Annotated in this window: 56 protein-coding genes, 1 tRNA gene and 2 pseudogenes (2 of these 59 only partly in view); 17 read left to right on the top strand and 42 right to left on the bottom strand. The window is 49.4% G+C overall.

What is annotated here, in order from left to right:
• Positions 1-1,055: the 3' portion of a sensor domain-containing diguanylate cyclase gene (locus BZG23_RS01955; protein WP_077605977.1), read on the top strand. Its footprint begins 421 nt before the window's first position; the window shows 1,055 of its 1,476 coding nt (coding positions 422-1,476); its start codon lies off the left edge, out of view; the stop codon is at positions 1,053-1,055.
• Between the two features lie 119 nt (positions 1,056-1,174).
• Positions 1,175-1,939, top strand: coding sequence for a hypothetical protein (locus tag BZG23_RS01950; RefSeq protein WP_077605976.1), 765 nt, complete (start codon positions 1,175-1,177; stop codon positions 1,937-1,939).
• Between the two features lie 71 nt (positions 1,940-2,010).
• Here BZG23_RS01950 and BZG23_RS01945 read toward each other — a convergent pair.
• The 11 genes and pseudogenes from BZG23_RS01945 to BZG23_RS01895 form a co-directional block, all read right to left on the bottom strand.
• A pseudogene (locus BZG23_RS01945) lies at positions 2,011-2,281 on the bottom strand (Txe/YoeB family addiction module toxin).
• On the bottom strand, positions 2,268-2,528 hold the full coding sequence (locus BZG23_RS01940; protein WP_069590095.1) for a type II toxin-antitoxin system Phd/YefM family antitoxin: 261 nt from the start codon (positions 2,526-2,528) through the stop codon (positions 2,268-2,270). Before BZG23_RS01940 ends, BZG23_RS01945 begins: the two are co-directional and overlap by 14 nt.
• A 149-nt stretch (positions 2,529-2,677) precedes the next feature.
• Entirely contained in the window at positions 2,678-3,160 is a 483-nt protein-coding gene (locus BZG23_RS01935) for a hypothetical protein (RefSeq protein ID WP_077605975.1), read from the bottom strand.
• A 79-nt stretch (positions 3,161-3,239) separates the two neighbouring features.
• Positions 3,240-3,635: a GFA family protein gene (locus BZG23_RS01930; protein ID WP_077605974.1), complete on the bottom strand. Its 396-nt coding sequence runs from the start codon at positions 3,633-3,635 to the stop codon at positions 3,240-3,242.
• Positions 3,632-4,129 carry an ASCH domain-containing protein gene (locus tag BZG23_RS01925; protein ID WP_077605973.1) on the bottom strand — a complete coding sequence of 166 codons (498 nt, stop codon included), beginning with the start codon at positions 4,127-4,129 and terminating at the stop codon, positions 3,632-3,634. The genes BZG23_RS01930 and BZG23_RS01925 overlap by 4 nt, the downstream gene beginning before the upstream one ends.
• Before the next feature lie 12 nt (positions 4,130-4,141).
• Positions 4,142-4,480, bottom strand: a complete 339-nt coding sequence (locus BZG23_RS01920) for a hypothetical protein (protein ID WP_198532104.1) — start codon at positions 4,478-4,480, stop codon at positions 4,142-4,144.
• Positions 4,481-4,595: 115 nt separating this feature from the next.
• Positions 4,596-5,081, bottom strand: a complete 486-nt coding sequence (locus BZG23_RS01915; protein WP_046073450.1) for a DoxX family protein — start codon at positions 5,079-5,081, stop codon at positions 4,596-4,598.
• 368 nt (positions 5,082-5,449) lie between these two features.
• On the bottom strand, positions 5,450-5,797 hold the full coding sequence (locus BZG23_RS01910) for a hypothetical protein (protein ID WP_046073451.1): 348 nt from the start codon (positions 5,795-5,797) through the stop codon (positions 5,450-5,452).
• A gap of 93 nt (positions 5,798-5,890) precedes the next feature.
• Positions 5,891-6,523, bottom strand: coding sequence for a type B chloramphenicol O-acetyltransferase (gene catB / locus BZG23_RS01905; protein WP_077605972.1), 633 nt, complete (start codon positions 6,521-6,523; stop codon positions 5,891-5,893).
• Between the two features lie 134 nt (positions 6,524-6,657).
• Positions 6,658-6,948, bottom strand: a complete 291-nt coding sequence (locus BZG23_RS01900) for a transposase (protein WP_108743692.1) — start codon at positions 6,946-6,948, stop codon at positions 6,658-6,660.
• Entirely contained in the window at positions 6,903-7,760 is an 858-nt protein-coding gene (locus tag BZG23_RS01895; RefSeq protein ID WP_241837168.1) for a phosphotransferase, read from the bottom strand. The genes BZG23_RS01900 and BZG23_RS01895 overlap by 46 nt, the downstream gene beginning before the upstream one ends.
• Before the next feature lie 90 nt (positions 7,761-7,850).
• On the opposite strand from BZG23_RS01895, the pseudogene BZG23_RS16435 reads away from it, so the two are divergent.
• Positions 7,851-7,958: pseudogene (locus BZG23_RS16435) on the top strand (IS110 family transposase); the annotation flags it as partial.
• Positions 7,959-8,164: 206 nt separating this feature from the next.
• Here the strand turns inward: BZG23_RS16435 and BZG23_RS01890 are convergent.
• The 13 genes from BZG23_RS01890 to BZG23_RS01830 all read right to left on the bottom strand — a co-directional run bounded on the left by BZG23_RS01890 (position 8,165) and on the right by BZG23_RS01830 (position 19,242).
• Positions 8,165-8,938, bottom strand: coding sequence for a hypothetical protein (locus BZG23_RS01890; RefSeq protein WP_077605971.1), 774 nt, complete (start codon positions 8,936-8,938; stop codon positions 8,165-8,167).
• A gap of 2 nt (positions 8,939-8,940) precedes the next feature.
• Positions 8,941-9,576 carry a hypothetical protein gene (locus BZG23_RS01885; RefSeq protein WP_077605970.1) on the bottom strand — a complete coding sequence of 212 codons (636 nt, stop codon included), beginning with the start codon at positions 9,574-9,576 and terminating at the stop codon, positions 8,941-8,943.
• A 135-nt stretch (positions 9,577-9,711) separates the two neighbouring features.
• Positions 9,712-10,269, bottom strand: coding sequence for a hypothetical protein (locus tag BZG23_RS01880; RefSeq protein ID WP_077605969.1), 558 nt, complete (start codon positions 10,267-10,269; stop codon positions 9,712-9,714).
• A gap of 157 nt (positions 10,270-10,426) precedes the next feature.
• Positions 10,427-11,182 carry a hypothetical protein gene (locus BZG23_RS01875; protein WP_077605968.1) on the bottom strand — a complete coding sequence of 252 codons (756 nt, stop codon included), beginning with the start codon at positions 11,180-11,182 and terminating at the stop codon, positions 10,427-10,429.
• Positions 11,172-11,429, bottom strand: a complete 258-nt coding sequence (locus BZG23_RS01870) for a hypothetical protein (protein WP_077605967.1) — start codon at positions 11,427-11,429, stop codon at positions 11,172-11,174. The genes BZG23_RS01875 and BZG23_RS01870 overlap by 11 nt, the downstream gene beginning before the upstream one ends.
• Before the next feature lie 9 nt (positions 11,430-11,438).
• A complete protein-coding gene (locus BZG23_RS01865) occupies positions 11,439-11,681 on the bottom strand; it encodes a hypothetical protein (RefSeq protein ID WP_077605966.1) in 243 nt (80 codons plus the stop codon).
• A 166-nt stretch (positions 11,682-11,847) separates the two neighbouring features.
• Positions 11,848-12,780, bottom strand: a complete 933-nt coding sequence (locus BZG23_RS01860; RefSeq protein WP_077605965.1) for a hypothetical protein — start codon at positions 12,778-12,780, stop codon at positions 11,848-11,850.
• Between the two features lie 113 nt (positions 12,781-12,893).
• Entirely contained in the window at positions 12,894-13,349 is a 456-nt protein-coding gene (locus BZG23_RS01855; protein WP_077606018.1) for a hypothetical protein, read from the bottom strand.
• A gap of 103 nt (positions 13,350-13,452) precedes the next feature.
• Positions 13,453-13,977, bottom strand: coding sequence for a hypothetical protein (locus BZG23_RS01850; protein ID WP_241837167.1), 525 nt, complete (start codon positions 13,975-13,977; stop codon positions 13,453-13,455).
• 467 nt (positions 13,978-14,444) lie between these two features.
• A tRNA-Ser gene (locus tag BZG23_RS01845) sits at positions 14,445-14,535 on the bottom strand.
• Between the two features lie 139 nt (positions 14,536-14,674).
• Positions 14,675-15,877 carry an enoyl-ACP reductase FabV gene (gene fabV / locus BZG23_RS01840; protein ID WP_077605964.1) on the bottom strand — a complete coding sequence of 401 codons (1,203 nt, stop codon included), beginning with the start codon at positions 15,875-15,877 and terminating at the stop codon, positions 14,675-14,677.
• A gap of 211 nt (positions 15,878-16,088) precedes the next feature.
• Entirely contained in the window at positions 16,089-18,389 is a 2,301-nt protein-coding gene (locus tag BZG23_RS01835) for an acyl-CoA dehydrogenase (protein WP_077605963.1), read from the bottom strand.
• A 166-nt stretch (positions 18,390-18,555) separates the two neighbouring features.
• Positions 18,556-19,242: a TetR/AcrR family transcriptional regulator gene (locus tag BZG23_RS01830; protein ID WP_077605962.1), complete on the bottom strand. Its 687-nt coding sequence runs from the start codon at positions 19,240-19,242 to the stop codon at positions 18,556-18,558.
• A gap of 499 nt (positions 19,243-19,741) precedes the next feature.
• Between BZG23_RS01830 and BZG23_RS01825 the strand changes: the two genes are divergently transcribed.
• Positions 19,742-22,456, top strand: coding sequence for a DUF2339 domain-containing protein (locus BZG23_RS01825; protein ID WP_077605961.1), 2,715 nt, complete (start codon positions 19,742-19,744; stop codon positions 22,454-22,456).
• A 330-nt stretch (positions 22,457-22,786) separates the two neighbouring features.
• On the opposite strand, the gene BZG23_RS01820 is transcribed toward BZG23_RS01825, so the two are convergent.
• On the bottom strand, positions 22,787-23,641 hold the full coding sequence (locus BZG23_RS01820; RefSeq protein WP_077605960.1) for an NAD(P)H-binding protein: 855 nt from the start codon (positions 23,639-23,641) through the stop codon (positions 22,787-22,789).
• Between the two features lie 334 nt (positions 23,642-23,975).
• Between BZG23_RS01820 and BZG23_RS01815 the strand changes: the two genes are divergently transcribed.
• Both BZG23_RS01815 and pyk read left to right on the top strand, forming a co-directional pair.
• A complete protein-coding gene (locus BZG23_RS01815) occupies positions 23,976-24,830 on the top strand; it encodes a MurR/RpiR family transcriptional regulator (protein WP_046073477.1) in 855 nt (284 codons plus the stop codon).
• Positions 24,831-24,987: 157 nt separating this feature from the next.
• Positions 24,988-26,433 (top strand): pyruvate kinase, encoded by a 1,446-nt coding sequence (gene pyk, locus BZG23_RS01810; protein WP_077605959.1) that lies wholly within the window; start codon positions 24,988-24,990, stop codon positions 26,431-26,433.
• A gap of 134 nt (positions 26,434-26,567) precedes the next feature.
• Here the strand turns inward: pyk and BZG23_RS01805 are convergent, their stop codons facing one another.
• From BZG23_RS01805 to pspA, 7 genes are all read right to left on the bottom strand, one after another.
• Positions 26,568-27,191, bottom strand: a complete 624-nt coding sequence (locus BZG23_RS01805) for a GNAT family N-acetyltransferase (RefSeq protein ID WP_227486489.1) — start codon at positions 27,189-27,191, stop codon at positions 26,568-26,570.
• Positions 27,172-28,713, bottom strand: a complete 1,542-nt coding sequence (gene tyrR / locus BZG23_RS01800; RefSeq protein ID WP_046073479.1) for a transcriptional regulator TyrR — start codon at positions 28,711-28,713, stop codon at positions 27,172-27,174. The genes BZG23_RS01805 and tyrR overlap by 20 nt, the downstream gene beginning before the upstream one ends.
• Positions 28,714-29,031: 318 nt before the next feature.
• Complete coding sequence (locus tag BZG23_RS01795; protein WP_077605958.1) at positions 29,032-30,054, bottom strand: YcjF family protein; 1,023 nt, start codon at positions 30,052-30,054, stop codon at positions 29,032-29,034.
• 11 nt (positions 30,055-30,065) lie between these two features.
• Positions 30,066-31,457 (bottom strand): YcjX family protein, encoded by a 1,392-nt coding sequence (locus BZG23_RS01790; protein ID WP_077605957.1) that lies wholly within the window; start codon positions 31,455-31,457, stop codon positions 30,066-30,068.
• A gap of 50 nt (positions 31,458-31,507) precedes the next feature.
• Positions 31,508-31,897, bottom strand: a complete 390-nt coding sequence (pspC, locus tag BZG23_RS01785) for an envelope stress response membrane protein PspC (RefSeq protein ID WP_077579243.1) — start codon at positions 31,895-31,897, stop codon at positions 31,508-31,510.
• The gene (gene pspB / locus BZG23_RS01780; protein WP_046073483.1) at positions 31,894-32,124 is read right to left on the bottom strand and encodes an envelope stress response membrane protein PspB; all 231 of its coding nucleotides are present in this window, start codon (positions 32,122-32,124) and stop codon (positions 31,894-31,896) included. The genes pspC and pspB overlap by 4 nt, the downstream gene beginning before the upstream one ends.
• Positions 32,125-32,144: 20 nt before the next feature.
• Entirely contained in the window at positions 32,145-32,813 is a 669-nt protein-coding gene (gene pspA / locus BZG23_RS01775) for a phage shock protein PspA (RefSeq protein ID WP_046073484.1), read from the bottom strand.
• Positions 32,814-33,022: 209 nt separating this feature from the next.
• Here pspA and pspF point away from each other — a divergent pair, with 209 nt between their 5' ends.
• From pspF to BZG23_RS01745, 6 genes are all read left to right on the top strand, one after another.
• Positions 33,023-34,018: a phage shock protein operon transcriptional activator gene (gene pspF / locus BZG23_RS01770; protein ID WP_077605956.1), complete on the top strand. Its 996-nt coding sequence runs from the start codon at positions 33,023-33,025 to the stop codon at positions 34,016-34,018.
• 130 nt (positions 34,019-34,148) lie between these two features.
• Complete coding sequence (gene sapA, locus BZG23_RS01765) at positions 34,149-35,768, top strand: ABC transporter substrate-binding protein SapA (RefSeq protein ID WP_046073486.1); 1,620 nt, start codon at positions 34,149-34,151, stop codon at positions 35,766-35,768.
• 3 nt (positions 35,769-35,771) lie between these two features.
• The gene (locus tag BZG23_RS01760) at positions 35,772-36,734 is read left to right on the top strand and encodes an ABC transporter permease (protein ID WP_046073487.1); all 963 of its coding nucleotides are present in this window, start codon (positions 35,772-35,774) and stop codon (positions 36,732-36,734) included.
• Entirely contained in the window at positions 36,721-37,608 is an 888-nt protein-coding gene (gene sapC / locus BZG23_RS01755; RefSeq protein WP_077605955.1) for a putrescine export ABC transporter permease SapC, read from the top strand. The genes BZG23_RS01760 and sapC overlap by 14 nt, the downstream gene beginning before the upstream one ends.
• A complete protein-coding gene (locus BZG23_RS01750) occupies positions 37,608-38,615 on the top strand; it encodes a peptide ABC transporter ATP-binding protein (protein WP_046073489.1) in 1,008 nt (335 codons plus the stop codon). Before sapC ends, BZG23_RS01750 begins: the two co-directional genes overlap by 1 nt.
• Positions 38,599-39,414: a peptide ABC transporter ATP-binding protein gene (locus BZG23_RS01745; RefSeq protein ID WP_046073490.1), complete on the top strand. Its 816-nt coding sequence runs from the start codon at positions 38,599-38,601 to the stop codon at positions 39,412-39,414. The genes BZG23_RS01750 and BZG23_RS01745 overlap by 17 nt, the downstream gene beginning before the upstream one ends.
• Positions 39,415-39,610: 196 nt before the next feature.
• On the opposite strand, the gene pyrF is transcribed toward BZG23_RS01745, so the two are convergent.
• The 9 genes from pyrF to gyrA all read right to left on the bottom strand — a co-directional run bounded on the left by pyrF (position 39,611) and on the right by gyrA (position 50,618).
• Positions 39,611-40,321, bottom strand: a complete 711-nt coding sequence (gene pyrF, locus BZG23_RS01740) for an orotidine-5'-phosphate decarboxylase (protein WP_077605954.1) — start codon at positions 40,319-40,321, stop codon at positions 39,611-39,613.
• 87 nt (positions 40,322-40,408) lie between these two features.
• Positions 40,409-41,578, bottom strand: coding sequence for a lipopolysaccharide assembly protein LapB (gene lapB, locus BZG23_RS01735; RefSeq protein WP_046073492.1), 1,170 nt, complete (start codon positions 41,576-41,578; stop codon positions 40,409-40,411).
• 3 nt (positions 41,579-41,581) lie between these two features.
• A complete protein-coding gene (locus BZG23_RS01730; protein WP_046073493.1) occupies positions 41,582-41,869 on the bottom strand; it encodes a LapA family protein in 288 nt (95 codons plus the stop codon).
• Positions 41,870-42,157: 288 nt separating this feature from the next.
• Positions 42,158-42,442 carry an integration host factor subunit beta gene (ihfB, locus tag BZG23_RS01725; RefSeq protein WP_046073494.1) on the bottom strand — a complete coding sequence of 95 codons (285 nt, stop codon included), beginning with the start codon at positions 42,440-42,442 and terminating at the stop codon, positions 42,158-42,160.
• 72 nt (positions 42,443-42,514) lie between these two features.
• A complete protein-coding gene (gene rpsA / locus BZG23_RS01720; protein ID WP_046073837.1) occupies positions 42,515-44,185 on the bottom strand; it encodes a 30S ribosomal protein S1 in 1,671 nt (556 codons plus the stop codon).
• Positions 44,186-44,287: 102 nt separating this feature from the next.
• Positions 44,288-44,971, bottom strand: a complete 684-nt coding sequence (cmk, locus tag BZG23_RS01715; RefSeq protein WP_046073495.1) for a (d)CMP kinase — start codon at positions 44,969-44,971, stop codon at positions 44,288-44,290.
• A 200-nt stretch (positions 44,972-45,171) separates the two neighbouring features.
• The gene (gene aroA, locus BZG23_RS01710; protein WP_077605953.1) at positions 45,172-46,458 is read right to left on the bottom strand and encodes a 3-phosphoshikimate 1-carboxyvinyltransferase; all 1,287 of its coding nucleotides are present in this window, start codon (positions 46,456-46,458) and stop codon (positions 45,172-45,174) included.
• Positions 46,459-46,645: 187 nt separating this feature from the next.
• A complete protein-coding gene (serC, locus tag BZG23_RS01705; RefSeq protein WP_077605952.1) occupies positions 46,646-47,728 on the bottom strand; it encodes a 3-phosphoserine/phosphohydroxythreonine transaminase in 1,083 nt (360 codons plus the stop codon).
• Positions 47,729-47,942: 214 nt separating this feature from the next.
• Positions 47,943-50,618, bottom strand: a complete 2,676-nt coding sequence (gene gyrA / locus BZG23_RS01700) for a DNA topoisomerase (ATP-hydrolyzing) subunit A (protein ID WP_077605951.1) — start codon at positions 50,616-50,618, stop codon at positions 47,943-47,945.
• A 630-nt stretch (positions 50,619-51,248) separates the two neighbouring features.
• On the opposite strand from gyrA, the gene ubiG reads away from it, so the two are divergent.
• The 5 genes from ubiG (at position 51,249) to yfaE (ending at position 56,798) form a co-directional block, all read left to right on the top strand.
• Complete coding sequence (gene ubiG / locus BZG23_RS01695) at positions 51,249-51,959, top strand: bifunctional 2-polyprenyl-6-hydroxyphenol methylase/3-demethylubiquinol 3-O-methyltransferase UbiG (protein ID WP_077605950.1); 711 nt, start codon at positions 51,249-51,251, stop codon at positions 51,957-51,959.
• Between the two features lie 24 nt (positions 51,960-51,983).
• The gene (gene gph, locus BZG23_RS01690; RefSeq protein ID WP_077605949.1) at positions 51,984-52,640 is read left to right on the top strand and encodes a phosphoglycolate phosphatase; all 657 of its coding nucleotides are present in this window, start codon (positions 51,984-51,986) and stop codon (positions 52,638-52,640) included.
• Between the two features lie 396 nt (positions 52,641-53,036).
• Positions 53,037-55,325 carry a class 1a ribonucleoside-diphosphate reductase subunit alpha gene (nrdA, locus tag BZG23_RS01685; protein ID WP_077605948.1) on the top strand — a complete coding sequence of 763 codons (2,289 nt, stop codon included), beginning with the start codon at positions 53,037-53,039 and terminating at the stop codon, positions 55,323-55,325.
• Between the two features lie 52 nt (positions 55,326-55,377).
• Positions 55,378-56,511: a class Ia ribonucleoside-diphosphate reductase subunit beta gene (nrdB, locus tag BZG23_RS01680; RefSeq protein ID WP_077579233.1), complete on the top strand. Its 1,134-nt coding sequence runs from the start codon at positions 55,378-55,380 to the stop codon at positions 56,509-56,511.
• Positions 56,508-56,798 carry a class I ribonucleotide reductase maintenance protein YfaE gene (gene yfaE, locus BZG23_RS01675; RefSeq protein ID WP_046073503.1) on the top strand — a complete coding sequence of 97 codons (291 nt, stop codon included), beginning with the start codon at positions 56,508-56,510 and terminating at the stop codon, positions 56,796-56,798. Before nrdB ends, yfaE begins: the two co-directional genes overlap by 4 nt.
• Before the next feature lie 36 nt (positions 56,799-56,834).
• Here the strand turns inward: yfaE and BZG23_RS01670 are convergent, their stop codons facing one another.
• Positions 56,835-57,671, bottom strand: partial view of a CinA family nicotinamide mononucleotide deamidase-related protein gene (locus BZG23_RS01670; RefSeq protein WP_241837166.1) — the 3' portion only. The gene runs 417 nt beyond the window's last position; 837 of the gene's 1,254 nt are visible here — the last part of the coding sequence; the start codon falls outside the window, past its right edge; the stop codon is at positions 56,835-56,837.

Below are 57,671 nucleotides of genomic sequence, written 5' to 3'. Positions count from 1 at the left end.
TTTTATCGATGTTAACTATCCCCATCATTGTCGATAATAAATGGTGGGGAACACTAGGGTTTGATGATTGCGAGCGTGAACAACGCTGGTCAGAAAGTGATGTGACCTTGCTGCGCGCCACGGGACATCTCATCGCCAGTACAGTGCTAAAAAACGAGCTGTTTTCTAAACAACGGCAAATCGAAATCATTAAAGACAATACCCACTGCAGCACCTGGCAAGTGGATGTTCAACGCGGTATCTGTTGGTGCTCGTCAGAGATCATCGGTGACAGTGCTGCCAGCAGTATTCGTGACTCCCGTACCTACACCAGCCGACACTGGCTGCGTCGCATTCATCCTCAGTATCGTCGAGCGTTTTTCTCGCGGGTGCGCCATTTTTTATCGCCCGCTGGCAACGAGCTAAAAATGGACTTACAGATTAAACGTGATAATGGTGAATATACGTGGGTAGAAATCACCACCAATAATGATCCGAAAAATAAGCCTCAAGGTGTGGTCGCTGGGGTGATGTGGGATATCAGTCAGCGTAAGGCGGAAGAACAAGCATTAATGCGCCAAGCTGCGACTGACCCGCTGACACAACTATACAACCGCCGTCAATTTGCCAGTGACCTTGCCCGCTTTGGTGAACAAGCCCGGTACCGACATCAGCCTCTATCCCTGCTTATTATTGATATCGACCATTTTAAACGCATCAACGATAACTACGGCCATATCGTTGGCGATCACGTCCTCGAAGCCTTCGCGTCATTACTCGAAACGCATCTTCCTCTGCACAGCAACATTTATCGCATTGGAGGGGAAGAGTTCGCTTGTCTGTTGGCGAATACCGACCAAAAAGCGGCGCAGCACTATGCCGCTCAGCTCTGCGAGGCCGTTTACGACCAACATTCGATCCTCGACTACTCCCCCGCTATCCGTGTGTCCGTGTCAATTGGCTGTGCAGAGCTCGACGCGGCCCAGCTCGATGCTAAGCACCTCTACCAGCATGCCGATGACGCTTTATACAACGCCAAACTCTCTGGACGCAACCGGGTCGTCAGTTACGCTTAAACTTGTAGGGCATTCTCGGTCAGTACATTTATCTCGCCACCGCCGTTATTCAGTGAAGACGGTGATTTGCTAAACTAAAGCTAACACACTCGGTTTTATATCCCCCTCAAGGAGCTTCTATGCCAGCTCACCCGGACTTTCTCGACAACCTCTCTCCTCATCACGGCAAAGTCGTCCCTGGCGTACTGAGCCTAGAGACACAAACGGCTCTCGCTGCCAAACTCGACGCCATGCCCAATGGGCAAACTTGGTATGCCGACATTTACAAAAAAGCGATTTATGGGCCCATGGTATTCCGCGCCCCAGATCTCAACATCGCCGACACCATTGAGGCACTGCTGCCAGACTATCGCATTTTGGCCGATTTATATTTGGAGAAAACGCCCGAGGATCAAGGCTTTCCTTTCCATACCGATTTTGACTCGATTGGCTTTATGGAGCGGCCGGAAGATATGCTCACGGTATGGATCCCGCTGACGCCAGTGAAAGAACCCGGCTCAGGGCAGTTATCTATCGTGATGGAAGAGGGGGCGGTGCGCCTATCGCTGATCCGCGAAGCCAATCAATTGCACTCACTGGTGCGCATTGCCGACCCGTCGGTGCCCGAGCACCCGCCGTTTCAAATCACTCAGCAAGAGTATGACTACATGGAGAAAGGTAAGGTGACGCCTGCGTTGGATGCAGGTGATGCGCTGCTGTTCTGTAACGCTTTTTTCCATAAATCAGAGGATGTCTACCAAGGCAAACGCGCTGCCTACATCATGCGCTTGGTGCCCAAAGACGCTAAATTTAGCAAAACACGCTTGCTGGCACTGAGAAAGCTTGGACAGAACCTGGCGGTGGTCGAAGAATTACTGAAAACGCACTATCCAGAGGCGTTATAAGGAGTGATTTTTATTGAGGGTGGTGAGCATGACGCCTCGCGCCTTCATTGTGCACCGCAGGCGCTAGGTGACTAATAGTGATATCGGCAAGATAGGATCGTAATAGACGTATCATCCACCGCGTAAACCAGCCGATTGGTGTCCATCAATACGCCGCGACCAGAAGCCTGTCAGATTTTCTTTTAGTGCCTCAGGCTTACCTATCCCCTCGAATGGCGTTCGTTTTACATCGATGATGAGCTTGTTGATTCGCTTGAGTGTTTTTCTATCCTGACTTTGCCAGCATACGTAGTCACGCCACGCATCATCCGTCCAGCAAAGTAAGCGACTACTCATCGTCATCGACTAACGCGTGCTCCATCGCTTTCCCCATCTTGTACTGAGTAATGGAGCGATTTAGGTGCTCAGCATTTGCGGGCGAGCGCAACAGATGGACGGTTTCCATAAGGCTGTTGTAGTAATCAAGCGACATCACCACCGCATCCTCTGCATCACGTCGGGTGATGATAGCGGTATCAGCGTCGTCAACCACCCCATCTAATACCGTTTTGAGGCCATTTCTCGCTTCAGTAAACGAAATGATTTTCATCGGATCACTCCTATTCTTACACCACCGAAGTATAGAGCAACAAACTAGACATGTACAACTTAAAGAACATGTCTAGTAGCTATTCGCTGAGCACAACTGTCCCGCAGTGACAGCGGGCCAAGTGTTCGGGTTGGATGGACAATACTGGCTTAACCCACGCGTTTGTTTCTTTTACATTGCCAACTATCGTAGTCATCGCCGATTTGCATACGCGACTTGGATAACGCCTCAACGTCGTACTGAAATCGCCGAGTGCCATTCCATGCTGGCGTAATGTATACGGTTTCAATCTCTGAGAGATAGGCTTGGCTAAAGCTATCATTGCTCTGAAATTCAAAAGGATTGTAAGCCAGCTTAATCGTGTCGTTGCTTAACTCCCACTCACCCGTAGCATTGTATGAAAAGCGCGCACTTTCCTCACCAAGAAAATATTCAACACGCCCGTTTAATACGAATTCCTTGTTATCTTTTAATGCCCACTTTTCCTTATAAACTTTATCTCCCTGCATAGTAAACGAGCATATCCACTGCCCCGTTACGTTACTCTTATTGATCGGCAGCTCAGATGCTGCCTCGGAAGATAACACCAACGAAGAGAAAAAAAGTACAACACACGTATTTATCGTTTTCATATTAACGTAATTCTCTTAATCCTATATTGATGACCTAAACTAAAGAGAGGCCACTCCTCAAAACGATATCCGCGACATCCTAGCGATCCGCTGGATGATGAACTCCATCCATCACTGGAATATTCTCCAACTCAAACGGATTGACGCCATCTAAGCAGGCAATATTGAACCCAAACTCACTCGGATTGGAGCGACGTTGGTGATGGGTGTAAATGCCACAGCGTGAGCAGAAATAGTGCTTAGCAGTGTGAGTATTAAAGGAATACACACTGAGTTGCTCTCTGCCAGCAACGACACGCAATTGTGCAAGCTTGACTGAGCCAACAATGGCGCCTCGGCGTCGACACATTGAGCAATCGCAGCGTCTGGGGTTTTCAATCCCATTGGGTAACGCGAGGGCTAACACAACCGCCCCGCAATGACAGCGAGCTAAGTGTTCGGGTTGGATGGGCGTTTGACCGACTTGTTTTATCATGCGCTTACCTGCTCAGTTTCATGGTGATCAAGCGGATAGACTTTCTCAAAGCGCTCTAACACCAAAGGGGATTGGGTTGTAAACGGTACGCCGAGTGCCTGCCCCTCTTGCTCAAAAAACGCAAGATGTGCCTGCCGCCACCACGCATAACTCTTGTCGCCTTCACCTTCCGCTACGGCGAACTCAGCGGTTACTTGATCAAACGGGCATTCGCTCACCTCAGTGACTTTGATAATGCAAACGGGCTGCTGCGCCCAGTTAAGCACCACGGTTAAACGCCCCACTTGCGGGTAAGGTTCGTTTTCTATCTCGTAGCATGCTTTTAAGCTACACGATGCGCGTTTTATGCCTTGATCAATCAAACGGGCGCATTCGTTGGCATTGTATTCATCCGCGCAAAAGTACTCGGCAATCGTTTCAGGCACCGCCTGACGTTCTGCTTCACTTAAGGTGGCAAGGTAGGCGTTTAAGTAGTCCTGCTGTTCTGTATTCATAAGCGTCCTTGTTTATTCAATCGTCCAATTCGCAGCGCCAGCTCCCGCCTCCTGAAAGCGAAGTTTTATTGGATAGGTGTCATCACAACCTTCGACAATCCATAGCTCCCGCCACACCCTTGTACCTACCTCGCCTAATGGCATTTCCCGCACATAAGGCACAAATTCCTCTGGCTTCTCACAGCCTTGAGATGCCACCGTAACCAGCACCCCTGCCATCGCATCTTGGATCAATTTTTGATTAGCCAGCGATCCTTCTTGGATCGCTCCTCCTGGCAGCGACTGCGCCATCGATGACCAAGAAAGCATCAAGGCAAAGATGGCAAGTAAGGCGCGTGAACGGTCATTCATGATGATTAACTCCAATATCAACTTGTATAGATAAACAAAACTTCTGATGACGCTATTATCTCAGCGGCCTTCTTCTTTTAATGTCACACTCATCTCCGCGTTAACCGAGTGACCCTTACGCCTGACTGTGTCTAATAGGCTTATGGTGATCTTTTATACACAAGAAATAGGCCCAAGCAATGAGTATCACCTGTAGAGGGCCGCGTATTAAAAGATAGCTCGGCCCCCATTGATGCCCACCAAGGCCTATCCCATTGACTGCGGCATAAACATTCGCTGGAAAGAAAGCGATAAACACAACAATAGCAAGTTTTGCTGCGAGAGGCTGATACCGTGGAACAAAAAGCGCGATGCCAATTAATAGCTCAATCAACCCCGTGAAATAAACTAACTCCAAACGAAGTGGCACCCATGTAGGCAGCATTTCTACCATGCCCTCAGCTTTAACAAGGTGTCCAATAAAAAAGAATATAAAAGCGACTCCCAGCCCCCAACATGCATACTTGTTCACGTTCAAAAACGTGCCATTCAATTTTGAATAAATGAAGGCAATGGCCAACGGGCTAGATAAAAGCACTAAAATAATGATTGGTGTTATCATGTTTCCTCCTTGAGTCATGATATTTTTGAGTCTGCTTAATTTTTATTTGGCGTTCATCTCACCAAACACTGTTTTCTCTTCACGCGGTGGATGACCACGGAAACGTCATTCTCCATAACTCTTTTTCATACGCTACATTATTGGCTGCGTTAGCCAGTATGCCTACAATATGCATAGGTATTGAAGCCTGTAGTGATACACACGATGCCGCTGCCATTTGTGACGCTGTTCAGCGTCCAAACAGCCGGTTTATTCCTGTTAAGTCACCTGATCGCCGAGTGATACGTGTGCTCCACCAGAAACAAAAATTCCCTACGGATTAATTGCTTTCTCTGGGGAATTAACGCTGAGTACAGAGACGGCTCAGTTTAGTTATCAAAGCAAGGGACTCCCTGCTGATATGACCAAGATGGCGAAACCGCCAATAGTCTATCGTCGTCGCCAAACTTCAGACCTACCCAGCCCACCCAAGTACAGCCTTCTTTTTCATAAGTCTCTTGGTCTGTGACAGACTCGAATGCAGCAACAATTTCCGCCTTTTCCTGAGAAGCTGCCAGCTTGGGTATGGCAGCCATAAGCTGCGCCTGTGTTTCCTGGAGCTTATCGATTGAGTCATCCCGATAAGCTGCCGTGATACCAGAATCTAGCGCTTGGTAAAACCAAAACGCATTGGTTCCGACCAGCAGAATGATTAAGACAAATATCGCGATTTTCATAGAGACTTATAACTCCAGGATTTGGGGCTGATTTGTGGCAGCGAAGCGGTGGAAAGGCTGTCCCAGCCCCGAAGGGATGGCAACAGCCGTTTGTTAGGCACCTGAGCGTTGCGAAAAATGGTACAAGCCTTCAATATCGGACGAGCACAAAAGAGGCATTGCTTCTTTAATTTTCTCCAACGGCCAATCCCACCACTTCATATCTAGTAGCATTGTAATTTCCTGTTCTGAAAAGCGCTTCCTTATCGCTTTTGCGGGGTTGCCACCAACAATTGTGTATGGTTCTACATCTTTGGTAACCAAAGCCCGACTACCAATTACCGCTCCATGGCCAACCTTTACACCAGGCATAATCATTGCCTCGGACCCAATCCACACGTCACYCCCTATGACGGTATCACCTGCCTTTTGGAAAGCATCAACTGATTCCGAAAATGCCGGCTCCTCATTCATATAGAAAAAAGGGAATGACGTCACCCAATCATATCGGTGGCCTTGATTGCCAGCCATGATAAAGGAGGCTCCCGATCCGATAGAGCAAAAGCTTCCAATTATCAATTTATCAACATCATCACGATCAGGCAGGAGGAAGCGAGCGCAATCATCAAATGAGTGTCCATGATAATACCCCGAATAATAGCTATAGCGGCCTACCTTAATATTGGGGTTCTTAACTTGTTCTATCAGAGGTTTTCCCTTAAACGGGCTCTCAAAATAATTTTTCATTTAATTACACGTCCAATCCAGAATGACATCATTGCCTAACGAATGACATAGATTTCCCCTCTTGAAAATCTGCCACACTGAGGTGCGGCTTTTAATAACGGAGGTAACCATGTCGGCTCAATTCTTTTGTGCCGTTAATCTCGCCAAGTACCACTTTTCTCTTCAAGCTCTGCGATCCGTCTCTTGAGTGCCGATAACTCATCCTTCGCCTTGTCTGGCTTCACTTTATTTTTTTGGGACTTGACCATACCAAACTCTCCATCTCGATACGCTTTACGCCATTTCGATAGCATGAATGGATGGATATCAAGCGCCTCTGCAACCGACTTCACTGTTCGATACGTCTCATAGCTCCATTCAACCGCTTTCAGTTTGAAGTCTAGTGAATATTGCGCTGTCTTTTTACCCGTTTTATAGGCTGGCATACTGACCTCCTCAGGTCGTCGATGCGTGTCCAGTAAAACGGATCAAGTCCAACGCGCTGAATTTTGTGCTTGTTAGTTTCGATGTAATCTATGTCATTAAGGTAAGATTGTAGATGCCCTTCCTCAATGTTTATCGCAAATTGCTCGTCGCCACTATCTGCTTCTTTTCGCATAAAGTTCACAAGGGCATTTAATCGCCGAACCATTGCATCCGCAAGCTGCTCTCTTTGACTATATGTAGCATCGTAGCTATCGCAGAATAACCTTGCCCTTAAAAGTTGTTCTTCCATTGTGCCAAGGCCATCAATGCTGTCCGTTTTAAAAGGTGCCCAACAATATATTGAATAAGCTAAGTCCCACACTCTTGAAGCGGGATGTGCTGTGTCAAAATCAAACACACCAACTACTGAATTTCCTGAAAGTGCTACATTGTACGGCGTGAAATCACCATGACATATAACTTCGAATGGCTCTCGTGGGTCGAGCATCCACGGTAAATTTACGATGTCGTTATTACTGACAAACGATGCTGTTGAGTCATGAATTTTTCTAAGCAATTTAGCTGCTGATCTCAAAGCTTCTGACGTTGCAATAGCACCAACTAATGGATAATTATAAGTATCACCAACAACGAAACTTAATTTTTCTTGTTTCCCTTCAATGCCAAGAAATCTAGGCGACTCTGTTAAGCCTGAGCTTTGTAAATGCGTTAACAGTTTATGAATTGTTGGGCTCCATAACTGTAATGGTCGATAAATAATTTCACCATCACGATAAATTGCAGACTCTCGCCCACCTGATAATTCTTCCATATTTCTCCTTTAGCAACTAACGAATGACATGGATTCCCCCTCTTGAAGATCTGCCACACTTAGGTGCGGCCTTTAATACCGGAGGTAACCATGTCTGCTCAATTCTTTTGTGGCGTTGATCTCGCCAAGCACCACTTTTCTCTTCACGCGGTGGATGACCACGGAAAAGTCATTCTCTATAACTCGTTCCCACGCTCCTGCGAGGGAACGGGAAGCAACTGTCACATGATTGGCAGGCAGCGGTGAGACCGCAGTAAGAGACCTACTATATGTGTTTGCCGTAAGCAATGACTTAATGGCGGAAATTACAGAACGAAGTAGACGACTTTGTTGTTCGAGAGCATTGGCTGCAGGCGCAGCCAAAAAATGCTATTGCCTATTGACCGGAGAAAGGCTCATATGTGTTAGGCATTTTTCACAAAGCCAATGAATTCCCATTGGGTTGCACGTTTTTCTGATTTGCCATGCGGCTTTAAAACAACTGGCACTTTGACCTGATCACTCTCGTTGTATTCAATAACTATTGTCCAGTTATCTAATGTTATACCTTCCCAGCCATCAGATAGCCTTTCACCAGGAACATAACCACCAAACGTTACTTGCAGCATTGATTTTTCATCAAACCGTAGAGGAAGTTCCGGCAAGCTCTCCTGTGAATCAAGTATATTTATCGAAGTATTGAGATCGTTAGAAAGCAAGTCGTCTTCTATGAGCTGAGTGCAATGAAGCTGTGCTCTATCTGTCCATTTTTCACCAAAGCCATAGTGTTCTTCATAATCAAGAAACACTCGTTTTAGTAGGACTGGTTCATGGAAATAGATTTCAAAGTTAATTTGAATCCCATAGTCAATCCATTCGCCATAACAACGGACGCTCTCTCGTTTCAACTTGACTGTAATTGGTTCTATTCCTTGCACATCATTTTGTGGAAGATTTTTGTTTGAAACAAGGTCTTTAAAGCTAAAGATTAGACCCACGACAGAGCCAATGATAACAATTATTGGTTCTACATTACTCTCAGGATTTTTTATCCAATAAAGTGCAGAACCGATAATCAAAACAGCTGAAATAATTCTCAAATACGCCACTTTTTTCTCCAAATGCCTAACGCCGCAAGCACGAGCGGCTTTGTAGTGAAGGCGAAGCCGCAACGGAAAAGCCGTCGCTGTGCCTTGCATTGTTATGCCCCACTAGAAAACTCCTCATATGTCATACCGATAATACTCTCTCCTTTGCCGACAGCGTATTGCTCAGTTACAAAAGACTCAAAATTTGCCACAAGCTCAGCATTCTGCTGACTACGGAGTAACTTCACATATTCTTCAAAATGTTGAACCGTAGCTTCGAACATTCTTCCTGGGTTAACCACTATCGATTTACTGGGGCCACTTAAATCAAGCGAACCATCGCCATTTTTTGGATAAGTTAAGAAAAAGGCTTTGCGCCCGACATTACTGTAGTGAACCTTTGACCGAAGCATTCCCTCATGTGCTAAACCACAGCGAACATGAATGTAAATCTCTTTCGCTCCGAGATCTGTTCCCTCTGAACTGGAGAATACTCGTGAAAAACCCTTAACAAAAAACTCCTGAGACTTATTTCTACTCGATTGGCCGGTATAAAGGCTTTCAATGGCTTCGTAGTAGGAACATAGTACACACATCGCCGCAACCGAACCGTGTGGAGAGCAAATCAGGGATCTAACTGGTTTGAAAATGCATCCTCGCCACAGATCCTCAAAAACGTCAATCAAATCCTCGATGCACGGATTTTCTAGTTTTTCATGAGTAAAGTTTGGACTTAGCATCTCTTCCATTAGGTGCTCCTAAATGGCATAACGCCAAATTAAGGTGTGAACAACGCTGACACCTTACCTAAACATTGCGCTATAAAAACTAAACTAGCTTGAAGTGAAAGCGCCGAACGTTGTGAATCACTCTTAAATTTATTGTTAGTTGCTACGTTGAATATCGTAGGAGTCCTTTTGAATTTCATAAATCACCAACTGTGAATAATTGAGATAATTAACTACGCTTCCAAGCCAATCAGAAAGGTTAAAACTTAGACTCCAATCTTTCCCATTTTGAGCGGTGCCAGATACCTCGATTAATCCATCCCACCACTCAAAAGACTCCTCATACTGATTTGACCCCACAGACGTCAATAGAAAAGACTTCGCATGTATAATTTTATTAGCGATATACATGAAATCATAAGTCTCAACCTTATGGTCGATAAAATCTGCACACGTGATTATTTTATGGGATTCAGACTTACCTTCTTTTAGATCTCTTAACTCTTTGGAGTTTCGGATTAAAACAGACAACTCTAAACATGAATTACTGACAATACGCTTAAGCATTGTCCAGTACTCTGACTTAGTGTACAGGGATGGTTCACCTTCAATACCTACCTTATATTTAATAGCAAACGCTTCTCCAGACAACACAACATTGTTCAGAATAAATATTTTCTCTCTCATTTTTTCGAAATCAACGAAATGAGCCATATAACCTCACGAAATCTAAACGCTGCTGGACAGCAACTAACGCCCAATTAAGGGGTGAACAACGCTACCACCCGCACTTAAAGCATTGTGCCATAAACACTAAATTTGAAGTAGAATCAAAAATGCCGAGCGTTGTGAATCCCTCTTAAATTGCTTGTTAACTGCCTACTAAAGCGGGAGGATTTAACAGATACACAATTACAAACACTGCTATAGCCCCTGTTGCCTTGATTGAAAATTTTTGAAATCTAGATTCAACATTTAATAGGCCAGGAATAATTGCTGCAATGGCGGCTAACGAAATGGCAAACACACCACGAAATATGAAGAACTGTGTTGATGTTGGGTTTGGAATAAAGATCGCAGCAGTCATTACTAGTAACGCAAACGTTAAGCCAACAGCTAAGCCAGTTATAAGTTGCCACTTAGGTGTTTCTTTCAAATCATTTGCTCCTACAAAATTGAACCCTGTCAATGGCAAAGAGTTATTTTTAAAATTTTGTTCTAATTGTTGCCATTGATCCTTAGGGAGATACTCTTTTGTCATTCTTTGCATGTTTGCGTAAGCTGAGGAACTCGGTTCCTCAAGAGCACCTTTAAGGACTTCCGAGTGACTGCGTAAAAAATTAACATGCACGATGAATGCACTTAAAATACTATGACACGTCTCCGCAAAACCCGTGACCCATTTACCGTTTGCATGTGCTCCCAACAGACCACTATTGCCTACAAAGTGTTCAGCGTAGTTAAAATATTGAGTACCAAGTTGCTGGCATTTCAAAAGTTCATTTAACGTAGGAGCCTCTCCTTGACTTTTAAGCTTAAGAACAATTGGAGTAAGGTGAGCCATGTAACTCTGCTTTAATTGTTCTAGGTGAGACTCAGCGGAGAGAACTGATTGCTCATTCGTCATCACTTGCATCCGTTTTAGTTGCAAGAAGAAGTAAGGTTGTTAAATCAGAGTTATCAACACCTTCTAACAACATTGATTCATATGAACCAACTACGCTTAGAACAATGCGACTAATGTTGCCCTTATTCGGTTGTCCTTCAAATTCTCGCAACTTCGTTGCGATTTCTTTTAAATCTGCATCAGAAGGAGACCAACTTGTGATAAGTAAAGCAGACTCTAGTTCTTTTTTTAATATCTGTAAGCTCATTTAATATACCTAATCTTTAGTTGCTAATTGTAATAACGTAATCAAGTCTGACGTATCCGCACCTTTGTAGAAGTAACTACCTGCTTGAGGGCAATGTCTTTTTACAACTTCAGCCCAGTCACTTTCTGTTGGTGTTACACCTCTAGCAACTAGGGATTTTATATCATTTTTTATGCACAGTATCTGATAATTTGTAAGTTCAGGCGTACCAAACTTAATTTTCAATTTGTGTCCAAGCTCTTGATTTAACATATTTATCTCTTCTCCTCGAAATTTATGACTCGACCTAGGCAGTTAACGCCCGCTTAAGTGGTGAGCAACGCAATACAATGTTTCTGCAAACCACCTAAATCACTAAATTTACTGCAAGCTACGAATGCCACGCGTTGTGAATCCGCCTTAAAGCGTTTGTCATAAACTAGCACTCGATGAAGTGATCTTTGTTGTCTATGTACATCTCTATATTCTCAAATACCCATTGCGTCTTTGAGTTCTCATTGCGGCCACTACGTTTTCTTTCACGAGGCTTCCAGCGTCCGAAAAATATGTATTCTTTTGATGGATCTATGTACTTAATCAATGAACTATTTTTTAAAATAATTTGTGGAACTGGCTTCTTAATTACTCCATTTTTATCAGGTTCCACAAATGGAGAATTTAGCTCTACTACATGAAAAGGGAACTTCTCATTCGTTGGTTTTCTTAGTTCATGAATATGCCCAGAAATGGCAAGAGGCATAGTGTATTCACCAACTTTATAGTGCTTTACAAAGTTATGAAGGTTCTCATGATCAAAGTAGAAACGTTCCCAACTAACTTTCTTGCCCCGATAGTTAAGCGTTACTAAACTTTTCAGCTCTTTGTTATCTTCACATAGTGCTCTCAACTGAAGTATTTGCTTCAATGTTTTCAGATAGTTGGTTAGTTTACCTTTGTTGGAGTATTTCTTATCAGACTCTCCCGAAGAACCCCAAGCCTTTCCTTTGTTTTCTATCTCAGGTTTAGACAACTCCCATAGTGCTTTAAGAAGAATATGAAGTCGAAACTCATATTTTGATTTCTCAATTGCGGAAAAGACAGCAGAGTCAGATGATTTAGCTATGATGTTGAGCTGACCACCAATGTTATACTTACATTTTGCACTATGTTCTTCATTTCTTTTTAATCGAAAACATGGTGCTATTTCTACAGTTTTAGTGGCGTATTTTCGATCATGCCTTTTCACAAATGATAACTGTGCACTACAACTAGGAGATGCACAAAATAGAGCCCCATAGGGCTTATTCTCATAATCAGTTGCAGCTACACGATTGCCAGATCCTAGCCTAGCTTCAGGGATCTTACTTCCCATCGAAAATCTCCTCTTGTTTATAACGCTTGCCTAACCGGCGCGAAATAGCAGGCTAAAATTAGCGACGAAGGAGCGCAAGCCTGCTGTTTTGCTTCCCTTGGTTTAGGCACTTGTTATAGCGCAACTTCCGACGCGCGCATTACTGACAATACTTTCGATAGTACGCTTGGAATACCCGTACCTTTTAAGTAACTAACACTCGTATTGCGACTTGTAGTTTCATCAAACAGTTCGTGAAACGAGCTTTGTTTTTCAATGACAACAGGAGGCAATTGATAACCATCTTCGTTGAATTGGTCTGCTGTAATATCAATGATATAGCCATTGCACACCAACCATGCATGGGACTGGTTGAAATTTTCTCCTAGCCCACTGCCACAGACATACTCACTGTCTAAGTTGTGGTACTGCAATAAATACAGGCCTAACAAATCTGTGGCATCTCCACAGCAACCATTTGGAAAGCCTGAAGAGTGATAAAAGCTAGTCATGCTATGAAAGTCTGATTTCTCAAAACTAGCCAAAATATTCCTAATTTGATGAATCTCTTTCTTCACTCCTTTATTCAAACCAAACTCCAATATTGCCTTGCGCTATAACGCTTGCAACAGCAGCAAATTAAGAGCCTACACGATTAATTTGTCTGTTGGTTGCTCTTGTTATGTATCGTTGCTATAGCAAACTGAGTAAGCTAGAAACTCCTGCGCCAACAACACTTGCTACTGTACTATTTGAAAGTAATTCCTTGAGTAGCATCTTGGCTTTGGGATCATTAGAACCTGCAACTTTTTCAACTAATTCCTGTATGTTAATATTGGTTACTTGTTTATTCTCGTTTCCGACTTGGACTTGGGAACTATTTATAGTACCAATAGTAATTTGTTGGCTCATCAGCATATCTTCCCGTTCAACTTTCATTAAATAAATGTCACCGACAATAGTAAGCCCACCATCGGCACCTAAAACAAAACCCATAGATTTGAGGTCGCTACGGCCATCAGCATTTGAAATCATTCGTTTAGAGCTGAGGTATCTCAGATGTGTTTCGAATTTACGATCAATTCGACCATCATCACCCATTAATACAATATCTAATGCCTCCAACTCAGCAATATATTCGCTAAGAGTTGGCATTGCATTTTCTTCTAGAGGAGTTAATAGCTTACTCAAATATTCTTGTTCAATTTTATTGCTCAATTTCAAAATTTCCTCGTAGATACATAACATTGTATTAGTGCGCGCACTCGATTTGTCAAAACCGTTACACGCGCTTTTTTTCATGTAACTGATTATGATTAAAAACATTTTTAATGCTTGAAGCAATCACCTTGTCTGTGAAAGTGTGCATACTTTCATCTCGGCTCAGGCATTCACACTCACCCCAACGATCAAAACTGATCCATAACTCGTTACCACGCAGGAGCGTGGGAACGAGGTGGGATAGCACAAACCCAATGGATTTGCTTTAGCGCCCACGCTACCGCTGTTGGTTAGCGGCGTCCAAAAGGCCATGTAAGATGCAGAAATATTGAGGGTTAGCGTACCAGAGTGCAGAATAGCTGTTTAGACAGAATCGCCTAAAATGTTGGCGGGGTCAGAGTTTAGAAATTTACGGGAGTATAAACGCAAAAAAGCCGCTGACTACGCAGCGGCTTTTCGGTATGTGGCGGAGAGATAGGGATTTGAACCCTAGAAGGGCTATTAACCCTTGCCGGTTTTCAAGACCGGTGCTTTCAACCACTCAGCCATCTCTCCGGAACGCGGCGTATATTATTGGGTTGGGATTGGCTTGTAAAGCAAAAAACCATGAGTTGGGGTGCGTTTGGTTAGCTTTCAGCCAATAAAAAAGAGGCCAGCGTTTGGCTGACCTCTTTTGGGTGTTTGCTAGGCGGTTTTAGATGTTTTCGACATCAAATTCCACTACCGGGCTCACGTCTGCGTCGTAGTCGACGCCTTCAACGCCAAAGCCAAATAGCTTCAAGAACTCGGCTTTGTATTCGTTGTAGTCGGTCAGCTCAGTGAGGTTCTCTGTGGTGATCTGTGGCCACAGGTCGCGACAGTGCTGCTGAATGTCTTCGCGCAGCTCTAGGTCGTCTAAACGCAAGCGACGCTCGCTATCTACCTCTGGCTCGCTGCCATCGGCTTGATACAGGCGCTGAGTAAACATGCGATAGATTTGCTCCATGCAGCCCTCATGGACGCCTTCTTCGCGCATTTTCTTGAACACCATGGCGATATAAAGCGGCATCACCGGGATCGCTGAGCTGGCTTGGGTGACCACGCTTTTGAGTACCGCCACGTTGGCGCTACCGCCTTTGGCGGCAAGTGTTTGGTTTAGCGCGTTGGCAGCACGGTCTAAGTCCATTTTCGCTTTACCTAGCGCGCCTTCCCAGTAGATTGGCCAGGTAAGCTCTGTACCAATGTAGCTGTAAGCAACAGTTTTGCAGCCTTCAGCAAGGACACCGGCGTCATTAAGGGCGTTGATCCAAAGCTCCCAGTCTTCGCCGCCCATCACGGTAACAGTGTCTTGAATTTCTTGCTCGGTGGCTGGTTCAACACTGGCTTCGATGATTTCATCTTTGTTGGTGTCTACCGCGGTTGAGGTGTAGGTCTCACCGATAGGTTTCAGTGACGAGCGGACCAGCTCGCCGCTGTCAGGTAGCTTACGCACTGGCGAGGCCAGCGAGTACACCACCATGTCGATTTGACCAAGATCTTGTTTGATGAGCTCGATGGTTTTTTGCTTGGCTTCATGCGAGAAGGCATCGCCATTGAGGCTTTTTGAATACAGGCCTTCTTGCTTAGCAAACTTGTCGAATGCGGCTGAGTTGTACCAACCTGCGGTGCCAGGCTTTTTCTCGGTGCCTGGTTTTTCAAAGAACACGCCAATGGTTGCGGCGCCGCCGCCAAAGGCTGCCGCAATGCGTGAGGACAAGCCATAGCCGCTGGAGGCACCCACAACCAGTACACGCTTAGGCGCATTGGCAATCGGGCCTTGCGCTTTGGTGTAGTCAATTTGCTCTTTTACGTTAGCTTCACAACCAACGGGATGTGTCGTCGTACAGATAAATCCACGAATTTTAGGTTTGATGATCATATTCAACGTCCCTCACAAAATTGAGGCTAGGATAAATACTAACGCCTGCCTATGCATCCCCTTTTACGGAAAAAGGGCAAAAATACCCAGTGGTTGGAGGTGTTGCAGGCAAGAATAGTGGGCAAGATCTCAGCACTGTGGCCCCAAGTGTCAGCGCCAATAAAAAAGCGCCTGCGAGGTGCAGACGCTTTTTCGCGCAAGTTAGCGACCTTTATGCCGCTTTGCTTGGATTGGGCTTGGCAATGGCACCGCCTTCTAGCTGGCTGGAGGTAAACCATTCGGCTTTAAAGTCATCCACTTGTACCGCATAAGCACGCAGCGCATCAGCCTCTAGCAGTTTGTCACGCGCTTCGGCAGTAATGAGGTTTTGCTCAACCGCTTGTTGCGAGCGATCCGCCAAGCTGGCTTTGCCATCAATCTGCTTGGCTTTCACCGCTTTGATCAGGGCTTTTTCGGTGTCACGACACGCCCACATCGCAGTAAACGCACGCTCCATCACCGCCACCGGATCGTCGGCTTTGTCGCCCACATAGCATAAGTGCGTCCAACGGTCGCGCTCTGCGCTCGGTGTCATTAACTGCTCGGCAATCTGATTAAGCAGCTTGTCAGAGGGCATTTTGTAGTGCATGCCGAGCGGGAACAAGAGCACACGTAGGCTGCGGCCCACCCCTTTGGCAGGGAAGTTATTAAAGGCCCCATCAAACGCTTTGGCACACTGGGCTAGGCAATATTGCAGCGCATAGTGCACCATCGGCAGATCTTGGCTCGGACGGCCTTCATCTTCGTAGCGCTTCAACGTTGCCGACGCCATATAAAGGTGGCTCAGAACATCCCCCAGACGCGCGGACAGCATTTCTCGGCGTTTCAGCTCACCGCCAAGAGACAACATTGCGACATCGGTGGTCACCGCCAGTGCACGACTCATGCGGGTAAGGTGACGATAGTATTTAGCCGTCTCGCCACTCACCGGCGCGCGGTTGGTCAGCGATCCGGTCAGCGCGTTGACCAGACCCATCACACTATTTTTAGTGGCATGGCCAATGTGTTTAAACAGCAATTTATCAAACGCTTGGGCGCCGGCCTCTTGGTCTGGGTTCGCCGCCGCTTCCATCTCTTTAAGCACGTAAGGATGGCAACGGGTCGCCCCCTGACCAAAGATCATTAGGTTGCGGGTAAGAATATTCGCGCCTTCCACCGTGATTGCCACCGGAATACCGAAGTAATGATGGCCGATGTAGTTTAGGGGTCCCAACTGAATCGCACGACCCGCGTGCACATCCATCGAATCATTCAAGATGGTGCGCGCAATTTCGGTCATGTGATATTTGGAAATCGCGGTGATGATCGCCGGTTTTTCTCCCTGATCAAGCGCGGTGGTGGTCAGGGTGCGGGTCGATTCAATTAAGTAGTTCAACCCGCCCATGCGGCCTAGGGCTTCTGCTACCCCTTCAAAGCGGCCAATGTGCATACCAAATTGTTTACGCACATAACTGTAAGCGCCTGTGGTACGGGTGGCGAGATGCCCTACCGCCGTCCCCAGTGCGGGTAACGAGATCCCTCGACCGGCTGACAGACACTCCACCAGCATGCGCCAACCACGGCCAACGTAGTCTTTGCCGCCGATGACCCAATCAATCGGGATAAAGACATCCTCGCCCTTGGTGGTGCCGTTCATAAATGCCATGTTGAGCGGATTGTGACGATCGCCAATTTCAACGCCAGGGTGTTCTGCGGGGACCAGGGCACAGGTGATGCCAAGCTCTTTTTTGTCCCCCAGCAGGCCGTCTGGATCGCCCAGTTTAAACGCCAAGCCCACCACGGTCGCCACGGGGGCCAAAGTAATGTAGCGTTTGTTCCAGCTTAAGCGGATCCCCAGCACTTGTTCACCATTGTGTTCACCCATGCACACCACGCCACGGTCTGGAATACTCCCAGCATCGGAGCCTGCTTCTGGGCCAGTTAGGCCAAAGCACGGCACTTCACGGCCATCGGCCAAGCGTGGCAGCCAGTAGTCTCGCTGGTTTTGGGTACCATAATGGGTCAGCAGTTCACCCGGCCCCAGTGAGTTAGGCACCATCACGGTCACCGCTGCGCTTAAGCTACGGGTGGCAATGCGCGATACGATGGTAGAGTTGGCAAGCGCCGAGAACGCGAGGCCACCGTATTCTTTGGGAATGATCAGCGAGAAAAAGCGCTCTTTTTTCAGATAATCCCAGACTTCTTCCGGCAGATCTTTTTGCTCTTGGACAATTTTAAAATCATCCAACATCGCCAGGAGGGTTTCTAGCTGATTATCGATAAACGATTGCTCTTCCGCGCTTAACGCCGGCTTGCCATATTGGTGCAAGGTTTTCCAGTTCGGCGATCCGGAAAACAGTTCACCGTCCCACCACACACTGCCGGCTTCCATCGCTTCACGCTCAGTGGCGGATAACGGTGGCAGCACTTTTTTGAAGAAAGTAAACGCTTTATCACTCACCAGTGAACGACGTAATGAAGTTTGAGAGCTCATGATTCAGGTCCTTTTGTTGATCATGGTTGCACTCTTTTTACTGTTATTGTGCGACCAGAACGGGTTTTTACATTGCACTTCACGCACCGTGATACACCTGTCGCTGCGCTGAGTGGTTCAAATAAGCGGGACGCATCGCACCCTCGCTTGATGTGTTTTGATTGCCCTACTCCGCTTGTGACTCCGTCGCGAAGGCGAGCACTTGCCCCTGTGGTGCCATTGCCGCGGGTTTGGCGTTCATCCCTGCTGCTAGATACGGAATTAAGCGGTCAACGATCGCTTCAGTATCAAGGGTGCGACCAAAATCGTTTTCGGCAATATCACGCAACGCTTCGCTGGACGCCATGGTGAAAATGGCCGCCCCAAGGGTGAAGTGTAAATGCCAAAACACCGCCTCTGACGTCAGTGCGGGGTTGGCTTTGCGTACCGCTTGGTTAAACAGCGACAGCACGTGTTCGTAACGGGTGGTGATAAACCAACGTAAATGGCCTTGTACATCGGTATAACCGCGGCCAATCAGTTGCATGAAGGTGGCTGCACCATGTGGCCGATACGCATCAAGCGCAAGCACTGGCTGTTTTGCGCATGAGAACACTTGTTCCATCGTGCAATCTGGCCGCACTAAGAGCGCTTGCAGCTGCTCACCGAGCGCTGGCATAAACGCTTCGAGGTAGCGTCCGAGCACGGCACGCACCAGTGATTTTTTGTCGCCAAAGTGATAGTTCACTGAGGCAAGGTTAACGCCAGCCTTGCTGGTAATCGTGCGTAACGACGTTTCTTTAAACCCGTGCTCGGCGAAGAGCTGCTCCGCGGCATCCAGAATTTTTGCTTTGGTGTCGCCTCGTCCTGCCATTGTTCATTCACCTGTATTAAACGCTTGTTTAACTTTATACCCAGACATGGATTTTAACAAGCCTGAAACACGCACGCATCGCATGAGTAACATCACATTATTGAGTGATTTCGCCGAGACAGCGACCAGGTGGGTTTATACCCGCGTTTGCTGCATGACCGTATATTGTTTGGTAAATCATGATGACGTTTTGCGCGCTTGGCTGACTATGTAACGCGTTGAATAAAAATGGTTAAGCAGCCAGCTCTGCCACGCTCTCAGCCATGGCTGTGCTTTTTTTGAACAAAAGTGGGAACCCATTCGCATTTCTGGTAGTCACACCTTGTGCCACTGCTTTTTCTAGAAGACTTTTCTTCTATGCCCACTCGCCGTTTGCTTGTGGGCTTTTTTATGCACTTGCTCCCAAGTTTTGACTTTTCTTGTCGCCATTACGCCAATTCATTCGGCCTCGCTGTACAGTGTGCACGCATTTAGTGACAACGGGCTTGGTTAACGCGATATGGAATCCTTACTCCTCTTAGTGTTTGTCGCCAGTTTGGTGATGCTCATTGGTGGTATTTGTGGCCTCTCGGCCCTATTCAAAGTCAACGCACTCAATCGAGAGCTCTCGGAAGTGCGCCATACCCTTTCCCAGTTGCAATCGAAAGCGGACGCTGACGCGATGCCGACGTCCACTCATGCCAACCTCACGGCTGAGGTTCACACAGAGCCGGTTGAGGCTGGCCGCGATACAGACGCGGCTATGGTATCGCGTGATAGCCACCCATTAACGCAGGAAGCGCTTGCCACATCGACCCAGCATGCGCCATCTAACACAGAGCCCAGTGTTGCAGAGCCGGTCGCAACCAACTCCGCCCATACYGCCTCTGACGCGCAATCATCAGGCGATAACCGTCATCGTCTCGCTTGGCTTGAGCGCGCGAAGCAACAGTGGCTGGTTTGGAGTGGCGCCGGTATTTTTACCCTTGGCGGACTTTTCTTAATTTCTTACCTGATCAGTGAAGGTTATTTTCCTCCTTTGGCCCGTCTTGGCTTGGGAACGCTGTTTGGCGTCGGCTTGATTGTTGGCAGTGAATGGCTGCACGATAAGTTGCGCCGGTATACGCAAATTGATTGGCCGAGCTATGTGCCGGCTGCGATTGCGAGCGCGGGCTTTATCAGCTTGTTTGGCCTGACCTTGATGGCGGCGACGCCCTATCAGTTTATTTCCGAGCCAGTCGCCGTCGTGATGCTGGCGCTGATTTCGCTCGCTGCCACCTTCTACGGGCTTAGATTTGGTCCGTTACTGACCGTGGTCGGGCTCATCGGGGCGTATGGCGCGCCATTGTTCTCTACCAGTGCCACCCCCAGCTACGGGTTGCTCGCCAGTTATTTCTTGCTCGTCGCCGCCGCCATCACCTATGTGGCTCAGCGCGTCGAGCGCCGATGGCTATGGTATAGCTTGTGGGGGGTGCACCTTGCTTGGCTGTTTGCTTTTGCGCATTTTTCGGTGCCATTGCTTATCGTTACCGGGTTTGCCCTCGGCTCTGTGTACCTATTAGTCGCGGTACCAACGTTGGGGTGGTTACTCAAACCAACATCTGACGCGCCACTGTCTTGGCGCACCCTTGTCGATATTCGAGCTTGGCATCATCACGCACTCGATACTTGGCTGATGCTGGCAATAATGTTTATTGCCTCTACTGCAGCGTTTTCTTTACCGTTTACAGTCGGGATGCCATTGATGGCCGCATTGGTGGCATGGCTTTATCTCGCGCCGCTTTTCTCCGCACGCTGGGATGCGTGGCCAGTGCTGGGCTTAGCTTGGGTCGCCCTCTGGTTATGGTTCGGTGATCTTGCCCGCGACCCGCTTGCCCAGCAGGTTGGCTTGGGGATGGGTGTCATTACCCTGCTCTATGGCTTAGCCCTAGGTAAACGGTCACCGCAACGTATCCATTTTATCTGGCTAGCGTGCCTAGCCACGCCCTTCATGGTGAGCCTTAATGCGAAGGTGACAGGCGCGTTTTGGGGCGGAACGCTTGCGTACGCGTCTAGCGCACCGTTATGGGCGGCTTGCCTCGCCGGTGGCGGCGCGGTGTTAGCGGCCTTTACTCGTCATTTTAAAGGTACCGATCAGGCCCATGTTCTGGCTCGATTGAGCCTTTGGTGTGGCGTCAATGCCCACCTGGCGCTCGCGTTAACGTTGCTGCTGAGCGATTACGCTCTGACCTTGGCCTTGACCGCGCAAGCAGTGGTGATGCTTTGGCTCACCCATCAATACCGGATAGCGCTCGCCAATTGGGTGATCCAAGCATTGCTCAGCGTGGTGCTCGCGCGCGCGACCTTGTTATTGCTCTCCACCCATCATATGGCATCACTGCCAGACACATTATGGCTTTATCCGTCGCTTGGGCTGTTGATTTATGTTGGTCAGCGCTGGGCCCAAAACCACACATTGCCCGCTTGGCTCACTGGCGCACAACTGCAACTCGCCGCACTGTGGCTCACAAGTGCAACACTGTGGCTATGTGATCTTCAAGGGCTGACCAGCGTGATGTACTCGGTTTCTGGCGCGGTGGTCATGAGCATGAACTGGTTATTATTGGCGTGTGTGTATCTTTATCGTGCTCGCGCCGCGCAGACGTTCGCGTTTTTGTACCGTATCGGCGGCATCGCCCTCTTAGTCTTAAGTGCACTCACCCAATTTATTCTCTTTTTCGAGCATAACCCATACGTTGAGAGGGTCTCGATTGGTGACTCGCCACTTGCCAGTTTACTCTGGCCTTGGTGGGGCGTTCCTTTGCTCGCTTGTGTGTGGTTAGCGAAATGGGGATATCCATCGCTACCCTTGCCAAAAGCCCGAGTGCAAACAGCGGCCAGCACCTGTGCCGCGGTGTTTGTTTTTTTGCTGGTTAACGGTTTGATCCGTCAGACTTGGCAAGGCGATACCATTGCCCTGTCGCAATTGACCTCACATGCAGAGCTGTATACCTACTCATTGGTATGGTTGGCAATAGGGAGTTTGAGCTTGCTGGGTGGCTACTGGCAGCAATCGGTACGGGTACAGCAGGGCGCAATGGCGGTGTTGGCGCTAGTGATCCTAAAAGTGTTCCTGGTTGATATGGCAAGTTTAGAGGGGCTGATGCGAGCATTGTCCTTTATTGGCCTTGGGCTTTGCTTGGTGGCGTTGGGTGGATTGTTCCAATGGCTCAAGCAACGGCAATGGGCCGCCTAACCCGACGTCGGTGACACGCTAGGCCATCTCACGCTATTGCAATACCTGTGTTGCAATAGCGTGAGATGGCGGCATTAATTGCCCCCATTTATGAGACAAGCGTCACATCTACATCGCCTATTGATTAAATATCACGACTTTTTTTAATTTGTAGGAACTTCTTTAAATTCGCCCAGTCCTAATGGGTGCATCGGTAAGAAATGCCTTATCCCCCTCAGAACGTGAGGGAGCATGATTCATCTTTCTTTCCGACCTGCTGCTGCTTTTTCTACTTACTTTAGAGTTTGTTTGTCTCTACCTTTATTTTTGCCCACCTTGTGTGGGCTTTTTTTATTTTGGGGCTGGGTCGTCCGAAGTCACCTGACCATCTGCGATCATTTGATACGGTGAGGCATAACGTAAGTTAAGTCCCAGTTGCGATAGCGTCTGCGAGGCATCAATCCATTTACCATCGCCTGCACTTGGCTGATACTCAGGCGGTGTCAAACCCATTTCACGCGCTGCCCAGCCGTAGTACACACTTTTCGCTGGGTGCAGCTCCGCGCACAGATGAAAGGTGTGACCCCATTGACGCTGATGGATAATCGCACTGATCGCCGCCATCACATCACTGCGGTGGATCAAGTTTACCGGCTCATTGCCGCCTGATAAGCCTTGTCGACCCGCGAGCATAGTTGAAGGATGACGCGCACCGCCAATCAACCCCGCGAGCCGCATGATTGTTCCTTTCTCTCCATACGTTTCGCGCAGATGCGCTTCGATATGTTCGTGTGCTTTGCCTGACGCCGTGGCGGCGGCGGTCGCGGTGTGCTCGGTCACCTGCCCTTTAAGCTCCCCGTATACAGAGGTGGTGCTGATAAAGAACACATGCTCAACGCCTTCTTGGGCCAGGCGGTCGATAAACGCGCACATGGCATCGCGGTATGCATCAAAGTCGGCGTGACGACGCCCCGCCGCGATATTGATCACCACGATGTCAGTCTCGAGCAATGCCGCCGCTGATTGATAATCCGGCGCCATCACATCAAACGGCACCACGGTGGTCGCCAGCGTCTCGCTCAATGCTTGCGCCGAGGCTGGCTCACGTTTGGTCCCCACCACGTGGTGTCCAGCGCCAAGTAGGTGTGACGCCAGCGGTTGACCCAACCAACCACATCCACAAATTCCAACTTTCAATCCTGACACACGCGCTCCTTATGATTACCTAGGGTTACGTAATTATTTTTCAATGTAATGGTTAACACCACCCAATTCGGCTGATTTTTGACCATTTATTTATTTCGCGCTGTAAATATATTCCTTAATTATGTAAGGAAATAACTAAAAGCGTGAATGGTGACAAAGTTTTTATGCTCAGATAGTCATAATAATGTCATTACAATCCGCGAGAGGATAGACTATCTGTTACTAAACGGCAGTCAAAAGCCGTGGTGAATGACGCACTTAACACTTCATTGATGCTCGCTCTCATCGAGCGACAGTTTTTTAACTTTGGTCTTGAACGTAAGCGGTAACTCAGATGAATACTCTGGAAAAAATACAAAAAAATCTTGAAAACTTCAGCAAATCTGAAAGAAAAGTTGCTGAAATCATTGTCGCCTCCCCTCAAACCGCTATTCACTCGAGTATTGCGACTTTGGCAAAGATGGCTGATGTGAGCGAGCCAACGGTTAACCGTTTTTGTCGTCGCCTAGATACCAAAGGCTTCCCGGACTTTAAACTTCACTTGGCACAAAGCTTGGCCAACGGCACCCCGTATGTGAACCGCAACGTTGAAGAGAACGATGGTGCGGATGCTTACACGGCGAAGATTTTTGAGTCAACCATGGCCTGTTTGGATGTAGCGAAAAACAGCATCGACACGCACCAAATTAACCGCGCGGTCGACATGCTAACCCAGGCGAAAAAAATCGCCTTTTTCGGGTTGGGCGCATCCGCATCGGTCGCGCATGACGCGCAAAACAAGTTCTTCCGTTTTAACATTCCGGTGGTGTGCTTTAACGACATCGTGATGCAACGAATGAGCTGTATTAACTGTAATGATGGCGATGTGGTGGTGATGATTTCACACACAGGGCGTACCAAAAGCTTGGTTGATGTGGCTAATTTAGCGCGTGAAAACGGTGCCACTGTTATCGGCATCACGCAACGCGACTCGCCGCTAGATAAAGTGTGTTCCCACACCATCCAGCTCGATGTGCCGGAAGACACGGACGAATATATGCCAATGGCAAGCCGGGTCGTGCAAATGACGGTTATCGACGTGCTAGCAACAGGCTTCACGCTTCGCCGTGGCCCAGGATTTAGAGATAACTTGAAGCGTGTCAAAGAAGCCATTCGCGATTCACGCTTTCATAAAGAATCCCTGACCTAACTAAAAGGAGTGCGTTGGCACTCCTTTTTTGTGTCATCTTTTCGACGTTTTTGATGCGCTACACTGATGTCAGCATGTCGTCGAATCCAGACTTGGCGGTGATGTTGCCCTTTCTGCACTATCCCTTAAAACATCACCCTGTATATAGGAGTTAATCATGTCTGCAAAACTGAGAAGAACGAAGATTGTTACCACATTAGGCCCTGCCACCGACAAAGACAGTGTGTTGGAGTCAATTATTGTCGCCGGTGCTAACGTCGTTCGCCTCAACTTCTCTCACGGCAGTGCGGAAGACCATATTAAACGCGCCGATCAAGTGCGCGCGATTGCGGCGCGACTTGGCCGCCACGTGGGTATTTTGGGTGATTTGCAAGGTCCTAAAATCCGTGTTTCGACCTTTAAAGACGGTGCCATCACTCTCTCCGTTGGCGATAAGTTCACGTTAGATGGCGAGCTCTCGCCTGGCATGGGCGACCAAGACGCGGTCGGCCTTGATTATAAAGCCCTGCCTCAGGACGTCACCAATGGCGATATTCTGCTGCTCGATGATGGCCGCGTACAGCTCAAGGTACTGGCGGTTGAAGGGGCCAAAGTGCATACCGAAGTCACGGTAGGCGGCAAGCTCTCTAACAACAAAGGGATCAATAAAAAAGGCGGAGGCCTGTCTGCCCCTGCACTGACGGAAAAAGACAAGCAAGACATTCTGACTGCCGCCAAAATTGGCGTCGACTTCTTAGCGATCTCCTTCCCGCGCAACGGCCAAGATATGCACTATGCCCGCTCTTTGGCGCGCGACGCTGGCTTGGATGCGCGTTTGGTGGCCAAAGTAGAACGTGCCGAAACCGTGGTTAGTGATGAGAGTATCGACGACATTATTGAAGCGTCTGATGTGGTGATGGTGGCGCGCGGTGATCTTGGTGTGGAAATTGGCGACCCAGAATTGGTTGGGGTACAAAAGCAGCTCATTCGCCGCGCGCGCAGCATGAACCGTTTGGTGATCACCGCCACCCAGATGATGGAATCAATGATAACCGCACCAATGCCCACCCGTGCAGAGGTCATGGACGTGGCCAATGCCGTGCTCGATGGTACCGATGCGGTGATGCTATCAGCAGAAACAGCCGCGGGTCAGTATCCACTGGAGACGGTACGCTCAATGGCCGAAGTCTGTATCGGTGCTGAGAAGATGCCGTCGGTCAATATCTCAAACCACCGTCTCGACCGTCAGTTTGATAGCCAAGAAGAAACTGTCTCTATGGCCACCATGTATGCGGCAAACCATATGAAAGGCGTCAAAGCCATGGTGTCGCTGACCGAATCGGGCCGCACAGCCTTGATGATGTCACGTATTTCATCCGGTAAGCCGATTTTCGCGTTATCGCGTCATGAACATACGCTTAACCGTGCCGCACTCTATCGTGGTGTTACCCCGGTGTATTTTGACAGTGACAGCGGTGCCGGCTTGCAAGTGGCGGAGCGCGCCCTGCAAACCTTAAAAGAAGGTGGCTTTTTGGCCGAGGGAGACCAAGTGATCATGACCCAAGGCGATCAGATGGAAGTGATTGGCTCGACCAACACCATGCGTGTGCTGACAGTGAAATAGCCGTGCTCTCACGCCTGCTATGTAAATAACTCGCGGACAAAACGCATACTAGAAACGCAAAAGGCGACCTAATCGGGTCGCCTTTATTATTGCCTTGTGGGTGACTGCTGGAGCATCCGTGAGACGGTCGCGGGTCAGGCCGGTTTAGGTCGCCAGTGCGGATTGATGTGCGCCATTAGAATATGATCTTCCCATCGGCCATTAATCAACAAGTAATCACGCGCTCGGCCTTCATATTCAAACCCCACTGCCTCTAGCACCTTGGCACTACGCTGGTTACACGGCATGTAGGAAGCACACACACGATGGATATGGACGTTATCGAATAGCCACTGATTGGTCGCGGCGAGCGCTCGACGCATGATTCCTTGTCCTTGTGCCGCTTCATCTAACGAGTAGCCCACGGTGCACGAATAAGATGGGTATTGCATCACACTGGTATAAGAAATCACCCCTAACACGTGAGGCGAATCTTGCTTGGCGATCAAAAAATAATAAGCCAGCTGATGCTTTTGTAACTCCATCAACTGCAGCACGCGCCGCTTCCATCCCTGTTCAGTATAAAAGCCCGCCGCACGCTCAGGCTCCCAAGGGGCGAGAAAATCACGGTTGCGCTGAAAGTATTGCACCACCCGGGTCACGTCCTCGTGACTGATGGCATCTATGCGTAGCTCATCAACGGACAAACGCGGGAAGTGGCTCACTGACGTCTGATACATGCTGGCTTCCGGCATCGGCTTACTTTTTACCAATCCCATAGTCGCGCAGTTTATTGGCAATCGCGGTGTGCGAGACATCCAACCGTTTAGCCAGCTTGCGCGTTGAAGGGTAGCTTCGATACAGGTTATGCAAAATCCCCGACTCGTAACGCTTCATGATTTCATCTAACGAGCCATCCATCGACTCTTCACTCATAAACTGAGTGTTTTCAATTTCTGGCAGTTGGACGTCATCAATCGTCATCACTTCTGCGTCAATTTGGGTCATCGCATGAAGCAACACATTGCGTAACTGGCGGATATTCCCGGGCCACGCGTAGTGGGTAAGATAGTCCGCCAACGCCTCATCGATGCGCGGCTTGGATTGCCCTAAATCGGCAGCAAATTGTTTGACGAACAGTTCTGCAAGCGGCATCACGTCGGCCGTTCGCTCTCTAAGTGGTGGGACAGTGAGCGATAACACATTGAGACGATAGAAGAGATCTTCACGGAACTGATGAGCTGCCACCAGCTCAGGCAAGTTTTTCTGTGTTGAACAGATCACTCTTACATCCACCTGCATCTCGCGTTCTTCCCCCACGCGGCGGAAGGTACCATCTTGCATAAAGCGCAATAGCTTCACTTGCAGGTGGCGGCTCATTTCGCCGACTTCGTACAAGAATACCGTGCCGCCATCCGCTTGCTCTAAGATGCCTTTTTTGGCGCTACCGCCTTCTTCGGCGGCCGCCATACCAAACAATTCGGTTTCAGCGGCGTTATCCGGCATAGAGACGCAGTTAACGAGTAGGAAAGGTTTGTCTGCGCGCAAGGAGTGACGGTGGCAGGCACGCGCTATCATTTCTTTACCTGTGCCCGTTTCGCCTTGTACTAAGAGAGGTGCATCCAACATCGCCAGCTTTTTCGCTTGGCTAATAAGCTGCTTAAACTTGTTTGACTGACCCACAAGATGATCAAACCCGTGATCGCTCGGGGTACGGAACACAGTTTGCGAGGTGTTATTCATCGCCACCTGCTTGAGCTGCACCACCGCACTCACCAATACAGGCTGCTCACTTTCGTCATTGATGTGCACTGGCATCACTTCCATGAGGAAGTCGAGCCCAGCCATTACCACCATACGACAGCTTTGGCTGGCTTCTTCTTTTTCCAGCCAATGGGCAAACTGAAAGTCAGGAAACACGCTGTTTGCATGTTCATCGATAAGCTGGTGTTCACTCGAGCCAATCAAGTCTTGCGCCGCCTTGTTGGCCATATCAATGTAGCCATCGAGGTTAATCGACACCACAGGATCGGTCAGGCTTTCAACTAACGCTCGCAACTCTTTATGTTCACGCTCAGCCGGTAAGAATTGTACTTTGCGTACGTCGGTGACCCCAGAAATGAGTCGAATTTCTGACATCAACTGGCTAAAGGCGTCGAATTCAATTTCCGGACAGTTGAGGTATATGATCCCGACCTGGTCAATTTCAATACCACGCAGGTCGATGTCGCGGCGCACCAGAATATCGAGGAGTTCGCGGGTAAGCCCGATCCTATCTTCACAACAGACTTTCAGTCTCATAATGGATTCCTGTAACTTGACAGTGATACCCAATACTGGCAGCAAGCCTTTTTGCGATGAGTACCCTAAAACTATGCCCGCTTCAACGGGTTACTGAAGCATTCATCGTCGCGGCTGCATGCGCTGCATTAGCTGTCAGGATAAGTTGACACTGAAGCGGAGTTTGAGCGGGTTGGGGGGAACAGTCAAGCCCTGATGCGATTTTTGCCTTACGCCGTCACGTTTGTAGCACAGAGAACACGCAATTAACTCACTGATTATTCAATGAATACCAATGTGGCTGGTAAGTCTACCTACCAGCCACCTTACCGGCGTGGACTATGACGCGTCTTGTTGACGCTTCCCCACTAGCCGCTTTACCAACTCACGGCGAAGTTGTGACAGGCTAGGCGCGGCTTGACCATGCCAAGGCAGTGGCCGCATGAGTGTCATGGTTTTAAGCCCCAACCGCGCGGTGAGCAGGCCAATGCCGAGCCCCTGCGCCACCCGGCCTGATACTCGGCCAGCGATATTGACGGACAACACATCAAAGCCCACATCGGTCATCGCCTCACTGGCACCCGCTAGCGCCATGTTAGTGAGCACCATTTTCAGTAGGCGAAAACGTGCTTTAACGCCCAGTTGGATCCCGTAGATCTGCGCGATACGCGTCATCAAATGAAAATTACGCCAAGCAACCAACAACATGTCTGCCGCCGCCAACGGGCTCACCGCTACCATGAGTGCCGCCTCTTGCGCGTGCTTGGTTACCAGGTCACGCGCCGCTTTATCTTGCGCACTCAGTACTTGCTGCTCATAGAGACTCAGAATTTCACTGTCGTTATGTGTGGCCGCCAGTTGCTGCTGCCAGTTGGCAAAGGCTGCCGTTTGGGTCTGCCCGGTTTGCTCAGCCAATTGCTGACAAAACCGCTCTCCTTGCCCGACCGCATCACTGCTTAGCAGCTGTTCCGCTTGCTCCCGCACGGCTTCACGCTGAACCAAACGACGCATCGCCCGCCATTCTTTGCCCAGCATCACCAGTCCGGTTGTGGCAACCGCGACTAGCAGACCCTGCCAACCCAGACTCAACCAATCTCGTTCGAGCCAGCTTTGATAGACGCTGTCCGCCGATTGCCACACGGCGAGCAGCACAGTCACCAATAGCAAAAATGGCCACACGCGGCGACGTTTACGTGGCGAAGGCCTTAAGGTCGCATCAAGATCCGCATCCCACTCTTCACTCGAGACAGGGGTAAAATCGGTTTCCGATTCGAATTGGGTTCCTTGTTGTAATTGGCTTTCCGTGTCACGTTCTACGTCCACATTTTGTGCAAAGGTTTGTTTTGGCTTGTAGTGCGTCATAGCGCCCTCGCTTATCGAAATTTATCACCCAGCAAGTAATCCAGTGCCTTATCCATACGAATGTGCGGTAACGGCGCATCCAGTGGGGCTTGCTGAGGACGGAAAGAGGGAAAGTCAAATCCTTGCGCTTGCCAGAATGTTTCATCAGGTAGCTGCGCTGGCACATCGCCGGGATACAGGGTGACTGGCGAGTTGTCTGCAAGCACACCTTTTAGCGCACTCTGGCTATCGCCTTTTACCGTGACATAGCCTGGTGTGGTGGCTTCAATCGCGGCCACACTTTGACAACGCATATCAATGCCCTCAAACGCGGCTTGCTGCCACGCCTGATGAACGATTTGTTGTAATAAGCTCACCATATTTGGGTGTTGAACGGGCGTCACATGATCAGCTTTAGTGGCCGCAAACAATACCTTGTCAATCCGTGGTGAAAACAGCCGTTTCATCAGCCCTGACTTGCCATATTTAAAACTTTGCATCAGCTGCTCAACGGCAAGACGCATATCGTGAAATGCCGCCGGCCCTGCATTCAGGGGCTGCAACGTATCCACCAGGATCACTTGCCGGTCTATTTTGGCAAAATGCTCGCGGTAGAACTTGGCGACCACGTGCTCGCAATAATAGTCGTAGCGCGCTTTTAGCACCCCGTAATTCGAGTCTTTCCCGGCTTTGGCTAGGTCGTGTTCATTTTGGCTACCAACCCAAGGGAAGAATTGCACCACGGGCGCGCCCGCTAATTCACCTGGCAGCACAAATCGACCAGGCTGGACCCAGTGCAAGCCATCATGTGCTTTGCATTGGTGTAAAAACGCCGTGTAGTCTTCAGCAATTTCCGCCAGCCTTTTTTCATCAGCAGGGGCAAACGGGTCAAGAGCCGCTGCCTTAGTTGTCCAAGTGGAGGCCAGCTCGCCCCGACGGCCGGTGAGTAGCCCAGCTTGTTTGGCCGACCATTGCGAGTAGGTTTGGCTTAACAAGGGTAAATCGAGCAGCCACTCCCCGGGATAATCGACAATATCCACGTATAGCGTGGCCATTTCGTTGATCGCTCTCAGGGCAGCCGACTGCGGTCGATAGCGCACCGCAAGGCGCACTTCACTGACATCACGTGTCGGCGACGGCCATACTGGCGGAGTTTGATGAAGCGCTTGCATAGCACTGTCGTAGTCAAAGGCTGGCAGGTGCATATGCGGGTGGGGTTCACGACGTGCGCCCAGCCCACGCCCCTGTTGCACCAGTGACATCAGCGGTAAGTTAGGCTCTGTGCCCAAATGCGTCAATTGATTGATAAGAGAGGTAATAAAGGCGGTTTTACCCGCACGAGAAAGACCGGTCACCGCGAGGCGAACATGACGGTCAGCCCCACGGCTCACCCACTGCTTCACGCGCCTTTTCACTGATGGCATAGGTTGATATGGCTCCTAGTTGGCCAAGCTGCCCAAACAGGGCAGCGAGGTTAGAGTTTTTTGAAGGCTTGGTCGACGTTAAAGGTCGATGAGGTTACATACGCTTCCATGTGCGTCACCTTGTCTTCCATGTGACTAAACTCGCGGTCGAGATCCGCGATCAATTGGCTGGCAGACTTCCCTGATTGCCAAGGTTTTTGCTTCACTTGATGGTCTTGCTGCGCGGCACTCGGCTCTTGACTCACCTCTGACGGCTTTTTATCCAGGATCAGTACCGCCGCGATATAAGCGACCACCACAAAGAACCCAAAACCGAGTAAAAATGCCGAGACAGTCAGGATGCGCACTAACCAGGTTTCCATGCCAAAGTGATTGGCAAGCCCGGCGCACACCCCTGCGATGCGGCCATTTTCTGGATCTCTGTACAAGGTATTACTCATGCGCGTTGCCTCCAGTGAGGGGCTTCTGCATCCAGTAGACGCTCTAGGTTATCCACCCGTGCCTGCAGCTTTTCGGCACGCTGAGCCAATTGTTGCAGTGTTTCGTAATCTTGCCCACTCAAGCCTTGCGCCACTTGTCGCTTACTGCGGTAATGCAGAAATAACCACAATGGGGCGACAAACAGCAAGAAAATCGCCAGTGGGAAACCAAGAAATAATGATGACATGTCCGCTCCTTGAGGTATCGTTACGATTGATTGTCTTTCATTTTAGCTTTCAAAGACGCCAGCTCTTTTTCAATCTCGTCTTGCGCTTGTAAGTCAGCGAACTCGTCTTCTAGGCCTTTTCCTTTGCCCATTTGATAACTGTCTGCTTCCGCTTCTAGTTCGTCAATACGGCGCTCATATTGTTCAAATTTCGCCATTGCCTCATCGGCACGCCCACTGCCGAGGTGACGGCGCACATCACGGCGATTGCCTGCTGTTTCACGACGAATCGTCAATGACTGCTGACGCGCGCGTGTCTCGCTTAACTTGGTTTCTAATGCCGCAATTTCGCCGGCAAGCTTCTCTACGCTTTCATTAATCAGCGTCAGCTCTTCGTCCAGCGCGACTTTAACATCATGCGCTTTTTGCTTCTCAATCAATGCGGCGCGAGCCAGGTCTTCACGATCTTTTTGCAATGCGAGTGAGGCTTTGTCCTGCCACTCTTGGATCTGACGCTCGATGTTTTCAATTTTGCGCGCCACTTCTTTTTTATCGGCTAGCGCTTTTGCCGACGAGGTACGCACCTCAACGAGGGTGTCCTCCATTTCTTGAATGATCAAACGGATCATTTTTTGTGGATCTTCTGCCTTGTCTAACAATGCGTTGACGTTAGCATTCACAATATCAGCAAAACGCGAAAAAATTCCCATCATAGACTCCTTAATACGCTTCCTCGTTGATGAGCCCTAGAGTTAAGGCCAGTGGCGCGTTAACCCGTGGTACTCGGCTCTGACACACTCAATAGAATTCAAATCCCATGCCAACTTTTAAGGTGTTTATTTTCAATAGGTTAAAACAGATTGCGTTAAATTGAGAAAAAGGCCATGATGAAGAAAACCACTATTTGGTAAAAATCGCCATGCGTGAACAAGACAATTTACTGGGTGAATCGGACCGTTTTCTCGCCGTGTTGGATCATGTCAGCCAACTGGCACCGCTTAACCGTCCTGTTCTGATTATGGGTGAGCGCGGCACGGGGAAAGAGTTGATTGCACAGCGTCTTCATTATCTCTCCGCCCGTTGGTCACAACCACTAGTGAGCTTAAACTGTGCGGCGCTCAGCGAAGGGTTGATCGACTCAGAGTTATTCGGGCATGAAGCCGGTGCCTTTACCAGCGCCAAAGGCCGGCATGCGGGGCGCTTTGAGCGAGCAGAAAGCGGTACCTTGTTTTTAGACGAGATAGCGACCGCGCCATTAGGTGTGCAGGAAAAGCTGCTACGCGTGATTGAATATGGCGAATACGAGCGTGTTGGCGGCACATCTCCTCTGCGTGCCGATGTGCGTCTTGTCTGTGCAACGAATGAAGATTTACCCGCCCTTGCCAAACAAAACGCTTTTCGTCCCGATTTGCTTGACCGGCTGGCGTTCGATGTCGTTCATCTCCCGCCACTTCGTGAGCGTCAGCAAGATATTTTGTTGTTAGCTGAGCACTTCGCGATGAAAATGGCCGTGGAGCTTGGCTATTCGCTGTTTGCTGGCTTTTCGGCACAGGCTCAATCTCAACTTCTCGCTCACACCTGGCCAGGTAATGTGCGCGAGTTAAAAAATGCGGTTGAGCGCGCCCTCTCTCGCCACAATGATCCTAGTACACCCATCGACACGATATGTTTAGACCCTTTTTCACCACCTTGGCGCACAGCGGATGCCGAGGCACCTGTGCCCATTGAGAGAGAGGCATTGCCGTCATTGCCCCTAGACCTTCGCCAGTGGCAAACCACGCAAGAACACGATTTGGTCACAGCGGCCCTGTCACAAGCCAACTATCATCAGAGAAAGGCCGCGCAGTTACTCGGCCTGAGCTACCATCAATTCAGGGGATTGCTGCGAAAACATCATGTGGGGCAAACCGACTGACGCAACGTGTACGTGCATAGGTACACTCCGCACGCAAAGAAACATCAGATAGCCCCTACTTTGCTTGGTGGTAAAGCCGTTTCAGTGGTAGATTACGGGGTTTACTTTGATAGCTGATTTTACTTGGTTTATGCGCGTTTTTTTCCAGTATTTGATCCTGGGTGTGAGTGGTCTGCTCCTTGCAGGTTGTGACGCTGCCAGCGATCAACGTGCGGCCGACAATCGTGGCTTTGTGTTTTGCGGCCCTGGCCAGCCTAACACCTTCAACCCTCAGTTGACCGATGGCGGCCTCACGGCTGATACCTTGTCGAGTCAGCTTTATGACCGTCTGCTGCGACTCAACCCCGAGACGTACCAACCCGAGGCGATGCTGGCGAAAAGCTGGCAGGTGAGTGATGACGGTAAAACCTACACCTTCTCTCTGCGCCGTGGCGTGGCATTTCATCGCAGTGTCAAATTCACCCCCTCACGCTACCTCAACGCAGACGATGTCGTGTTTTCCTTTCGTCGCCTTATTAATCCACGCCATCCTTTTCATCGCATTTCCGGTGGTCAGTACCCGTGGTTTGATAGCATGAACTTTGGCGGCTTGGTGACCCAAGTTAAAGCGCTCGATACCTACCGCGTCCAATTTACACTCTCTCGGCCCGATGTCTCTTTTCTCTCCACGTTGGCCACCAACTTTTCGGTGATCCTTTCAAAAGAGTATGCTAACCAATTACTGGAAGCGGGTACGCCAGAGAAGCTCGATACCTATCCGGTTGGTACCGGCCCGTTCGCGCTAGCTGAGTATCAACCGCGAGAGTTTATTCGACTACGCCGCCATTGGCAGTATTGGCAAGGCCCTGCGCCGATGGAGCAGGTGGTGTTTGATGTTTCCACGCGCGGCACAGGGACGCTTGCGAAAATGCTGACGGGCGAGTGTGATGTGCTCGCCTCTCCGGTTGCGAGTCAGCTTCCCGTGGTTGTCGGTGATGAACGCTTCAGTTTGTCGTCGCAAACGGGCATGAATGTGGCTTTTATCGCCCTCAACACCCGTCATCCTGCGCTTTCGGAAGTGGAAGTGCGTCAAGCGATTAATCTTGCGATTGACCGGGGAGCCCTGCTCAGTTCGGTCTATTATGGCACGGGCGCGCCCGCCACCAGCTTGCTTCCGCCTATGTCATGGGCTTACGATCCAAACCGAAAAACTCAGCACGACCCCAAACTGGCCGCAGCACTCCTTGCCAAAGCAGGCTATCGCCATGGCTTTAGTGTCGATTTAACCGTGCCGCTAAAACCGACCGCGTTTAATCCCAGCCCACGTAAAACCGCAGAACTAATCCAAGCGGACTTGGGTGAAATTGGCATCGACGTCAATATTATTCCGGAAAAAACGGTTAATCGCACGTCCATTCGCCAAGGTGATGATAGCCACGATATGGTATTAACCGGATGGGTAGCCGACAACGGCGATCCCGATACGTTTTTACGTCCCTTGCTCACCTGCAACGCGAAGTTTACCGGTTGGAACATTTCTAATTGGTGTAACCGCTTTTTTGACCAAACACTGAATCAGGCGATCGCCACGGACAAGATAGCCAAGCGCAAGGCGTTGTATCAGGCCGCTCAGACGATTCTCGACCGTCGCATGCCCGTTATTCCGCTCGCCCACGGTATTCAACATCAAGTGCGTGATGCTAGCCTGACGGGGCTCACGATGACGCCCTTTGGCGCGGATAGTTTCGCCGATGTGTCGCGGGAGCACTAACTCATGCTGATTTATACGTTACGACGCTTCAACCTGTTCTTAATCACGCTAGTGATCCTCACCTTGGTCGCCTACAACATTATGTTGCTGGCGCCCGATTCACAGTGGCACCAATTTGATTACTGGATAGGCTGGATTTACTACATTCGACAGTTGCTCGATGGAAACCTTGGCTTGGCCGCCAGTGGGTCGCCGGTTGTTGATACCCTGGCACACGTCGCGCCGGCTACCTTAGAACTATGCTTTGCCGCGCTCTTTATCAGCTTGATTGTGGGCGTGCCCTTGGGCACGCTGGCTGGCATTCGTAGCCAAGGGCCAGCAGATAAAGTTATTTCTTCATTTGCCCTGGTGGTGTTCTCCATCCCTACATTTTGGTTAGCTATCCTTTTTATCATGGTTTTCTCACTCGACTTGCAGTGGTTTCCGGTATCAGGGCGCTATAACCTTTTGTATGAGATCCCGCATATTTCCGGTTTCGCGCTGGTGGATTTATGGCTGTCAGACTTACCGCTACAAGGCAAGGTCGCCTCTGATATTGTCCGTCACCTCGCACTTCCCACCTTGACCCTTGCGGTGGTCCCTACCACAGAGATCATCAAGATGGTGCGCGACTCCATGGCTTATGTGATGCGCCAGAACTACATCAAAGCGGCAGCGACCAAGGGACTATCAAAAACGGAAATCGTGCTTCGCCATGGGATGAAAAACGCCATTCCACCGATCATCCCTAATTTTGGCCTACTGGTTTCCACCATGGTGACCTTTGTCATCATCGTTGAGTCAGTATTCAACTGGCCTGGGATTGGGCGCTGGCTGCTCGATACGCTCATCGCTAAAGATTATGTGTCAGTACAAGGCGGCGTCTTGGTCATTGGTGGGTTTGTGTTACTGATTAATATCATCTCGGATGTATTAGGGGCTTTTATGAATCCGCTGGTAAGGAAAAAATGGTATGCCCTCAAATAGTGTTTACGTTGAACAGCATATCCCTACCCAATTTGAGCGCACCTGGAATGCATTTCGTCGCAACAAGCTTGCGGTGATTGGCTTTTGGTGCCTGGTTGGGCTCATCCTTGTCACCTTATTTGCCCCTCTACTCGCCCCGTGGAGCCCGCAGCATCAAACCGGTCATTTACTGATGGCGCCCTCTTGGGTGCAGTCAGGGCAAATTGAGTACTTTTTAGGGACCGATGATCTTAGCCGCGATATGCTCTCGCGCCTGATTGCCGGCTCTCGGCTCACCTTTGGTTATGCACTGATGACCGCATTGGCCGCGTCACTTGTCGGGGTCGCGATTGGCGTGCTAGCCGGGATGACCAAGGGGCTCAAATCGAGCGTGTTGAATCATATCCTAGATAGTATTCTCTCTATTCCTTCGTTACTGTTGGCCATTATCGTGGTCGCCTTTTTAGGGGTGGGCGAAACCCAAGTATTGCTCGCTATCTGGCTGTCACTCATTCCACGGATTATCCGCGCGGTGTATACGGCCGTACACGATGAGATAGGGAAAGACTATATCATTGCCGCGCGCTTGGACGGTGCCAATGATTTTTATCTGCTTTATCATTCGATTCTGCCCAATATCGTCACAGTACTGAGTACCGAAATTACCCGCGCTATTTCGGTGGCGATTCTTGATGTGGCCGCACTCGGCTTTCTAGGCCTTGGAGCACAGCCGCCGGCGCCAGAATGGGGCGCCATGTTAGGGGATTCTGTCGAGCTGATTTTCACGGCGCCTTGGACTGTCACTCTGCCTGGAATGGCGATTGCGTTCAGTGTGTTGGTTGTTAACCTAGTTGGTGAGGGGATCAGCCAAGCCATCAATGCAGGAACTGAATAATGCCGTTACTTGATATTCGACACCTGACCATAGAGATAGAAACCCCACAAGGTATGGTGAAAGCCGTCGACCGTATGAGTTTGACCATCAATGACGGTGAGATTCGTGGTTTGGTGGGGGAATCCGGCTCAGGCAAAAGCTTGGTGGCCAAAGCTATTTGCGGCGTCACGAAGGATCAATGGCATGTAACCGCCGACCGATTGCGCTTGGGTAATATCGACCTATTAGAACTGCCCGCGCGCGAACGTCGCCATGTGGTCGGCAAAGACATTGCGATGATCTTCCAAGAGCCTTCTACGTGTCTTGACCCATCCGAGGTAGTGGGTCATCAGCTTGAAGAGGCCATTCCACCCGCGTCATTTTCCGGCAGTTGGTGGCAACGCTTAAATTGGCGCAAGCAGCATTCTATCGCCTTGCTGCATAAAGTGGGCATCAAGGATCACAAGCGGGTGATGGAAAGCTATCCGTATGAGCTTACCGATGGCGAGTGTCAAAAGGTGATGATTGCGATGGCGATTGCTAACCGCCCTCGCCTATTGATTGCGGATGAGCCGACCAACGATTTGGATCCCATTACTCAGGCGCAGATATTCCGTTTACTGAGTCGCACCAATCAGTTATCTAACACGACAATCTTGCTGATTAGTCATGATCTCACCTTGGTGACGCGTTGGGCCGATAGGATCACCGTGATGTATTGTGGCCAGTCGGTAGAGTCCGGTAACCGCGAGCAAATTTTAACCACGCCGCACCATCCTTACACGGATGCTTTATTACGGACGATGCCTGATTTTAGCCGCGACATTCCCCACAAGAGCAAGCTCGAAACCTTGCCTGGCTCAATACCACCACTGCAGCATCTGCCCATCGGTTGTCGACTGGGGCCGCGTTGCCCATACGCACAGCGTAAATGTGTCGAAACGCCCCATACGCAAAAAGTGAAAAACCATAAATTTGCCTGTCATTTCCCGCTCAACATGGAGAACAAGCATGGCCGCTCTTCTTGAAATTGATGGGCTCACCAAAGATTATCACCACCGCACAGGGTGGTTGAGAAAGCGTGTCACCCACGCGGTGAAGCCGGTCTCTTTTTCTTTGGATGTCGGGGAAACCATTGCCTTTGTGGGCGAGAATGGCTCAGGAAAATCAACCCTAGCACGCATGATTGCTGGCGTTATCGAGCCAACGGCAGGCGAAATCCGGGTCAATGGTGAGACGCTGCGTTACAAAGATTACCAAACCCGCTGCAAATTGATTCGGATGATCTTCCAAGACCCGAACACGTCGCTCAACCCACGCAACCAAATCGGCCAAATCTTAGAAGGTCCCTTGCGGCGAAACACCAATATGACCCCGCAAGAGCGAGGTAAACGCATTAAGAACACCCTCTTGCGGGTCGGCTTGCTGCCGGAGCATGCTTATTTTTATCCGCAGATGCTGGCAACCGGCCAAAAACAGCGGGTATCACTCGCCAGAGCCTTAATTTTGCAACCGAGTGTCATTGTCGCCGACGAGGCGTTAAATGGTCTCGACATGTCCATGCGCTCGCAAATCATTAACTTACTGCTTGAGCTTCAAGATGAGATGGGCTTGTCTTACGTGTATGTGTCGCAGCATATGGGGGTGATCAAACATGTCACCGACAAGCTGATGGTGATGCAAAAAGGCGACGTGGTGGAATCGGGTAATACCGCTGACATTTTTGCCAATCCGCAACACAGCTTGACACAAAGGCTGATTGACAGTCATTTTACCGCACCGGTATTGGATAGGCGGTCGCGCAAATCAGTCAGCGCCCGCCCATAGTGGCGAACACGAGCGGCGCGATCCATGGCCGCTCTGTTAACGCGTCCCCTGCCGCTCTCTACCTCGTCAAGCGCTTAGCTTGAAACATTGGCGAGCTCAGTCATTAGCAACGGCGATTATTGACAACCGCGATTATTGGCAACCACGATTGCTAGCAAACGCTAGTGTTAGGCGCTTAAGTTACTCGCAACGCCAGTCACTCGGCACTTTGGTCATTCAACGATTGGTTAATTGACGCAAGCACAGCAGCGGGGTCCGCCGCTTGCGTGACAGGGCGACCTATGACGAGATAGTCAGAGCCGGCTTGTACCGCTTGCTCGGGCGTCATCACTCGGCGTTGGTCACCCTTGTCGCTCCCAGCTGGGCGTATACCTGGCGTGACTAATTTAAAGGCGTCCCCACACTGTGTCTTGAGCAGGCTCGCTTCCTGCGCGGAGCAAACAACACCATCAAGGCCTGCCTGCTGCGTCAGACCCGCAAGGCGCTGCACTTGCGCCTGTGGCGATATCTGAATACCACTGTCTGCCAAATCCACCGCCGTCATGCTGGTTAACACGGTCACACCAATCAGCCAAGGGCGGTTGCCCCCATAAGGCACTAAGGCTTCACGTGCAGCAACCATCATGCGTTCCCCGCCAGCGGCGTGGACGTTGACCATCCAAACACCCAGCTCTGCCGCTGCCGCGACCGCTCGTGCACACGTGTTCGGGATATCGTGAAATTTAAGGTCGAGAAATACCTCGTGCCCACCCGCATGCAGCTGCTTAATCAATGCCGGCCCAAATAAGGTGAACATTTCCTTGCCCACTTTTAAGCGACATGAACCTGGTTCTATCTTCTCGGCAAAGGCCAAGGCGTGGTTCATATTCGCATAATCAAGTGCCACAATGACTTTTGGGTCGTGCATGTTGTCTCCTAGTTCCTTGTTTACGATTCATCTCAGCAGGTATACCGCCACGATAGATAAAAAAACGGCGATGCTTGCGCATCGCCATTATTCACCATCAAGCCCTCGAATTGGCTTGATTGCCCCCCAGCTTTTGCAAGAAGGACATTGCCAGTAGAGCGAGTGGGTCGAGAAACCACATTTTCGACAACGATAATGCGGCTTCACTTTCATCTGTTCCGCCACCAAGTCTTTTAGCGTGTTCAGACTGGTTTTTGCGCGTCCCTCTTCCGCTTGCTCAACATGGTATTCCATTAACTTGTGAAAGCCGCGCATGGTCGGATTGCGAGTAAGCTGGCGGGTGAGAAAGCTTTGCGCCATCGCGATATTTTCGTTGTTACCGATCACTTCTGATAGCATCAACTCCGCGCTCACCCCAGCATTCTTTTCAATGCATTCTTTTAAAAACCGAACCAGATGCATTTCACGCCCTAGCGCGCGATAGCTCTCCGCCAACAGTGGTAACGCCTCACTGACAAAGTCCGCATCCTGCTCAAGGATATTCTCTAGCTGCTTGATGGCGCCTTTATAATCTTGGTGCTCAATATCAAGCTTGGCCAACTTCAAGCTAGCGCGCACGCAACTTTTATCATACGACAAGGCGCGACGTAGCCATTGTCGTGCTTTATGTTCGTCGCCATCGGCGAGCTGTTGCATCGCCAGTTCGCAATGAAAATGAGCGATGTCTTTACGTAATTTTTGTTTGCCCATCTTGACCAGTTTGCTCGCGGTATCAATCGCGTTTTCCCACTCTCGGGTTTGCTGAAAGATGGCTAACAACTGCTGAAGGGCAAACTCTTGATAATCTGGCTCATCCACCAGCTCAGAAAATATCTTCTCTGCGCGATCAAAAAACCCGGCGACCATGTAATCTTTGGCCAGTTGTTGCATGGCAAGGTTACGTTGATCAAGCGTCAGATTAGGGCGAGCAATCAGGTTTTGGTGGATGCGAATGGCGCGATCGACTTCGCCCCGAGAGCGAAACAGGTTGCCTAGGGCAAGGTGGGTGTCAATGGTCTCATTGTCGACCTGTAAAAGCTCAATAAACAGATCAACCGCTTTATCAGACTGTTCAGACAGCAGCAGATTCAGCCCCGCCACATACTGGCGAGACAAGTGATGTGACTGTTCTTGCCGTCGATGACGAGCATTCCTGTTACCCATGTACCAGCCATAACCGGCGGCAATTGGGAGCAACAGAAACAACAGCTCTAGCATGAATTATTGTTCCTTTAGCGGGTCCGTACGCAATTTATCAAGTTCTTTGCGTTGCTTTTCCACCTGTTTACGCAGCCCTCGAGCGGTCACTCTCGCTTTTAGGTATAACGCACCGCAGACTAACCAGCCGATGCCAAAGCCAATGACAAAGACAATACCCAAGATAACAGAGAGACGAAACTCACCTTGGGCGATTAAGTAGTTAAAGTTGACCACATCTTGGTTTTGCGCTCCCAGCGCCAAGGTGATCAGAAAACATAACACCAGAAACAGAATGCCGAGTATTTTCACAAGTATTCCCTCATTGCGAAAGGCCTAGTGCCTCTTCAATTATGGCAGAACGACAAGATGCGAGGCACTTGTCACTGTGAACGTTTGCTTGATACAACAAAACGTTACTAATGCACCCTTGGCCCGTACTATCCACTCGCATGATGGCAAGCGACAAGGTTTTAGTTGTGGGTACAAGATCTTACACAGAAGGTATGATTATGCAGGAAATTCGCCACGCAAGCTATGATCGATAGACATAAAAAAACGGCATACCTACAGCATGCCGTTTTTTTCAGCGTCTATCGCTTAACCATAGATGTTAACGCGATCACGAAGTTCCTTACCAGGTTTGAAGTGAGGGACGTATTTACCGTCAAGCTCAACTTTTTCCCCTGTTTTCGGGTTACGCCCCACGCGAGGCGCGCGATAATGTAGTGAGAAACTACCAAAACCACGGATTTCGATACGATCACCGCTTTCAAGTGTGGTCGCCATATGCTCAAGGATTTCCTTGATAGCATCCTCTACCTGCTTAGCAGACAGATGGGCTTGCTGACTACAGAGCCTTTCAATTAACTCAGATTTGGTCATAGACACCCCGCTTTAGTATGTTTCTCAACAGTATAAATGCAGAGGGGGAAAATTTCCCCCTCAACTTATACATTATTCGCTCTTCGCTGCTTTAAACGCGTCGGCCATAGCATTACCGATAGCGCCTTCATCAGATTTGTTCAGGCTAGCCATCGCTTCTTGCTCATCAGCTTCGTCTTTCAGACGAACAGACAGGTTTAGCACGCGGTTCTTACGGTCAACACCGGTGAACTTCGCTTCAACACTGTCGCCAACTGAAAGCACTTGAGTCGCGTCTTCAACACGGTCACGCGCAGCTTCAGAAGCACGCAGATAACCTTCAACACCGTCGGCTAGCTCAACCGTTGCGCCTTTCGCGTCAACAGCCGTTACCGTACCGTTAACGATAGCACCTTTCTTGTTAGCTGCCAGGTAGTTGTTGAATGGGTCTTCTTCCATCTGCTTGATGCCAAGTGAGATGCGCTCACGCTCTGCGTCAACCTGAAGAACCACTGCTGAGATCTCGTCGCCTTTCTTGTATTCGCGAACGGCTTCTTCGCCAGCCACGTTCCAAGAAATGTCAGACAAGTGAACCAGACCGTCGATGCCGCCGTCTAGACCGATGAAGATACCGAAGTCAGTGATTGACTTGATCTTACCAGTAACACGGTCGCCTTTGTTCTGAGTTTCAGCGAATTGCTGCCATGGGTTGGCTTTACACTGTTTCAGACCAAGGCTGATGCGACGACGCTCTTCGTCGATGTCCAGAACCATGACTTCAACTTCGTCACCCACATTAACCACTTTAGATGGGTGGATGTTCTTGTTGGTCCAGTCCATTTCAGACACGTGTACCAGACCTTCAACGCCTTCTTCGATTTCAACGAAGCAGCCGTAGTCAGTTAGGTTGGTTACGCGACCAGTCAGCTTGTGACCTTCTGGGTAGCGGTTAGCAATAGCTACCCATGGATCTTCACCCAGTTGTTTCAGGCCGAGTGATACGCGAGTACGCTCACGGTCAAACTTCAGAACCTTAACGTTGATTTCGTCACCAACATTAACGATTTCTGATGGGTGCTTAACGCGCTTCCACGCCATGTCAGTGATGTGAAGCAGGCCGTCAACGCCGCCAAGATCAACGAACGCACCGTAGTCAGTCAGGTTCTTAACGATACCTTTAACTTCCATGCCTTCTTGCAGAGAAGCTAGCAGCTCGTCACGCTCAACGCTGTTTTCTGACTCGATAACCGCACGACGAGAAACCACAACGTTGTTGCGCTTCTGGTCAAGCTTGATTACTTTGAACTCGAGCTCTTTGCCTTCCAGGTGAGAAGTATCACGTACTGGACGAACGTCAACCAGTGAACCCGGTAGGAACGCACGGATGCCGTTCAGTTCTACGGTGAAACCACCTTTCACTTTACCGTTAATAACACCGTTAACGGTTTCAGCTTCTTCGTACGCTTTCTCTAGCTGGATCCAAGCTTCGTGACGCTTCGCTTTCTCACGAGAAAGCTGAGTTTCACCGAAACCATCTTCCACTGCGTCCAGGGCTACATCGACTTCACCGCCGATTTCAATTTCAAGTTCGCCAGCAGCGTTCTTGAATTGGTCAGCTGGAATAGACGATTCAGATTTCAGGCCTGCGTCAACCAGAACGAAACCGTTCTCGATAGCAACAACAGTACCCTTAACAATAGAACCTGGGCGAGTTTCGATTTCTTTTAGAGACTCTTCAAAGAGTTGAGCAAAAGATTCAGTCATTATATTTAAATCTTCAATTTGATAAACGTCCACGGGTATCCTACCGCATGGGGTTGTTAAATATGTTAGCTATCATCCTTGCAGCTAACGGTTATAGACTGCTTATGCAGCCGATAATTTGCTTTCAATAAACGCCAGTGCTTGTGCAATCACTTCGTCGATTGATAACGACGTTGAGTCTAGCACTAATGCATCTGACGCGGGGCGCAACGGTGCCACCGCTCGATTGCGGTCACGATCATCACGCTCTTGAATTTCGCTTAAAAGGCGGTCAAAGGTAACATTAACCCCCTTGCCTTGCAACTGGTGCTGGCGCCGGCGTGCGCGTTCTTCTGCGCTAGCATCAAGGAAGATTTTCGCCTCCGCTTGCGGGAACACCACGGTACCCATATCACGGCCATCAGCAATCAAACCCGGCTCGCCGACAAACGCACGTTGACGACGCAACAATGCCTCGCGAACGCGCGGGAGTGCAGCGACTTTCGACGCTTGATTACCCACCTGCTCTGTGCGTAAGGTGCCCGATACGTCTTCCCCTTCGAGAATCACCTTCACCAGATCACCTTCGGCGATAAATTGAACGTCTAGGTTCGCAGCCAGTGGTACCAATGCGTCTTCCGATGAGGTATCCACGTCATGATGAATCGCCGCTAATGCCAAAACACGGTAGATGGCACCAGAGTCTAGCAAATGCCAGCCTAGTGTCTCCGCCAACCGCATACATAAGGTTCCTTTTCCTGCACCACTCGGTCCATCTACTGTAATCACAGGCGCCTGTGTCGGCATAAATCTCTCCACGTTCGTCAACTTTACTCGATTCGCTTCGCTTGAGGCGTTAAATGGGTTTGACGCCTGCCATACCGTGACGCGACAAACACACCGTTTGCCCAACAAGCACATCGATAAATCGGCGCATAGTATAGAAGAAATCCGGCTGGAAATCATTGCTGCTGCGTGGATATCAGCAGCAATGTGTTGCAGCATGGTTATTTCGTGGTGCTGATTGCCGCGAGCTTCTCGAAATAATCAGGGAAGGTTTTTGACGTACAGCCCGGGTCATTAATAGTGACGGGCGTATCACTCAATGCGACCAACGAGAAGCACATCGCTATCCGATGATCGTCATAGGTATCGATGGCCGCGTGGTGTAACTGCTTTGGTGGCTCGACGTATAGATAGTCTTCGCCCTCTTCAACCACAGCGCCCACTTTTTTCAGCTCGGTAGCCATGGCATATAAGCGATCGGTTTCTTTAACACGCCAATTGTACACGTTGCGAATCCATGTCGGCCCTTCTGCAAACAAGGCCGCGACGCCAATGGTCATCGCTGCATCAGGAATATGATTAAAGTCCATGTCGACGCCTTTAAGCGTCTTTCCACGGGCGAGAACATAATCCTCTCCCCACTCAATCTCGGCGCCCATCGCCGCGAGTGCGTCGGCAAACTGGATATCACCTTGCACACTATGACGCCCGATGCCCGTCACTTTGACTTCACCGCCCTTAATCGCGGCCGCCGCGAGGAAGTAAGAAGCGGATGAGGCATCACCTTCCACCATAAAGTGACCTGGTGATTGATAACGCTGTCCAGCTGGGATCACAAACGCTTGGTAGTTATCATTTTGTACCTCAACACCAAACTGCGCCATGATTGCCAAGGTAATATCAATATAAGGCTTAGAGACAAGCTCCCCTTTAATGGTGATCCGGGTCTCTTGCTCAGCAAACGGCGCGGCCATCAGTAGTGCGGTGAGAAACTGACTCGAGATACTACCATCGATACTCACATCGCCACCTGCCAGGCCAGTGCCTTGGATACGTAGTGGCGGATAGCCCTCAGTTTCAAGATACTGGATATCAGCACCAATCACATTCAGGGCGTCAACAAGGTGGCCAATAGGACGCTCTTTCATTCGTGGCTCACCCGTCAGGGTGACGTCACCCTCTCCCAAGCATAGTGCCGCCGTCAAAGGGCGCATCGCAGTTCCCGCATTGCCGAGAAACAGCGTGGTTGGCTCGGCGAGATGAAACGGTTGTCCCAACCCTTGTACCACACATTCGGTGCGATCGCTGGACAATTGATACTCTACTCCCAACGCGGTAAACGCATTGAGCATATGACGTACATCGTCACTATCCAGTAAGTTGGTTAGTCGGGTGGTGCCTGAGGCTAGAGCGGCAAGGAGTAATGCGCGATTCGACACGCTTTTTGAGCCGGGAAGGTTAATCTGGCCGTTGACATAAGAAATCGGGGAAAGTGTCAGTTGCTCCATTCTGGTTTATATCCGTGATGCTTAGTGCCCCCAGAGTAACCAAAATACCGGCAGTCTCACAATTATTATTTTTATCACCGTCAGTGAAGAGAAAGCAAAAGCCGCCTCCAACAAGGAAGCGGCTCGTTTTTCACACGGTTTTCTACTTAACACCGTTAAAAGACGCAGCCATCGCTACCGTCTGTCATTAGCCATATTTTTTCTCGAACTTGGCCATAAAGTCGACCAACGCTTGCACCCCTTCAAGGGGCATGGCGTTATAGATAGAGGCTCGCATGCCACCCACATCTCGGTGGCCTTTCAGCGCATGTAAGCCTTGTTCCGTTGCTTCAGCGAGGAAAGTCTCATCCAGGTCGCTGTTCGCCAACTGAAACGGCACATTCATCAAGGAACGATTGTCTTGGTGAATGTCATTACGATATAAGCTCGATTGATCAATAGCTTGGTAAAGCAGGGCTGCTTTTTGTTGATTGCGTGCATAAACGGCTTCAATCCCGCCTTGTTTTTTCAGCCATTTAAAGACTTCGGCGGCCAGATACCAGGCAAAGGTCGGCGGCGTGTTGAACATCGAGTCTTTCTCTACCAAGACCTTGTAATTAAGCACACTAGGAAGCACATCTCGCGCCAGTCCCAATAAGTCGTTACGTACAATCACCAGGGTCAGCCCTGCAGGGCCAATGTTCTTTTGCGCACCGGCATAGATCACCCCATATTTAGATACATCAATCGGACGTGACAAGATGGTCGACGACATATCGGCAACAATGGGTTTATTGGTCTCAGGCAAATCATTAATTTCAATGCCATCAATGGTTTCGTTAGGGCAGAAATGGACATAGGCTGCATCATCACTTAGTAGCCAGTCTTTCGCCGGCGAGATTGCACGTTTCCCCTCTCGCTCGCGGCGAACATTGATAACGTTGGGCGTACAATAGCGCTTGGCCTCTTTGACCGCACTTTCTGCCCAGTAACCGCCATCGACATAGTCTGCGATGGTGTGGTTCCCCATGAGATTCATGGGCACCGCGGCAAACTGTGCACGCGCGCCCCCTTGGCAAAATAGAATATGGTAGTTGTCAGGAATCACTAGGAGTTCGCGCAAATCTTGCTCTGACTGACGAGCAACGTTTAAGAATGCTTTGCTGCGATGCGACACTTCCATGACCGAGGTACCAAGGTCTTGCCAATTCATCAATTCTTTTTGTGCTTTTAGCATCACTTCACGCGGCAACATCGCGGGGCCTGCGGAGAAATTATATACCTTATCCATGTTGGGGAGGGGCTCCTGCTTATTCATCACTTGTGGCCAGGAGGCCTACAAGGATTGACTCTGTTTTAAATGGTGTGTGATTGATTTAACACGTTTCGCGCGCAATTTGAAAGCGCCAACGCAGATTCGATCACATTTTCCATGCTCTCCTGTCAATAGGTAATAAAAAAGGGTGCAGTTCACTGCACCCTTATGACGTTATCTAAGCGACGACTTACGCGTTTTGATCATCATCAGACGCGGGCGACTGATCGTTATCATCGCGTTGATCATCATCGGTAGGCGCTGATGCCTCGCTGCCGTCCGACTGAGTGGTTGTCCCGGCTTCATTGGCCAAGGCTTCCATCTCATCTTCGTCTGGCTCTTCGATGCGCTGTAGGCCCACCACTTTCTCGTCATCACTGACGCGAATCAAGCGTACACCTTGGGTGTTACGCCCCACTTGACTCACCTCTTCTGCGCGAGTACGGACTAAGGTCCCCGCATTAGTGATCATCATCAGCTCATCGCCTTCACAGACTTGGATGGCACTGACAACGTCGCCATTACGCTCAGAGACTTTGATCGAAACCACCCCTTTGGTCGCACGACTCTTGGTTGGGTATTCTGCCAACGCTGTACGCTTACCAAAGCCGTTCTCGGTCACGGTCAAGATTTCCGCATTCTCTTGCGGCACAATCAAAGAGACGACCTGATCGTTTTCAGCCAATTGAATGCCTCGTACCCCCGCGGCGGTACGACCCATCGCGCGAACGGTGTCATTCGATGCGAGGAAGCGCACTACTTTACCGAATTGCGAGAACAGCATGACTTCACTGCTATCATCAGTGAGCTGGGCCCCAATCAGGCTATCGCCCTCACGCAAGTTCACTGCAATGATCCCGGCGCTACGTGGACGGCTAAAGTCAGTCAGTGGTGTTTTCTTCACGGTACCATGAGCTGTGGCCATAAAGACGTATTTGTCTTCTTCATACTCACGCACTGGCAGGATCGCGGTAATACGCTCATCTTCTTCCAGCGGGAGTAGATTCACAATTGGCTTACCGCGCGCATTACGCGATGCATGCGGCAGCTGATAGACTTTCAGCCAGTACATGCGCCCGCGCGTCGAGAAGCACAGTATTGTGTCATGGGTATTAGCAACCAGCAGTCGCTCAATGAAGTCTTCATCCTTCATTCGCGTCGCTGATTTCCCCTTACCGCCACGGCGCTGCGCTTCATAATCGCTCAGAACCTGATACTTAACGTAACCATCGTGTGACCAGGTCACTACCACGTCTTCTTCATTGATAAGATCTTCAATATCAATGTCTGCACTCGCGGCAGTAATTTCGGTGAGGCGTTTATCGCCAAAACCATCACGGACGGCTTCGAGCTCTTCGCGGATCACTTCCATCAAGCGCTCGGTACTGGCCAAGATATGCAGCAACTCCGCAATTTGCTCGAGCAGGCCTTTATACTCGTCCAGGATTTTTTCGTGCTCAAGCCCGGTGAGCTTGTGCAAACGTAAATCCAGAATCGCCTGTGCTTGTTGTTCAGTGAGGTAGTAAGAGCCATCATCACGGGCACCAAATTCTGGCGCCAACCATTCAGGACGCGCGTTTTCGCCACCCACAGCTTCCAACATGGCAGACACGCCACCGAGTCCCCAACCTTGATCTTGTAGCTCTTGTTTGGCTACCGCAGGCGTAGGGGCTTGACGAATAAGCTCAATGACTTCGTCGATGTTCGCCAGTGCGACCGCCAAGCCTTCCAAGATATGGGCACGGTCACGGGCTTTGCGTAATTCATAGACCGTGCGACGTGTGACCACTTCACGGCGGTGGTTAACAAAGCACTCAAGCATCCCTTTTAGGTTAAAGAGCTTCGGCTGGTTATTATCCAGCGCCACCATATTAATGCCGAATGACGTCTGTAATTGGGTTTGCGCGTAGAGGTTGTTCAGTACGACCTCAGCCACCGCATCGCGCCGACACTCAATAACAATCCGCATGCCCTCTTTATCAGACTCATCGCGTAGCGCGGAAATGCCATCAATTTTCTTGTCTTTAACCAGCTCGGCAATCTTTTCAATCAAACGCGCTTTGTTGACTTGATAGGGGATTTCATTGACAACAATGGTCTCTTTACCATTTTTGTCGGTTTCGATATCCGCCTTGGCACGCAAGTAGATTTTTCCGCGCCCTGTTTTATACGCGTCTTCGATCCCTTTGCGACCATTAATCATTGCCGCTGTCGGGAAGTCTGGGCCTGGAATGTGCTCCATCAGCTCATCAATAGTGATATCTTCATTATCGATATACGCCAGACATCCGTTAACAACTTCGGTAAGGTTGTGAGGTGGGATGTTGGTTGCCATCCCGACCGCAATCCCGGAGCCGCCGTTAACCAGCAGGTTGGGGACACGCGTTGGCAATACGTCCGGGATTTGCTCAGTACCATCATAGTTCGGCACATAATCCACGGTTTCTTTATCGAGATCGGCAAGCAGCTCATGGGCAATTTTCGCCATGCGCACTTCGGTATAACGCATTGCGGCTGCTGAATCACCGTCGATGGAGCCGAAGTTACCTTGGCCATCTACCAACATGTAGCGCAGTGAGAACGGTTGCGCCATGCGCACAATCGTATCGTATACCGCACTATCACCATGCGGGTGATATTTACCGATTACATCGCCGACCACACGGGCCGATTTCTTATATGGCTTGTTCCAGTCGTTGCCAAGTACGTTCATCGCGAATAATACGCGGCGGTGTACTGGCTTTAGGCCATCACGCACGTCAGGAAGAGCTCGGCCAACAATGACGGACATTGCATAGTCGAGATACGAGCTTTTTAGCTCCTCTTCGATATTGACTGGCGTGATCTCTTTAGCAAGATCGCTCATGGAGCCAACATCCCTCAAATAATGTTTGCGTATTCAAATACGTGACCACGGAGAATAACACAAACCCTCTTTGGAGACACGCGAATATGGCTAAGATGTATCACGGATCTCGTTAGCAGGCGCTCTGAACGCGTCTACACGGACAAAAAGCCACCACTTGCGTAGCTAACTATGGTTTTTTTACTAGGAAAGCCCACAAGGTGTCTGAGCGCGAAAAAGGAATAATTAGCTTAACTTGAGCACAAGATCACTTTTTTAGCAGGCGCCGAAATATCAACCATACTTAGAAGTGACGTGCCAGACCGACCTAACGTTGGTCAACTTGATACTAAAGAGGAGGCATGATGCTCACTCGTATCGTTAACGCGATTGGTGCCTGCCTAATCGCAGGCAAATACCTTTTGGCTGGAATAATAGCGACCAGCGCCATTTTAACCGCGGCGTAACGCCGCTCCCTTCTGCACGGCGGTGGCTGGCCGTCGTGCTATTTCTTTACCTCTACATGTTACCTCCCACTCAGCGTCGCCGATCCCTATTCACGACACCCACCGGTCCCGCGAGAAGCACGGCTTCTTTTTATCGCGTTGGATTTCGTTATAATGCAGCAAAACCGATAAGGAAGCTGCAGTTATGAGCCAAGTACCCAATGTCGATCCGGCAGAAATTCAAAAATTCGAGGATATGGCCTCGCGTTGGTGGGATTTAGAGGGTGAATTTAAACCTTTGCATCAAATCAACCCATTACGCCTCGATTATGTCTTGGATAAAGCGGGCGGATTATTCGGCAAAAAAATACTTGATGTCGGATGCGGCGGCGGCATCTTAGCCGAAAGCATGGCTCAGGAAGGAGCGGAAGTGACAGGACTGGATATGGGAAAAGAGCCTCTCACCGTCGCGCGGCTGCATGCCCTCGAAGCCGGAGTCGATGTGCACTACATCCAATCAACCGCGGAAGAACATGCCAGCAGCTATGCGCAGCAATACGACGTTGTCACTTGTATGGAAATGCTCGAACACGTGCCTGAACCCGCCTCCGTGATTCAAGCCTGTGCACAGATGGTAAAACCCGGTGGTCATGTCTTTTTCTCGACACTGAATCGCAATGCCAAATCTTGGCTGTTCGCGATCGTCGGCGCGGAGCATGTGCTTAAATTGGTTCCCAAAGGCACCCATGAGCACCATAAGTTTATTCGCCCCTCAGAGCTGATGAACATGATTGATAACACCCCGCTAACGGCCAAAGACATGACAGGGCTGCATTACAACCCGGTGTTTGATACCTACAAACTTTCCAACGCCAATGTCGATGTGAATTATCTCGTTCACACCGTCGCGCCCTAGCCGACTGATAAGGAGCTCGCCAGCATGATCCCATCGACCATTCTCTTTGATTTAGATGGCACCTTGCTTGACACCGCCCCCGACATGGGTGAGGCCGCTAACCGCGTCCTCGCCGAGTTTGACTTGCCTCCTTTAACACGCGAGCAAATTTATACCCATACAAGTTTCGGTGCGCGCGGCCTGTTAAGTGCTGGGTTTGGCGAACAAGCACAATATCAAGACCCTGTTGCCCTACGTGCGCGTTTTCTTCATCACTATGGGGACGCGATATGTCATGGCACCCAGCTTTACGCTGGCATAGACACCCTGCTCGATAAGCTGGATCAGTTACGTATCCCTTGGGGCATTGTGACGAATAAGCCCGAAGGGCTCACGCATCAGTTACTCGCCTTCTTCCCACGCCTGCAAAAGGCCAAAGTCATCGTTGGCGCCGATACCTATGCTCATGCCAAACCGCACCCTATGCCTTTGCTTGAAGCAGCCAAAAGCCTTAATTGTGTGCCACAAAAAGGGCTGTATGTCGGAGACATTGAAAACGATATATTAGCGGCGCGCGCGGCGAATATGGGCGCAGCCGTCGCAGGATGGGGTTACACCGGCGATCAAGCCTTAGTTCATAATTGGAAAGCAGATCATATTTTCGCCAAGCCTGATCAACTTAGCGCCATTCTTGGATCCTAGTCACACCCCACATTTTGTGGGGTTTGCTGTCTTTTCAATCAGTTAAAAACGATCACTGATCATCGCTAAGATCAACCAAAATAAATTTTTTTTATTACCAATTTTTGCCTTTCAGTGATTGAAATTCTCACTAATCTTGTCGGCCTTGCGTCACTAGGTTGGTGATTACTAACTTTAGATATAACATCCCCAAGATATCCACACCCACCCTAACAAAGACTGGCTTGCAAAAAGCAGGTTATATCACTATCTTGTAACCGACTCGGACATCGCCCCCTATATATAGTGTATGAGCGACGAGATGTCCGCATAGAGGCCGACCAAAAAATCATCAGCATTTTATAAAAACTTGCGAAAAAGAGCAGTTTGGCAAGGGAATATTGGGAAAGCATACAAATGAACCAAGAAATTACCGTATTAAAGCGTGATGGACGCAAAGAAAACTTAAACCTCGATAAAATCCATCGCGTAGTGACTTGGGCTGCCGAAGGCCTCTCAAACGTTTCTGTTTCTCTGGTTGAGATGCGCTCTCACATCCAGTTTTACGATGGCATGCGCACGGAAGATATTCACGAGACAATCATCAAAGCCGCTGCCGATCTAATCTCCGAAGAAAGCCCAGATTATCAATATCTTGCGGCGCGTTTGGCCGTCTTCCACTTACGTAAAAAAGCCTATGGCCAGTTCGAGCCACCTAAGCTGGTTGATCATGTCAAAAACATGGTCGAGAAAGGCAAGTATGATAAGCATATCTTGGAAGATTACAGCGAAGAGGAGCTCGATACCCTAGACAGCTACCTCGATCACTGGCGCGATATGAACTTCTCATACGCCGCGGTGAAGCAACTGGAAGGTAAATACCTGGTGCAAAACCGTGTCACCGGTGAGATTTACGAAAGCGCACAGTTTTTGTACATGATGGTCGCTGCCTGCCTGTTTGCGTCATACCCTAAAGAAACGCGTTTGGACTACATTCGTCGTTTTTATGATGCAGCTTCGCAGTTTAAGATCTCACTGCCAACGCCTATCATGTCCGGCGTACGTACGCCTACACGTCAATTTAGCTCTTGCGTATTGATTGAGTGTGACGATAGCTTGGACTCTATTAATGCCACATCCAGTGCGATTGTTCGCTATGTATCGCAACGCGCAGGTATTGGTATTAACGCGGGCCGTATTCGCGCGTTGGGTAGCCCTATCCGAGGTGGCGAAGCCTTCCACACTGGCTGTATCCCGTTTTATAAATATTTCCAAACGGCGGTGAAGTGCTGCTCGCAAGGCGGCGTTCGTGGTGGCGCAGCAACCTTATTCTATCCAATTTGGCACCGTGAAGTGGAATCGCTGCTGGTATTGAAAAACAACCGCGGTGTAGAAGAAAACCGTGTACGCCATATGGATTATGGTGTGCAAATCAATAAGTTGATGTATACCCGCCTACTTAAAGGTGGCAACATTTCCTTGTTCTCTCCGTCAGATGTGCCTGGCTTATACGACGCCTTTTTCGAAGACCAAGACGAGTTCGAGCGTCTATATACCCAATATGAAGCGGATACCTCTATCCAGCGCGAAACAGTCAAAGCGGTTGATCTGTTCTCACTGATGATGCAAGAGCGCGCCTCAACAGGCCGTATCTACGTTCAAAACGTTGACCATTGTAATACCCATAGCCCGTTTGATGCATCGGTGGCACCTATTCGTCAGTCGAACCTGTGTTTAGAAATCGCGCTGCCGACCAAGCCACTGAACAATGTTGAAGATGAGAACGGTGAGATTGCACTGTGTACGCTATCCGCCTTTAACCTGGGTGCGCTTGAATCACTCGACGAGCTGGGTGAACTGGCCGACTTGACCATTCGTGCGCTTGATGCGTTATTGGACTATCAAGATTATCCGTTACCTGCCGCGCGCAAAGCGACCATGAACCGCCGTACACTCGGTGTGGGTGTGATTAACTTTGCCTATCACCTCGCCAAGCACGGTGTACGTTATTCGGATGGCAGTGCGAATGGCCTTACGCACCGTACCTTTGAAGCGATTCAATATCACTTATTGCGTGCATCCGTGGAGCTGGCGAAAGAAAAAGGCGCGTGTCCTGCGTTTAACGAAACCACTTATTCGCAAGGTATCCTTCCTATCGATACCTACAAGAAAGACTTGGATGCGATTTGTGATGAGCCGTTACACTTGGATTGGGAAACCTTGCGCAAGGATATCCAAACCCATGGTTTGCGTAACTCAACACTGACCGCTTTGATGCCATCAGAAACGTCGTCACAAATTTCAAATGCCACCAATGGCATTGAACCACCACGTGGTTTTGTCTCGGTGAAAGCCTCAAAAGATGGCATTCTCAAACAAGTGGTACCTGAGTATCACAAGTATAAAGATAATTACGAACTGCTCTGGAACATTGGCAGCAATGAAGGCTACTTACAGCTAGTCGGTATCATGCAAAAATTCGTCGACCAAGCGATTTCTGCCAACACCAATTATGATCCGAGCCGACATGCAAGCGGTAAAGTTCCTATGAACCAGCTGCTTAAAGATTTGCTCACCGCGTACAAACTGGGGGTTAAAACCCTGTACTACCACAACACCCGTGATGGCGCGAGCGATGGTCAGTCGGAATCAACCGCGGCGCAAGCTGCTGAAGACGATTGTGCCGGCGGTGCATGTAAGATCTAACACACGACATGCAAAGGGCCTCTGGGCCCTTTTCTAGAGGTTTATAAGATTCATGGCTTACAGTACGTTTTCTAAAATCAACAATGACCCGCTCAAAGAACCCATGTTCTTGGGTCAGTCCGTTAATGTTGCCCGCTACGATCAGCAAAAATATGAAATTTTTGAAAAACTGATCGAAAAGCAGTTGTCGTTCTTTTGGCGCCCAGAAGAAGTGGACGTATCGAGCGATCGTATTGATTACAACAAGCTACCTGAACATGAAAAGCATATTTTCATCAGTAACTTGAAGTATCAAACGTTGCTGGACTCTATCCAAGGCCGCAGCCCTAACGTCGCGCTACTCCCATTGGTCTCTATTCCAGAACTCGAAACCTGGATTGAAACCTGGAGCTTCTCTGAAACCATTCATTCTCGCTCTTATACCCACATTATTCGTAATATTGTGGCTGATCCGGCGATTGTGTTTGATGACATCGTGATGAATGAGCACATTCAAAAGCGCGCAGAAGACATTGCCCAGTATTATGATGACCTTATTCAGCTGAGTAACTATTATCACCAACTTGGCGAAGGGACGCATTCGATCAATGGCCAGACAGTCACAGTCAGCCTGCGCGCGCTGAAGCGCCAGCTGTATTTGTGCCTGATGTCGGTCAATGCGCTTGAAGCGATTCGCTTCTATGTCAGTTTTGCATGCTCCTTTGCCTTTGCCGAGCGTGAACTGATGGAAGGTAATGCTAAGATCATCAAGTTTATTGCCCGTGACGAAGCCTTGCATCTGACTGGCACGCAGCACATGCTCAACATTCTACGTAGCGGTCAAGACGACCCTGAGATGGCCGACATTGCCAAAGAATGCGAGCAAGAGTGTTTTGATCTGTTCAAGAAAGCGGCTGAGCAAGAAAAAGACTGGGCTGAGTATTTGTTCCGTGACGGCTCGATGATCGGCCTGAACAAAGATATCTTGTGTCAGTATGTTGAATATATCACCAACCTAAGAATGTCTGCCGTGGGTTTAGCACCTGCCTATGACAATGCGACACAAAACCCCATTCCTTGGATTAACGCTTGGCTGTCCTCGGATAATGTTCAGGTGGCCCCACAGGAAGCAGAAATTAGCTCGTATCTGGTCGGTCAGATCGATAACGAAGTCAGCGTCGAAGACTTTGGTGACTTCGAACTATGACCCGTATCACCATCGAAGTGAACGGCATAACGGTGGGTGGCAACACCCACCAAAACTTGCTAGAGCAGTTAGAAGACGCCGGTATTCAGCCTGAATATCAATGCCGAAATGGCATGTGTGGCGCATGCCGCTGTAAGCTTAATCAAGGGTCTGTCACGCAGGGAGAAAGCATGGCCTTTGTGATGCCAGGCGAAATCCTCGCTTGTCAAAGTGCGCCGCAGACTGATGTGTCCATTGCGTTCGACTACCAACCCGCTGACATCAAAAAACAAGTTAACGAGGCGTAATACAATCGCCTCGCCTTCCCTTCTCTTACCGACCTTCTATTCTATGCTGTCTGCATCAATATAAATATCGTCATGTCGCGTCAGTGAGGCATAATCGGCAATCACCGTATATCCATTTAAATAACGCCTTAACATATCTAACAATACAGTGGAGATGTAGCAGCGCGCATCGTCGTGAGACAGTTGCCGTTTAAAGCTTAAACGCTGCCCCCACTCACCCTCGGGTGTGGAGATAGCCACACAGATTTGTCCGTGAAGTTCCGGACCACAGGCAAGGCCAATTTGCTTTTGGTCAGGGCTAATCGTCGCACTGGCCATCGCCAGTGAGGCTGCTAACGGATTGGCCAACGCTTGCTCTGGCACATGGGCGTTCGACATCACCCAGCCTTGTTCAACCAAATAAGCCGCTTGTCCATTGAGTAAGCTTGATAGCCAGCCACCGGTGAACTGCTCAGCCACTTTCAACGCAATACCGTGACGATTAACATCAAACGCTAATGCTGAAGCCATTGGCTCATTATATGACACCACATAATCAGCGAGCCGCTGTTGCAGCGCCTCAAGTATGGTGTCTTTTTCATCATGCTCTGCATCAATAAACAGCTTCACCTCAATAAAAGGCAAACTCGAGCGATATCCCAGTGACACATCGTCAGGAAGCACTAATGATGCCATCACGTCACTGATCCCGGACTCTGACAAGCCAAATGTAAACAAACGGTAACACGATCGCGCTTTTGCCGCGTAAACATGTAACAACTCAGGAAGGATTTGGCGCTCAACCATATCGAAAAACTCAGAGGGCACACCAGGCGTAAAATAAAAATGACACCCATTGAGTTCACAGTGAAAACCACACGCCGTCCCTTTCGG

Origin of the sequence: Salinivibrio sp. ML290 (assembly GCF_001995695.1) — a bacterium.
Classification (GTDB): domain Bacteria; phylum Pseudomonadota; class Gammaproteobacteria; order Enterobacterales; family Vibrionaceae; genus Salinivibrio; species Salinivibrio siamensis.
Note: the sequence above shows the minus strand (reverse complement) of the source record. Positions and strands in the feature narration are given on the sequence as shown.

Bases quoted from the DNA above. Each gene is read 5' to 3' on its own strand.
- BZG23_RS01930 (WP_077605974.1), bottom strand. From the start codon at position 3,635: ATGATAAAACAAGTCGGTCAAACGCCCATCCAACCCGAACACTTAGCT.
- aroA (WP_077605953.1), bottom strand. From the start codon at position 46,458: ATGGAGCAACTGACACTTTCCCCGATTTCTTATGTCAACGGCCAGATT.
- rpsA (WP_046073837.1), bottom strand. From the start codon at position 44,185: ATGACTGAATCTTTTGCTCAACTCTTTGAAGAGTCTCTAAAAGAAATC.
- BZG23_RS01880 (WP_077605969.1), bottom strand. From the start codon at position 10,269: ATGGCTCATTTCGTTGATTTCGAAAAAATGAGAGAGAAAATATTTATT.
- BZG23_RS01895 (WP_241837168.1), bottom strand. From the start codon at position 7,760: ATGGAAGAATTATCAGGTGGGCGAGAGTCTGCAATTTATCGTGATGGT.
- BZG23_RS01935 (WP_077605975.1), bottom strand. From the start codon at position 3,160: ATGAAAACGATAAATACGTGTGTTGTACTTTTTTTCTCTTCGTTGGTG.
- BZG23_RS01870 (WP_077605967.1), bottom strand. From the start codon at position 11,429: ATGAGCTTACAGATATTAAAAAAAGAACTAGAGTCTGCTTTACTTATC.
- BZG23_RS01815 (WP_046073477.1), top strand. From the start codon at position 23,976: ATGAATACTCTGGAAAAAATACAAAAAAATCTTGAAAACTTCAGCAAA.
- BZG23_RS01950 (WP_077605976.1), top strand. From the start codon at position 1,175: ATGCCAGCTCACCCGGACTTTCTCGACAACCTCTCTCCTCATCACGGC.
- ubiG (WP_077605950.1), top strand. From the start codon at position 51,249: ATGAGCCAAGTACCCAATGTCGATCCGGCAGAAATTCAAAAATTCGAG.
- BZG23_RS01750 (WP_046073489.1), top strand. From the start codon at position 37,608: ATGCCGTTACTTGATATTCGACACCTGACCATAGAGATAGAAACCCCA.
- pspB (WP_046073483.1), bottom strand. From the start codon at position 32,124: ATGTCATCATTATTTCTTGGTTTCCCACTGGCGATTTTCTTGCTGTTT.
- BZG23_RS01805 (WP_227486489.1), bottom strand. From the start codon at position 27,191: ATGGGATTGGTAAAAAGTAAGCCGATGCCGGAAGCCAGCATGTATCAG.
- BZG23_RS01885 (WP_077605970.1), bottom strand. From the start codon at position 9,576: ATGGAAGAGATGCTAAGTCCAAACTTTACTCATGAAAAACTAGAAAAT.
- pspA (WP_046073484.1), bottom strand. From the start codon at position 32,813: ATGGGAATTTTTTCGCGTTTTGCTGATATTGTGAATGCTAACGTCAAC.
- BZG23_RS01910 (WP_046073451.1), bottom strand. From the start codon at position 5,797: ATGAAAATCGCGATATTTGTCTTAATCATTCTGCTGGTCGGAACCAAT.
- lapB (WP_046073492.1), bottom strand. From the start codon at position 41,578: ATGCTAGAGCTGTTGTTTCTGTTGCTCCCAATTGCCGCCGGTTATGGC.
- BZG23_RS01830 (WP_077605962.1), bottom strand. From the start codon at position 19,242: ATGGCAGGACGAGGCGACACCAAAGCAAAAATTCTGGATGCCGCGGAG.
- BZG23_RS01900 (WP_108743692.1), bottom strand. From the start codon at position 6,948: ATGCCAGCCTATAAAACGGGTAAAAAGACAGCGCAATATTCACTAGAC.
- yfaE (WP_046073503.1), top strand. From the start codon at position 56,508: ATGACCCGTATCACCATCGAAGTGAACGGCATAACGGTGGGTGGCAAC.
- BZG23_RS01940 (WP_069590095.1), bottom strand. From the start codon at position 2,528: ATGAAAATCATTTCGTTTACTGAAGCGAGAAATGGCCTCAAAACGGTA.
- nrdB (WP_077579233.1), top strand. From the start codon at position 55,378: ATGGCTTACAGTACGTTTTCTAAAATCAACAATGACCCGCTCAAAGAA.
- tyrR (WP_046073479.1), bottom strand. From the start codon at position 28,713: ATGAGACTGAAAGTCTGTTGTGAAGATAGGATCGGGCTTACCCGCGAA.
- BZG23_RS01745 (WP_046073490.1), top strand. From the start codon at position 38,599: ATGGCCGCTCTTCTTGAAATTGATGGGCTCACCAAAGATTATCACCAC.
- BZG23_RS01795 (WP_077605958.1), bottom strand. From the start codon at position 30,054: ATGACGCACTACAAGCCAAAACAAACCTTTGCACAAAATGTGGACGTA.
- serC (WP_077605952.1), bottom strand. From the start codon at position 47,728: ATGGATAAGGTATATAATTTCTCCGCAGGCCCCGCGATGTTGCCGCGT.
- pyk (WP_077605959.1), top strand. From the start codon at position 24,988: ATGTCTGCAAAACTGAGAAGAACGAAGATTGTTACCACATTAGGCCCT.
- cmk (WP_046073495.1), bottom strand. From the start codon at position 44,971: ATGCCGACACAGGCGCCTGTGATTACAGTAGATGGACCGAGTGGTGCA.
- gyrA (WP_077605951.1), bottom strand. From the start codon at position 50,618: ATGAGCGATCTTGCTAAAGAGATCACGCCAGTCAATATCGAAGAGGAG.
- sapA (WP_046073486.1), top strand. From the start codon at position 34,149: ATGCGCGTTTTTTTCCAGTATTTGATCCTGGGTGTGAGTGGTCTGCTC.
- fabV (WP_077605964.1), bottom strand. From the start codon at position 15,877: ATGATCATCAAACCTAAAATTCGTGGATTTATCTGTACGACGACACAT.
- BZG23_RS01925 (WP_077605973.1), bottom strand. From the start codon at position 4,129: ATGAATACAGAACAGCAGGACTACTTAAACGCCTACCTTGCCACCTTA.
- BZG23_RS01915 (WP_046073450.1), bottom strand. From the start codon at position 5,081: ATGATAACACCAATCATTATTTTAGTGCTTTTATCTAGCCCGTTGGCC.
- sapC (WP_077605955.1), top strand. From the start codon at position 36,721: ATGCCCTCAAATAGTGTTTACGTTGAACAGCATATCCCTACCCAATTT.
- pspF (WP_077605956.1), top strand. From the start codon at position 33,023: ATGCGTGAACAAGACAATTTACTGGGTGAATCGGACCGTTTTCTCGCC.
- BZG23_RS01790 (WP_077605957.1), bottom strand. From the start codon at position 31,457: ATGCCATCAGTGAAAAGGCGCGTGAAGCAGTGGGTGAGCCGTGGGGCT.
- BZG23_RS01835 (WP_077605963.1), bottom strand. From the start codon at position 18,389: ATGAGCTCTCAAACTTCATTACGTCGTTCACTGGTGAGTGATAAAGCG.
- BZG23_RS01920 (WP_198532104.1), bottom strand. From the start codon at position 4,480: ATGAATGACCGTTCACGCGCCTTACTTGCCATCTTTGCCTTGATGCTT.
- pspC (WP_077579243.1), bottom strand. From the start codon at position 31,897: ATGAGTAATACCTTGTACAGAGATCCAGAAAATGGCCGCATCGCAGGG.
- BZG23_RS01760 (WP_046073487.1), top strand. From the start codon at position 35,772: ATGCTGATTTATACGTTACGACGCTTCAACCTGTTCTTAATCACGCTA.
- nrdA (WP_077605948.1), top strand. From the start codon at position 53,037: ATGAACCAAGAAATTACCGTATTAAAGCGTGATGGACGCAAAGAAAAC.
- BZG23_RS01860 (WP_077605965.1), bottom strand. From the start codon at position 12,780: ATGGGAAGTAAGATCCCTGAAGCTAGGCTAGGATCTGGCAATCGTGTA.
- BZG23_RS01890 (WP_077605971.1), bottom strand. From the start codon at position 8,938: ATGCAAGGCACAGCGACGGCTTTTCCGTTGCGGCTTCGCCTTCACTAC.
- gph (WP_077605949.1), top strand. From the start codon at position 51,984: ATGATCCCATCGACCATTCTCTTTGATTTAGATGGCACCTTGCTTGAC.
- ihfB (WP_046073494.1), bottom strand. From the start codon at position 42,442: ATGACCAAATCTGAGTTAATTGAAAGGCTCTGTAGTCAGCAAGCCCAT.
- BZG23_RS01875 (WP_077605968.1), bottom strand. From the start codon at position 11,182: ATGACGAATGAGCAATCAGTTCTCTCCGCTGAGTCTCACCTAGAACAA.
- BZG23_RS01865 (WP_077605966.1), bottom strand. From the start codon at position 11,681: ATGTTAAATCAAGAGCTTGGACACAAATTGAAAATTAAGTTTGGTACG.
- pyrF (WP_077605954.1), bottom strand. From the start codon at position 40,321: ATGCACGACCCAAAAGTCATTGTGGCACTTGATTATGCGAATATGAAC.